This window comes from Nocardioides sp. Soil796, assembly GCF_001429525.1.
In the GTDB taxonomy this organism is placed as follows: Bacteria; Actinomycetota; Actinomycetes; order Propionibacteriales; family Nocardioidaceae; genus Nocardioides.
On the sequence record NZ_LMSQ01000012.1, the window covers coordinates 911 to 57,767 of the forward strand.

Consider the following 56,857-nt stretch of genomic DNA (forward strand, 5'->3'; position numbering starts at 1 on the left):
GGTGACGGCACTGATCCTGGTGACGGGACCGATCCTGGTGACGGCACTGACCCTGGTGACGGGACTGACCCTGGTGACGGGACCGATCCTGGTGATGGTTCGCCTCTGGGTGGTCTGCCGGATGGTTCGGTGACGCTGCCTGGTNCACCACCGACGGTGACGGCACTGACCCTGGTGACGGCACCGATCCTGGTGACGGGACCGATCCTGGTGACGGGACTGACCCTGGTGACGGGACTGACCCCGGTGACGGCACGGAGAGCCAGTCGGCGCCCGTTCTCGACTCGCAGGTGACCGTGCCCAAGGTCGTGACCGTCGTGGCGAGCTCCAAGGACGGTCTGCGAGTCGCGCCTGCGGACGGTGACGAGGCCCCCGGCGACGATTCAGATGGCACTGACGGTGGCAGCACCGGCGGTGGCACCGACGATGGCGATGGCACCGACGATGGCGATGGCACCGACGGCGCGGGGGATCAGCCGACAGGCCCCTCGTCCCAGGGGCTCGAGCTCCCGATCCCGGGACTCGGGGAAGTGGCCATCGAGACCGGGTCCGAAACCCTGGACAAGGTCCTGGGCGACGACTCCACGCAAGGTCAGGGCGACTCGGTCGTGCTCAGGGCAGACGTCGCTGGTACGACCGCCGACGTCAGCCTGACGACTGGTGCCGGAACTCCGCAGCCGGGAGACGGCACAGAGCCCGACGAGGGCGACGGCGATCAGACCGACGACCCGACGGACGACGGAAGTGGAGACAACCCCGGCGGTGGTGACACCACGGGTGGCGGTGACGCCACAAGTGGAGGCACGACGCCGGGCCAGGACTCGACCTCGACCGGGCCTGACACGACGTCATCCGACGTCAGTGCCCGGACGAACTCGGGGGACCAGGTGCTGCCGAACACGGGCGGCAGCTCGATCTGGCTCCCGATGCTCGGCCTGCTGATGCTGATGGGAGGTCTGATTCTGCTCCGACGCTCACGGCAGACGCGCTGAGCGAGGCGGTGGGAGTGGGGCCATCGGGGGCCCCACTCCTACCAGCCGCGTTCGCGCCACTCAGCGAGGTGCGGCCGCTCGTTGCCGAGCTGGCCGTCCTTGCCGTGTCCGGGGTAGAACCAGGTCTCGTCGGGCAACCGGTCGAACACCTTGGTCTCCACCTCCTCGATCAAGGTCGCGAATGCCTGCGCGTCACCGAACGTGGATCCGACACCTCCCGGGAACAGCGAGTCACCTGTGAACAGGTGCGGGTGGCCGTCGGGGTCGTCGTACAACAGGGCGACGGAGCCCGGCGTGTGACCGGCTAGCGCGATCACCTCGAGCGAGCAGCGACCGACGGGAATGACGTCCCCGTGCTGGAGCCGCGCCGTGATCGCGACACCGGTCTGCTCGGTGATCGCGTCGGCGTCAGGCGCACCTGCCGACACCGGGGCCCCGGTGGCCGCCACGACGTCGGCGAGGGCGCGGTGGTGGTCCCAGTGCTGGTGCGTGGTGAGTACGGCGTCGAGGCGCGACCCGCACAGCTCCAGCAGGGACGCACTGTCGTCAGCCGCGTCGATCAGCACCTGTACGTCGGTCTCCCGACAGGTGAGCAGGTAGCAGTTGTTGGCCATCTTCTCGTCGACGGCCAGCTTCGTGATCGTGAGATTGGGGAGCTCCCGGACATCGGCCGGGCCTCCCGGAGACACGTCTCCTGTGTAGGTCATCGCCATGGGCCCAGCGTAGGCAGGTCGCCTTCGAGTCCCTCACCGGACCCACGACCGAGCATCCACCAGGCCAGGTCGTGGCGGGTCCCGCGGATCGGCGTACCGCCGGCGCCGAGGAGGACGGTCCCCTCGGGCGTCTCGAGGGTCAGGTCGACCTGGTCGTCGCGGAAGCCGACGACGTTCTCGAAGACGAACGCCGCGAACGCCGGGGACCAGTCTGCGGGGCGGAATCCCGCATCGAGGTCGGCGTGGTGGATCTCCACCTCGCGCCAGCGGGCGCCGACCGCCTGCTCCACCGTGAGGGTCGGGCCGCCCGGCGTGCGCTCGAACGTGCCGTTCCAGTCGGTGATGTCCTCGGTGAGGTCGCGCCACCGACCGCACGCGTCGAACAGGAACTCACGCAGCGCGTCGACGCCGAGCCGCGCGCTCTCGTCGATGTCCGCGTCACGCTGCTCGGGCGACGCGTAGACCGCAACGGGTCTGCGGTGGCGGACCCCTTCGATTGCGCGCCCGAACCCCAATGCGTTCAGGGCCAGGTGGGCGACCACGTGCGCGCGGCTCCACCCCGGCAGCAGGCTGGGCGCGGCGAACTGCTCCGGGGTCAGCCCGTCGACGGTGCGCAGGAGCGCGTCCGTCGCGTCGTAGACGTGATGCAGGTTCTGGCGGCTCATCGGCGACCTCTGGCTCTCGTTGATCTGTTTGTCGAGCCTAGACCGGCCAGCCGAGGGAGCCGCCCGATCGCGGAGGCGCCCCGACGTACATCCGCGAACATCTCGATGACACGGCCGTGTGACCACGAACACTTGTTCGAACACCGGGTAGGGTGTTCGCGTGGCTGACCAACTCATCATTCGCGGTGCTCGAGAGCACAACCTCAAGGACGTCTCCCTCGACCTCCCGCGCGATGCCCTCATCGTCTTCACCGGACTCTCCGGGTCGGGCAAGTCGAGCCTGGCCTTCGACACGATCTTCGCCGAGGGCCAGCGCCGCTACGTCGAGTCGCTGTCGGCGTACGCCCGCCAGTTCCTGGGCCAGATGGACAAGCCCGACGTCGACTTCATCGAGGGCCTCTCGCCCGCGGTCTCGATCGACCAGAAGTCCACGTCGAAGAACCCGCGCTCCACGGTCGGCACGATCACCGAGGTCTACGACTACCTGCGCCTGCTCTATGCGCGCGCAGGTCGCCCGCACTGCCCCGTCTGCGGCTCGCCGATCGAACGCCAGACCCCGCAGCAGATCGTCGACCGCATCATGACGCTGGAGGAGGGCACCCGCTTCCAGGTGCTGGCCCCTGTGATCCGCGGCCGCAAGGGCGAGTACGTCGAACTCTTCCGCTCGTTGCAGGGACAGGGCTACAGCCGGGCCCGGGTCGACGGCGAGACCAGCACCCTCGACACCCTGCTCGAGGGCCCGACGCTGAGCAAGCAGAAGAAGCACACCATCGAGGTCGTCGTCGACCGACTCGCAGTGAAGGCCTCCGCCAAGCGCCGCCTGACCGACTCGGTGGAGACCGCGCTCGGCCTGGCCGGCGGGCTCGTGCTCATCGACCTCGTCGACCGCGAAGCCAAGGACCCGCAGCGCGAGCTCCGGTTCTCCGAGAAGATGGCCTGCCCCAACGAGCACCCGCTCGACACCGACGACCTCGAGCCGCGTTCGTTCTCGTTCAACTCGCCGTTCGGCGCCTGCCCGCAGTGTTCCGGCCTCGGCACCCGCATGGAGGTCGACCCCGAGCTGGTGATCAGCGACCCGGCGGCCACTCTCGGCGAAGGCGTCATCCAGCCGTGGAGCGGCGCACACGTCGCCGACTACTTCCTGCGCCTCCTCGGTGCCCTGGGCGACGAGCTCGGCTTCGATCTCAACACCCCGTGGGAGAAGCTCTCCCCGGAGCTCCAGACGATCATCCTGGACGGCCACCCCACCAAGGTGCACGTGCGGAGCAAGAACCGCTACGGCCGCGAGCGCTCCTACTACGCCGCCTACGAAGGCGTGCGTCCCTACATCGAACGACGTCACCGCGAGGCCGAGACCGACACGAGCCGCGACCGGTTCGAGGGCTTCATGCGCGAGGTGCCGTGCCCCTCGTGCCGGGGAAGCCGACTCAAGCCGGTGTCGATGGCGGTCACCCTCGGCCCGCGCGACGCCACCGGTTCGGGCAGGGGTGGCCTCAACATCGCTGAGGTCTGCGCCCTGCCGATCAACGAGGCTGCCGACCACCTGCGCAACCTCGACCTCTCGGCCCGCGAGCGCCAGATCGGTGAGCGGGTGCTCAAGGAGATCCAGGAGCGGCTCAACTTCCTGCTCGACGTCGGCCTCGACTACCTGACCCTCGACCGGCCCTCCGGGTCGCTGTCCGGCGGTGAGGCCCAGCGGATCCGACTGGCCACCCAGATCGGTGCGGGCCTCGTCGGGGTGCTCTACGTGCTCGACGAACCGTCGATCGGACTCCACCAGCGCGACAACAAGCGCCTCATCGAGACCCTCGTGCGGCTGCGCGACCTCGGCAACACCCTGATCGTCGTCGAGCACGACGAGGACACCATCCGGGCCGCCGACTGGGTGGTCGACATCGGCCCCGGCGCCGGTGAGCACGGGGGACAGGTGGTCGTCTCCGGCACGGTCGACGACCTGCTCAACCACCCCGACTCCTCTACCGGCGCCTACCTGGCCGGGCGCCGCGAGATCCCTGTTCCCCCTGTACGACGACCGCGCACGAAGGGCCGCGCGCTGACCGTCCACGGAGCCCACGAGCACAACCTCCAGGACGTCACCGTCGACTTCCCGCTCGGGGTCTTCTGTGCGGTGACCGGGGTCTCCGGGTCGGGCAAGTCGACGCTGGTCAACGACATCCTCTACACGTCGCTGGCCAAGCAGATCTACAACGCCCGCACGGTTCCGGGGCGGCACCGCAAGATCAGCGGCACCGAGAACGTCGACAAGGTCATCCACGTCGACCAGTCGCCGATCGGCCGCACGCCGCGGTCCAACCCGGCGACGTACACCGGCGTCTTCGACCACATCCGCAAGCTCTTCGCGAGCACGCCCGAGGCGAAGATGCGGGGCTACCTGCAGGGCCGGTTCTCGTTCAACGTCAAGGGCGGCCGCTGCGAGGCCTGCTCCGGTGACGGCACGATCAAGATCGAGATGAACTTCCTGCCCGACGTCTACGTGCCGTGCGAGGTCTGCCACGGTGCCCGCTACAACCGCGAGACGCTCGAGGTGCACTACAAGGGCAAGACGATCGCCGAAGTGCTCGACATGCCGATCGAGGAGGCGGCCGACTTCTTCGCCGCCGTACCCGCGATCTCGCGACACATGAAGACGCTGTGCGAGGTCGGCCTGGGCTACGTGCGACTCGGCCAGCCGGCGACCACGTTGTCGGGTGGTGAGGCACAACGCGTCAAGCTCTCCAGCGAGCTGCAGAAGCGGTCCACCGGCCGCACCGTCTACGTGCTCGACGAGCCGACCACCGGCCTGCACTTCGAAGACATCCGCAAGCTCCTGCTGGTGCTCGGCCGTCTCGTCGACCAGGGAAACACCGTGCTGGTGATCGAGCACAACCTCGACGTCATCAAGACCGCCGACTGGCTGGTCGACATGGGGCCCGAGGGCGGTTCGCGCGGAGGCATGGTGGTCGCGATCGGCACACCGGAAGACGTCGCGGCCAACCCGGCCAGCCACACGGGCTCGTTCCTCGCGCCACTGCTCGGGGTCACGCCCGGCGAGAAGCCGTCGCGCAAGGCACCGGCCCGCAAGGCGCCCGCGCGCAAGGCCGCGACGAACTCGACACCCCGCAAGGCGGCTGTGTCCAAGGCGACCGGGACAAAGGCAGCGCCTCGCAAGCGCGCCCCGAGGAAGGCCTGAACTCCGTAGGACCGAAGCGCACTCACAGCAGATCCTCAGCCAGATGCGGTTTGATTGTCCTCGACAACGTCGTCGCCTCGTCGAGGAGTGCTTGCCATGGATGCCGTACCCGGACTCAGCCGTCGTCACGCGTTGGGCGGCCTCGCCGCCGGACTCACCCTTCCGGTGCTCGCCGCGTGCAGCAGTGACGACGGTGGAGGCGACTCCGGAAGCAGCGCCGATTCGACTCCGACGCAGTCGTCCGATGCGGCGTCACCGGCAGAGTCCGGCAGCGCGAGCACGCCGGCCGAACCGGAGGGCCTCGTCGCAGCTGCCGACGTACCGGTGGGCAGCGGGGTGATCCTCGACAGCGTCGTGGTCACCCAGCCGACCAAGGGTGACTTCAAGGCGTTCTCCGCCACCTGCACCCACGAGGGCTGCAAGGTCTCCAGCATCGACACCGAGATCCACTGCCGCTGCCACGGCAGCAGCTACTCCATCACCGACGGGTCGGTGCAGGGCGGGCCGGCTCCGTCTCCACTGCCCGAAGAAGCGGTCGCCGTCTCCGGCGGCCAGATCACCCTCTCCTGAAGGACACCTCCTTGGACCACCAACCCTGTCTGAACCGACGCCACATGCTCGGCGGAGCTGCAGTCCTCGCCGTGTCGGCCCCGCTGCTGGCGGCCTGCGCCGGTGGTGACGACGACGTGAAGGCGCCCGATGCCGGCACCGAGCTCTCACCGTCGGCCGACGTGCCGGTCGGTGGAGGAGTGATCCTCGGCGACGACAACGTCGTGATCACCCAACCCACCGAAGGCGACTTCAAGGCGTTCTCCGCCACCTGCACGCACCAGTCGTGCCAGGTCGTGTCGGTCGACAAGACCATCAACTGTGACTGTCACGGCAGCAAGTTCTCGATCACCGACGGCTCCGTTGCCGACGGACCGGCGACGGAGAGCCTGCCCGAGGTCAAGATCACGGTGAAGGACGGCACGATCACCACGGTCTGACCGACTGCCCTGATCGCCCGCCCCTGATCGTCTGGTCTGTCGGTGGCTCCACGTAGGGTTGCCACGTGGCTGATCCGTCGTCGTACCGCCCTCGTCCCGGGTCGATCCCGACCCAGCCCGGGGTCTATCGGTTCCGCGATCCCAAGGGCCGCGTGATCTACGTCGGTAAGGCGAAGAACCTGCGTTCCCGCCTCTCGTCGTACTTCCAGCACATCGCGAACCTGCACCCGCGTACGGCGACCATGGTGACGACCGCGGCCAGTGTCGAGTGGACCGTGGTCAACACCGAGGTCGAGGCGCTCCAGCTGGAGTACTCCTGGATCAAGGAGTACGACCCCCGCTTCAACGTGAAGTACCGCGACGACAAGTCCTACCCGTGGCTCGCGGTCACCGTCGGCGAGGAGTTCCCCCGCGTCATGGTCGGCCGCGGCGCGAAGAAGAAGGGCACCCGCTACTTCGGTCCCTACGGCCACGCGTGGGCGATCCGCGAGACCGTCGACCTCCTGCTGCGGGTCTTCCCGATGCGGTCGTGCAGCAACGGGGTGTTCAAGCGCTCCGCGCAGATCGGGCGCCCGTGCCTGCTCGGCTACATCGACAAGTGCGCGGCCCCCTGCGTCGGCAACGTCAGTGCCGAGGAGCACCGTGCGATCGTCGAGGACTTCTGCGACTTCATGGGCGGCCAGACCAGCGCCTTCGTGAAGCGCATCGAGAAGGAGATGTACGCCGCCTCCGACGCGCTCGACTTCGAGAAGGCGGCCAGGTTGCGCGACGACCTCGGCGCGCTCAACAAGGCACTCGAGAAGCAGGCCGTGGTGCTCGGCGACGGCACCGACGCCGACGTGGTCGCGTTCGCCGAGGACCCTCTCGAGGTCGCAGTCCAGGTGTTCTACGTGCGCGGCGGCCGCATCCGCGGGCAGCGTGGCTGGGTGGCCGACCGCGTCGACGAGGGCGACACCGGCGACCTCGTCGAGCGCTTCCTCCTCCAGATGTACGCCGGGGAGTCCGGCGACTCGATCCCGCGCGAGGTGCTGGTGCCCGCGCTGCCTCCGGACCTCGACACCCTCGAGGTGCTGCTGGGCGAGCTGCGTGGCGGCAAGGTTGCGATCAAGGTGCCGCAACGCGGGGACAAGAAGACCCTCCAGGAGACCGTCGGGCGCAACGCGCTCCAGGCGCTCGGCCTGCACAAGACCAAGCGGGCCAGCGACCTGACCACCCGCAACCGGGCCCTCGAAGAGATCCAGCTCGCCCTCGAGCTCGACGAGGTGCCCCTGCGCATCGAGTGCTACGACATCTCCAACCTCCAGGGCACCGAGGTGGTGGCCAGCATGGTGGTCTTCGAGGACGGGCTGGCCCGCAAGAGCGAGTACCGCCGCTTCGTGATCCGCACGGTCGACGGGCAGAACGACGTCGCCTCCATGCACGAGGTGATCACCCGCCGGTTCCGGCGCCTCCTCGATGAGCAGGCCTCCTCCATCGAGAAGCAGGGCGAAGGCGGCGAGGGGCCGATGCTCGTCGATCCGGAGACCGGCCGACCGCGCAAGTTCGCCTATGCCCCCGGCCTTGTCGTGGTCGACGGCGGGCCGCCCCAGGTGGCGGCGGCCTCGGCTGCCCTCGCCGAGCTGGGCATCGACGACATCCCGGTGGTCGGCCTCGCCAAGCGTCTGGAAGAGGTCTGGGTTCCCCAGCAGGAGGACCCGGTGATCCTGCCACGCACGAGCGAGGGCCTCTACCTCCTCCAACGGTTGCGCGACGAGGCGCACCGGTTCGCGATCACCCACCACCGCGGTCGTCGTTCGAAGACGATGGTGGAGAGCGTGCTCGACGACGTGCCCGGTCTGGGCGAGGTGCGCCGCAAGACGCTGATCAAGCACTTCGGATCCCTGCGCAAGCTGCGCGCGGCTTCGATCGAGGAGCTCACCCAGGTGCCCGGCATCGGGCCAGGAACGGCTTCCGCCATCAAGGATGCAGTCGAGGCAGGCAGCGGCCAGACTGTCTCCGTGAACACCGCCACCGGCGAGATCGAGGAGAGCTGATGCCCGTGAACGAGCAGGAGCCGGAGGAGCCGACTGGCGAGCTCGTCGTCGTCACCGGCATGACCGGGGCCGGCCGCAGCACCGCGGCCAAGGAGCTCGAGGACCTCGGCTACTTCGTGGTCGACAACCTCCCGCCGTCGCTGCTGCCCGACATCGTCCACCTGGTCAACGAGAACGCCGGCCACAGCCAGCCGATCGCCGTCGTGGTCGACGTACGCTCCGGGTCGTTCTTCGAGTCCCTGCGTGCGAATCTCGCGCAGCGTGCCCTCGGTCGTCGTACGACGCTGCTCTACCTCGAGGCCGACGACAACGTCCTGGTCCGACGCCAGGAGGCGGCGCGTCGACCGCACCCGCTGCAGGCGGGTGGGCGGCTGCTCGACGGGCTCCAGCGAGAACGCGTCGTGCTCGCGGGTCTGCGCGGCAACGCCGATGTCCTCATCGACACGACCAACCTCAACGTGCACCAGCTGACCGACAAGGTCGCGGAGGCGTTCGGTGCGCCCCACGCGATGACGCTGAAGATCACCGTCGTCAGCTTCGGCTTCAAGTACGGCATCCCCGTCGACGCCGACTTCATGGCCGACATGCGGTTCCTCCCGAACCCCTACTGGGACCCCGAGCTGCGGCCGATGAACGGCAAGGACGCGCCCGTCGCCGACTTCGTGAAGTCGCGGCCGGACGCGCAGCAGTTCCTCGAGGCCTACGTGCCGGTGATCCAGACGGTGGCCGCGGGCTACCTGCGTGAGGGCAAGCGGTTCATGACCGTGGCCATCGGCTGCACGGGAGGAAAGCACCGCAGCGTGGCGATGACCGAGGAGATCGTGGCCCGGCTGCTCGAGCAGGGGTACGACGCCCGCGCGCAGCACCGCGATCTGGGCAACGAATGACGGGGTCGGCTCACCGTCGCGACCAGGTTCGGCTCGATGCCTCGGTCGTGGCGCTCGGTGGAGGCCACGGGCTGCACGCGTCACTCTCGGCGCTGCGTCGCGTCGTGGAGAGCCTCACGGCGGTGGTGACCGTCGCCGACAACGGTGGCTCGTCGGGTCGGTTGCGCAGTGAGTTCGGCGTCCTGCCTCCGGGCGACCTCCGCATGGCACTGGCCGCGCTCTGCGGTGACGACGAGTGGGGCCAGACCTGGGCCCGCGTGCTCCAGCACCGGTTCGACAGCGACGGCGAGATGAAGGGGCACGTGGTCGGCAACCTGCTGATCGTGGGCCTCTGGGAGCTCCTCGGCGGCCAGGTCGACGGCCTCGAGTGGGTCGCCCGACTGCTCGACGCGCGCGGACGCGTGCTGCCGATGTCGGTCACCCCGATGGACATCACCGCCGAGGTCCGCGGGCTCGACCACACCCGTCCCGACGCGACCCAGCTGGTCCGCGGCCAGGTCGAGGTGGCCACCACGGCCGGCACCCTCACCGGCATCCAGCTCGACCCGCCCGACCCGGAGGCCTGCCCCCAGGCGGTCGAGGCGGTCTACGACGCCGACTGGATCGTGCTGGGTCCGGGCAGCTGGTACACCTCCGTCATCCCGCACCTGATGGTCCCCGACCTCCGCAAGGCGATCATCGAGAGCGACAGTCGGGTGATCGTCGTACTCAACCTCGAGGAGCAGGCCGGGGAGACGGTCGGCTACACCCCGGAGGACCTCCTCGGGGCGCTCCTCGGCCACGCTCCCGACCTGGTGCTCCACACCGTCCTGGCCGACCCGGGAGCGGTGCCCGATCCCGAGCTCCTCGAGCAGGTGGTGGCCAGTGCCGGCGCCGAACTCGTGCTCGCCGACGTGGCGATGGGCGACGGATCGCCTCGTCACGACCCCGAGAAGCTGGCGGCCGCCTATTCGCGGATCATGGGAGGTGTGTAAGGATCGGCAACATGGCAATGACGGCACAGGTGAAGTCGGAGCTCGCAAGCACCCAGACCACCAAGACGTGTTGTCGCAAGGCCGAGGTGTCCACGACCCTGCGCTTCGCGGGCGGACTCCACATCGTGAGCGGCAAGATCGTGGTCGAGGCCGAGCTCGACACGGGTGCCGCCGCACGTCGGCTGCGCACCGACATCGCCGAGATCTACGGCCACACCGCCGAGGTCGCGATGGTGCAGGCCAACGGCATCCGCAAGGGCAGCCGCTACGTCCTCCGTGTCGTCAAGGACGGCGAGGCCCTGGCCCGCCAGACCGGACTGCTCGACCAGCGCGGCCGTCCCGTGCGCGGGCTCCCGCCGCAGGTGGTCAGTGGCGGTGGCTGCGACGCCGTCGCTGCCTGGCGCGGCGCCTTCCTGGCCCACGGCTCCCTGACCGAGCCCGGACGATCGTCCGCGCTCGAGGTGACCTGCCCCGGACCCGAGGCCGCGCTGGCCCTGGTCGGGGTCGCCCGTCGACTCGGCATCCAGGCCAAGGCCCGCGAGGTGCGTGGGGTCGACCGCGTGGTCATCCGTGACGGTGACGCGATCGGTGCCCTGCTCACCCGGCTCGGCGCCCACGAGACCCTGATGGCCTGGGAAGAACGCCGCATGCGCCGCGAGGTGCGGGCCACCGCCAACCGGCTCGCCAACTTCGACGACGCGAACTTGCGACGCTCGGCGCGCGCCGCAGTCGCTGCCGGCGCCCGCGTCGAACGTGCCCTCGAGATCCTCGGCGACGAGGTGCCCGACCACCTCCAGCTTGCCGGCCACCTCCGGCTCGAGCACAAGCAGGCCTCCCTCGAGGAGCTCGGTCAGCTGCACGACCCGGTGCTCACCAAGGACGCGATCGCCGGCCGGATCCGCCGACTGCTGGCGATGGCCGACAAGCGCGCCGAAGAGCTCGGCATCCCCGACACCGAGTCGTCGCTGACCCCGGACATGCTGGCCGAGGAGTCCTGAGCGTCCCGGTTCGCCAGGGGCATCGTGTGTCCTGCGTCACGTCTGACGCTAGGGTTCTGCAGACCAGACCATCGACGACATCTCCGCGAGAAGGTGGCACAGCATGACTGTTCGGGTAGGGATCAACGGCTTCGGCCGAATCGGGCGCAACTTCTACCGGGCGGTGCGCGCCTCGGGAGCAGACGTGGAGGTCGTTGCGGTCAACGACCTGACGGACAACGCCGTCCTCGCCCACCTGCTGAAGTACGACACCATCCTCGGCGTCCTCGACGCCGAGGTCTCCTCCACGGAAAAGTCGATCACGGTCGGCGACAGCAGCTTCGTCGCCTTCGCCGAGCGCGAACCGGCCAACCTCAAGTGGGGTGAGGCCGGGGTCGACGTCGTGGTCGAGTCCACCGGGTTCTTCACCGACGCCGAGCAGGCCCGCGCCCACGTCGACAGTGGCGGTGCGAAGAAGGTCATCATCTCGGCGCCGGCCAAGAACGAGGACGTCACCATCGTGATGGGCGTCAACCACGAGTCGTACGACGCCAGCGCGCACACCGTCATCTCCAACGCGTCGTGCACCACCAACTGCCTGGCCCCGATGGCGAAGATCCTCAACGACGGAATCGGCATCGAGCGCGGCCTGATGACGACGATCCACGCCTACACCGCCGACCAGAACCTTCAGGACAACATCCACAAGGACCTGCGACGTGCTCGTGCCGCCGCGCTCAACGTGGTTCCCACGTCCACGGGTGCGGCCAAGGCGCTCGGGTTGGTCCTCCCGGAGCTGAAGGGCAAGCTCGACGGCTACGCGCTGCGGGTCCCGGTGCCGACCGGCTCGGTCACCGACCTGACCTTCACGGCCTCCCGCGACACCACCGTCGAGGAGATCAACGCGCTGTTCAAGGCAGCCACCGAGGGCGACTTTGCCCGCTACGTGAAGTACTCCACCGACCCGATCGTGTCGTCCGATATCGTCACGGATCCGTCGTCGTGCATCTTCGACTCCCCGCTGACCAAGGTGATCGGAAACCAGGTCAAGGTGGTCGGCTGGTACGACAACGAATGGGGCTACTCCAACCGCCTCGTCGACCTGATCAGCTACATCGGCGAGACCCTCTGAGTCGTCCCGCCCACCAGCACACGGCAGAACAGCCAGCCCAGAACAGGAAGGCATGGCATGGCAGGCATCGACACGCTCGCGTCCGCACTCGGCGGGAGCCTCACCGGCAAGCGGATCCTGGTCCGCTCGGACCTGAACGTCCCGCTCGACGGCAACACCATCACCGACGACGGACGGATCAGGGCCAGCGTGCCGACGATCAAGGCCCTCGCCGACGCCGGTGCCCGCGTGGTCGTTGCCGCCCATCTCGGTCGACCTGAGGGCAAGCCCGACCCGGCGTACTCACTGGCGCCAGTCGCCGCGCGCCTCGGCGAGCTGCTGGGCGCCGACGTCGCCTTTGCCACCGACACGGTGGGGGAGTCGGCCCGTTCGACGGTCGAGGCCCTCGCCGACGGCCACGTCGCGGTGCTCGAGAACGTCCGCTTCAATCCGGGCGAGACCAGCAAGGACGACACGGAGCGTGGCGAGTTCGCCGACCAGCTGGCCGCCTTGGCCGACGGCTTCGTGAGTGACGGCTTCGGGGTCGTGCATCGCAAGCAGGCGTCCGTGTACGACGTGGCGAAGCGGTTGCCGCACGCGATGGGCAACCTGGTCGCGGCGGAGATCGACGTGCTCCGTCGGCTCACGGTCGACCCCGAGCGCCCCTACGTCGTGGTGCTCGGTGGATCGAAGGTCTCCGACAAGCTGGGCGTCATCGACAACCTGCTGGAGAAGGCCGACAAGCTCCTGATCGGCGGCGGCATGGTCTTCACCTTCCTCAAGGCCCAAGGCCACGAGGTGGGCAAGAGCCTGCTCGAGGAGGACCAGCTCGACGTCTGCCGCGAGTACGCCGAGCGCGCGAAGTCGAGCGGCGTGGAGATCGTGCTGCCGACCGACATCGTGGTCGACACCGCGTTCCCGAGCGACGACCGGGAGCCGCAGCCGCAGGTGGTCGCCGCCGACGCGATCCCGGCGGACTCCCTCGGTCTCGACATCGGCCCCGATTCCGGCGTCGCCTTCGCCGCCGAGCTCGCCGATGCCCGCACCGTCTTCTGGAACGGGCCGATGGGGGTCTTCGAGGTCGACGCGTTCGCCGCCGGCACCCGGGCCGTCGCCGAGGCGCTGACCAAGGTCGACGGCCTCTCGGTGGTGGGCGGTGGCGACTCCGCTGCCGCCGTACGCCAGCTGGGCTTCGAGGAGTCGGCCTTCGGTCACATCTCGACCGGCGGCGGCGCCAGCCTCGAATACCTCGAGGGCAAGGAACTGCCCGGCATCACCGTTCTCGACGACTGACAACTCCTCACGCAAGGACCCTCATGGCCAAGCGCAATCCGCTGATGGCGGGCAACTGGAAGATGAACCTGAACCACCAGGAAGCGGTGGTCCTGGTGCAGAAGCTCGCATGGACGCTCTCCGACAAGCGTCACGACTACGGCAAGGTCGAGGTGGTCGTCGTACCGCCGTTCACCGACCTTCGGTCGGTGCAGACCCTCGTCGACGGCGACCGGCTCTCGGTGAAGTACGGCGCCCAGGACGTCTCCATGCACGACAGTGGCGCCTACACGGGCGAGATCTCGGCGGGCATGCTGGCCAAGCTGGGGTGCTCCTACGTGGTCGTCGGCCACTCCGAGCGCCGCGAGTTCCACGCCGAGACCGACGAGGTGGTCAACGCCAAGGCGGTCAAGGCGATCGCTGCCGGCATGACGCCGATCGTCTGTGTGGGCGAGGGGCTGGAGGTTCGGCAGTCCGGTGAGCAGGTCGCGTACACGCTGGCCCAGGTCGACGGCTCGTTGGCCGGCCTGACTGCGGAGCAGGTCGCCGAGCTCGTCATCGCCTACGAGCCGGTCTGGGCGATCGGGACCGGCGAGGTGGCGACTCCCGACGACGCGCAGGAGGTGTGCGCGGCGATCCGTGCCCGCCTCACCGAGGTGCACGGGGAGGCCGCCGGAGCCGCGTGCCGCATCCTGTACGGCGGCTCGGTGAAGGCCGCGAACGTCGCCGGCATCATGACCCAGCCCGACGTCGACGGTGCCCTCGTCGGAGGGGCCAGCCTGCAGGCCGACGAGTTCGGCGGCATCTGCAGGTTCTACGACATGCCGGTGCTGTGATCCCTGAAATCGTGAGTTAGTGTTGCCGCTGTGACTTTGATCTTCACCATCCTCCTCGTGCTCACCAGCCTGCTGTTGATCGCCATGGTCCTGTTGCACAAGGGTCGTGGTGGTGGCCTCTCCGACATGTTCGGTGGCGGCGTCTCCAGCAGCCTCGGTGGCTCGTCGGTGGCCGAGCGCAACCTTGACCGTCTGACGGTCGGTCTCGGAGTTATCTGGGCGGCGTGCATCATCGCGCTCGCTCTCCTGATGGCCTACAGCGGCGTCTGATCGAGAGGACTGAAACGTGGCTGGTGGAGGAAACGCAATCCGGGGGAGCCGGGTCGGAGCCGGCCCCATGGGTGAGGCAGAGCGCGGTGAGGCAGCCCCGCGCCAGAGTGTCACCTACTACTGCTCGCACGACCACCGTTCGGTGGTGACCTTCGCAGTCGAGGCCGCGGCTCCTGAGTCGTGGGACTGCCCGCGGTGCGGACTCCCTGCCAGCCAGGACTCCGAGAACCCGCCGCCGGCCCCGAAGATCGAGCCCTACAAGACGCACCTCGCCTACGTGAAGGAGCGACGCTCCGACAAGGAGGCGGCCGACATCCTCGACGAGGCCGTCAAGCTCCTCCGCTCCCGCCGAAAGTCCGGCGACATAATTTTCTGAGCGCAGAGCGCTCCGAAAATTGTAGGAGCCGAACGGGCCATTGTTGCTGCGAGCGCCAGCGAGCGTCCAGCAAGAATTGCCGGTTCGGCGAGCGCCCGGCAACGCGTGAGGTGCCCGCAACGGTGGACACGGTCGCCGTACCCCGCTCGCACGTCAAGAACTGCAGGCCCGCGCGTCAAGAACTGCAGGCTCGCGCATCAAGAACTGCAGGCTCGCGCATCAAGAATCCACGGCTCGTGCGGCGGCTGCGTCGAGCCACCACACGATCTCACCGGTGCCCGTGACACCCGTGGCCGGAGCACCGTGCAGGTCCAGGTCTCCGCGGGAACGCGCCACGGCCTCGGCCTTGTCGACGCCGGAGACGATGAACCACACCGCTCGGGTGTGGTTGAGCGCACCGAAGGTCAGGCTGATCCGCTCGGGCGGCGGCTTGGGGGAGTCGGGGACGGCGACCGCGATCCGGTCGTCGACGTCGATCTGGTGGGACCCCGGGAAGAGCGAGGCGATGTGGCCGTCGGGGCCGAGACCGAGCATCACGACGTCGAACTGTCCGCCGCCCTGGGCGCGGATCTCGTCGGAGTAGGCCTGCGCCGCCTCGTCGAGGGTCAGCCCGGAGTCGTGGGACGGCATCTCGTGCACCCGCTCGGGGTCGACGTCCATGTGGTCGAGGAGGTCTCGACGGGCCTGGACGGCGTTGCGGTCGTCACTGGTGGCGTCGACGTACCGCTCGTCGCCCCACCAGAAGTCGACCTCGTCCCAGTCGACGTCGAAGCCGTTGAGCGACGAGGCCAGCTTGCGGTGCACCAGTCCGGCGATCGTGCCACCGGTCAGGCAGACCGAGGGCACCCGGCCCTCGGCCTGCACCTCGGCCAGGCGCTGGATCAGTGCTTCGGCGACGGCCTCGGCCAGGGCGTCGCCGTCGTCGTGGACCTTGGTCGCCGTCGTCATGACAGCAGCGCCCGCAACTGGGCGAGGCCGCTCTCGAGATCGGTGAGGTGGAGGCGGAGCAGGGGTCGTCCCTTGTCGGCCAGCACCTGGCCGTCGCCGATCGCCTGCGCGACGAGGAACTGCTGGTAGGTGAACTCGCGACCCGGCACCTCGAGGTCGGCGGCCGGCTCGGCGGTGACCTGGAGGTAGACGCCGGTGGCGGGTCCGCCCTTGTGGTACTGCCCGGTCGAGTGCAGGAACCGTGGTCCCCAGCCGAACGTGACGGGTCGTCCGGTGCGGGTGGCCAGCTCGGGACGGCAACCGGCCAGGTCGGCGTCGCGCTGTCGGTCGAGGTAGGCCTGCACGGCGAGGTAACCGTGCGCGGCGTCGAGGTTGCCGAGCAGTGCGTCCACGGCCGCGGCGGCAGTGGACGTGCCCTCGGGCAGCCAGTCGCCGGCGTACACGCTGATCGCCGCGTCGGTGAAGGAAGGATCCGGGGTGGACCCGGCGCCGTCGAGCATCTCGCGGGCGGCGGCCTTGGCGCTCTCGACGTCGGGCTGGTTGAACGGGTCGATGCCGATCACCCGGCCGGCGACGGCGGTGGCGTACTCCCAGATCAGCATCTGGGCGCCGAGGGCCGCATCGACCGAGGCCCCCGTGGCCGAGGCCGGGCGGACGGACGCGAACGGGAAGTCGGGACCGAACGTGGACAGCACCGAGTCGGGGGTGCTCGGCACGAAGTTCGGGGCCTCGAGCGACTCCACCACGACGGGCAGGATGCCCTTGCCGTCCTTGCCGGTCGATTCGGCGATCAGCTGCTCGGCCCAGTCACCGAAGCCGCTGAAGTCGGCCCCGGCGTTGGCCAGCACCAGCTTGTCGACGCCCTGGCTGGATGCCTGGCCCAGAAGGGCACCCAGGCGGAGTGCGGGGTTGTTGACGGAGTCTTCGGAGAGCGCGGACTGCACCTGGTGCGCCTCGTCGAGCAGGGCCCCGATGTCGGCCCCGGCCAGGCCCGAGGGCACCAGCCCGAAGGCAGTGAGCGCGGAGTAGCGCCCGCCCACCTTGTCGTCGGCACGGAACACTCGGTAGCCGTCGGCACTGGCGCTCTTGTCGAGCGGCGAGCCGGGGTCGGTGACGACCACGATGCGCGCGGTCGGGTCGATGCCCGCGTCTCGGAACGCGGCCTCGAACGAGCGCTTCTGGCTGTCGGTCTCGACGGTGCCGCCCGACTTGCTGGACACCACCACCGCAGTGGCCCGGAGGTCCTGGCCGAGGGCGGAGCGGACCACGTCGGGATTGGAGGAGTCGAGCACCTCGAGGGGCACGCCGGCTGCCTTGCAGATGACCTCGGGCGCCAGCGACGAGCCACCCATGCCGCACAGCACCACCCGTGAGACGCCCTGGGCGGCGAGCTCGTCGCGCAGTGCCTCGATCTCGGACACAAGTGGACGCGAGGCGGTCGGCAGGTCGACCCAGCTGAGCCGCTTGGCGGCCTCATCCTCGGCGGCGCGACCCCACAGCGTCGGGTCCTGGGCGGCGATCCGGGAGGCGACCTTGTCAGCCACGAGCTGGTGGACCGCAGCGGCGAAGGCTGCCCCGTCGGGGTAGCCGAAGTGCAGGCAGAAGCCGTCGCCCTCGGCGACGTTCCAGGCGGTCACGACCGGCTGCTCTCGAGCTGCCCCTTCACCGTCTCCACGAGCTCGGCCCAGGACTTGTCGAACTTGTCGACACCCTCGGTCTCGAGCACCACCAGTACGTCGTCGAAGTCGATGCCCACGCCCGCGAGTGCGGCGAACACCTCCTCGGCCTCAGCGGAGCGGCCGCTGACCGTGTCGCCCTTCAGCTCGCCGTGGTCAGCAAACGCATCCATGGTCTTCTCCGGCATGGTGTTCACGCAGCCGTCGACGACCAGCTCCGTCACGTAGAGCGTGTCGGGGTAGGCCGGGTCCTTGACGCCGGTCGAGGCCCACAGTGGGCGCTGCACGTTGGCTCCGCCGAGCTGGAGGAAGCGGTCGCCCCCGAAGACCTCCTGGTACGCGGCGTACGCACGCCGGGCATTGGCGATCGCGGCCTTGCCCTTGAGTGCCTTCGCCTCGTCAGTGCCGATCGCGGCGAGGCGCTTGTCGACCTCGGAGTCGACCCGGGACACGAAGAACGACGCCACCGAGTGGATGGTGGAGAGGTCGATGCCCTTGGCCTGGGCCTGCTCGAGACCGGTGAGGTAGGCGTCCATCACCGCGCGGTAGCGGTCGATGCCGAAGATCAGGGTCACGTTGACGCTGATCCCCTCGGCAGTCGCCGCCGTGATCGCCGGCAGGCCGGGCTCGGTGGCCGGGATCTTGATCAGCACGTTGGGCCGGTCGACGGTCTCCCAGAGCTCGCGGGCCTGGGCGATGGTCGCCTCGGTGTCCATGGCCAGGCCGGGCTCCACCTCGATGGAGACCCGCCCGTCGAAGTGGTCGCCGGCGTAGACGTCGGCGAGCACGTCACAGGCGTTGCGCACATCGTCGGTGGTCAGCGCGCGGATGACCGCGTCGACGTCCTGGCCCTCGGCCCCGAGCTTGGCCACCTGGTCGTTGTAGCGCTCGCCGTCACCGATCGCGCCGGCGAAGATCGTGGGGTTCGTGGTGACCCCCACGACCGACTTCTCCTTGACCAGGTCGGCCAGGTTGCCGGTCTCGATCCGCTCCCGGGAGAGGTCGTCGAGCCACACCGACACACCGGCGTCGGCAAGGGACTTGAGTCGTTCGGACATTGTGTTCCTCCTGAACTGCGGTCGGGATCTGCCTGCGCGGTGCGCGGTGGGGCGTCGGTCAGCCCTGCGCGGCCGTGATGCTGTCGCGCGCCGCCGAGGCCACGGCCCCGGCGGTCACGCCGTACTCCTCGAAGATGCGCTTGTAGTCGGCCGAGGCGCCGTACTGCTCGATCGAGATGATGCGTCCGGCGTCGCCGACGATCTCGCGCCAGCCCTGGGCGATGCCGGCCTCGACCGAGACCCGCGCCTTGACGGTGGGCGGGATGACCGAGTCGCGGTAGGACTGGTCCTGCTCGTTGAACCACTCCACGCACGGCATCGAGACGACTCGGGCCTTGATGCCCTCGGCAGCGAGCTCGTCACGGGCCGCGACGGCCAGCTGGACCTCGGAGCCGGTGCCGATCAGGACGACGTCGGGCGCCCCGCCGTCGGCGTCGACCAGGACGTAGCCGCCCTTGGCGACGCCGCTGGTGTCGGCCCAGTGCTGTCCGGTTTCGGCCTCCTCGCCGCGCGGGAACGTGGGCACGCCCTGACGGGTGAGGCACAGTCCGGCCGGACGGTCGGTGCGCTGGAGCACGGCCAGCCACGCGGCCGCCGTCTCGTTGGCATCGGCCGGGCGGACCACGTCGAGCCCGGGGATCGCGCGCAGGGCGGCGAGGTGCTCGATCGGCTGGTGGGTGGGGCCGTCCTCGCCGAGACCGATCGAGTCGTGGGTCCAGACGTAGGTCACGGGCGCACCCATCAGCGCGGCCAGGCGTACGGCGGGACGCATGTAGTCGGCGAACTGGAGGAACGTGCCGCCGAAGACGCGGGTCAGGCCGCCGAGGGTGATGCCGTTCATGATCGAGGCCATCGCGTGCTCGCGGATGCCGAAGTGCAGCACCCGGCCGCGCAGCGGGTCGCCCGACCACTCGTTGGACGAACGGTCGGCCGGGATGAACGACGGCACGCCCTCGATGGTGGTGTTGTTGGAGCCCGCCAGGTCGGCCGAGCCGCCCCACAGCTCGGGCATCAGGGGTGCGATCGCGTTGATGGTCTTGCCGCTCGCCGAGCGGGTCGCCACGCCCTTGGCGTCGGCGGGGAACACCGGCAGCGCCTCGGCCAGGCCGTCGGGCAGGGCACGGGTGCTGACCCGCTCGAGGAGCGTCTTCTGCTCGGGGTTGGCCGTCGCCCACGCGGCGAACTGCTCGTCCCACTCCTTGCGGGCGGCAGCGCCACGGTCGGAGAGCGCGCGGGTGTGCTTGAGCACGTCGTCAGGCACCTCGAAGGTCTGCTCGGGGTCCCAGCCGAGCACCTTCTTGGTGGCCGCCACCTCGTCGTCGCCGAGTGCGCTGCCGTGGGCGGCCTCGGTGCCCTGGGCGTTGGGCGCGGGCCAGGCGATGATCGTGTCGAGCACGATGAAGCTGGGCTTGTCGGTGACCTCGTTGGCCTTCTGGATGGCCGCGTGGAGCGCCGGGACGTCCTCGTCGTAGCCGGTGCCGCCGTTTGTCCAGTCGACGGTCTGCACGTGCCAGCCGTAGGCCTCGTAGCGCTTGCCGACGTCCTCGCCGAGCGCGATGTCGGTGTCGCCCTCGATCGAGATGCGGTTGCGGTCGTAGATCACGGTCAGGTTGCCGAGCTCCTGGACGCCGGCGATCGAGGACGCCTCGCCCGAGACGCCTTCCTCGATGTCGCCGTCGGAGCAGATCGCGTAGACGTGGCGGTCGAACGGTGACTCGCCAGCGGCGGTGTCGGGGTCGAGCATGCCGCGTTCGCGTCGCGCGGCCATCGCCATGCCGACCGCGTTGGCGACGCCCTGGCCCAGCGGGCCGGTGGTGGTCTCGACACCGACGGTGTGGTGGTACTCGGGGTGGCCCGGGGTCTTGGAGCCCCAGGTGCGCAGCGCCTCCAGGTCGGAGAGCTCGAGACCGAAGCCGCCCAGGAACAGCTGCGTGTAGAGCGTGATGCTCGAGTGGCCGCACGAGAGCACGAACCGGTCACGCCCCTGCCAGTAGGCGTCGGACGGATCGTGGCGCATGACCTTCTGGAAGAGCAGGTACGCCGCGGGCGCGAGGCTCATCGCGGTTCCGGGGTGTCCGTTGCCCACCTTCTGGACCGCATCCATGGCCAGCACGCGGGCCGTGTCGACGGCGCGGCGGTCGAGGTCGGTCCACTCAAGGGTGGGGGAATCGGTGGTCACGTGAGGATCCTCTCGTTGCAACTACGGCGGCAACGACGAGCCTACTCATCATGGGCTATAGACTCGACGTCGGCTCCACCGTTTTCCATCACCATGACGCAGTCTTTGCAACCCGAGGTTTTCGTGACGTACGTCGGCCAGTCGGCTTCCACCCCTGAGCGGGCGGCAGACCCGTCGGGCGACCCCGAACGCGCGTCGTTCAAGGACGTCGTCGCCGCCTACGTCGGTCTGACCAAGCCGCGGGTGATCGAGCTGCTGCTCCTCACCACCGTGCCGGTGATGTTCTTCGCCGACCGTGGCGTGCCCGACCTGTGGCTGGTCGTCGCGACCGTCATCGGCGGCACCCTGTCGGCGGGCTCCGCCTCGGCGTTCAACTGCGTCTACGACCGTGACATCGACGAGCAGATGCGACGCACCCGCCGCCGCGCCCTGCCACGCCACATCGTGTCGGCCGGCTCGGCCCTGCTGTTCGCCGTGGTGCTCGCGGTGGTCTCGACCTTGGTCCTCGCAGTGTGGGTCAACTGGCTCTCCGCGGCCCTGTCGCTGGGCGCCAACGCGTTCTACGTGCTGGTCTACACGATCCTGCTCAAGCGGCGTACGACCCAGAACATCGTCTGGGGCGGCCTCGCCGGGTGCTTCCCGGCCCTCATCGGCTGGACGGCGGTCACCAACGAGCTGGCCTGGACGCCGATCGTGCTGTTCATGGTGGTCTTCTTCTGGACGCCGCCGCACACCTGGGCCCTCGCGCTGCGCTACCGCGAGGACTACGCGAACGTCGACGTCCCGATGCTGCCCGTCGTGAAGCCCGCGGCTGAGGTCGGTCGACAGATCGTCCTCTACTCGTGGGTGATGGTCGCGACGTCGCTGGTGCTGTGGCCGGTGGCCGGCACCGGTTGGTTCTACCCGGCGTGTGCCGCCGTCCTCGGCGGGGTCTTCCTGGTCGAGGCGCACAGGATGTGGGGCCGCACGAAGGGCACCGAGACCCTGTCGCTGATCAAGCCGATGCGGCTCTTCCACACCTCCAACCTCTACCTCAGCCTCCTGTTCGTCGCGGTCGCGCTCGACCCGCTGCTGACCCGCTGAGACCCCCTTCGCGGGCTGTCGTCAGGACCGTCGCGGGAGCGGTGGTCTGGACCGGGAAAAATAGTTCGGGGTCCGAAGCAACCAAACCGGTGTCCGCCACGTCATACCTGTTGAACGGCGGCGTGCCCGGTCTCGGGGGTTCGGGCACCCCGCCGTCCCAGTTCTTCCCGGGTCTGCTCAGACCGTGCGCTGTGCGCGCACCACGACCCAGGCGAGGGTCGCTGCGGTCAACGAGGCGCCCAGCATGTGCACGGTGACCAGCGGCACCGGCAGGTCGTTGAAGTACTGCACGAAGCCGACCACGCCCTGCAGCAGCTCGACCAGGAGCAGGGCGCCGGCGGCCCGCCGTACGCCCTCCAGCCGCTGCCGGTGCGCGAGGGCGACGATGCCGACCGTCAGGGCGACCAGCACGTAGACCGCCGACGCGTGCACGTGCGACCAGACCTGGGGGTCCAGGCCCGTACGTCGTGCATCGAGGTCCCCCGCGTGGGGCCCGGAGCCCGTGACCACGGTGCCCAGCCAGAGCACGACCCAGCCGACGCCGAAGACCAGCCAGGCCAGCCTCCGGGTCTGCTCCGGCGCTCGGAGTGGGTCGTCGGCGGACCAGGTGTCCGGCTGCCGGGTGACCTCGACGAGCAGCACACAGAGCCCGATCAGGGCCATCGAGACCAGCAGGTGGAAGGCCACGACGTAGGGGTTGAGGTCGGTCAGCACCGTGACGCCGCCGATGATCGCCTGCGCAGGCACGTAGAGCGCGATCATGGTCGACAGGCGCACCGTGCGGGTTCCGTTGACGCCGCCCGAGGCCCGGTAGGCGAGCGCGGCCAGCCAGCAGGTGATGGCGACCGCAGCGAGCACCCAGGTGAGCATCCGGTTGCCGAACTCGATCGCGCCGTGGATGCCGAGGGCGCCGTGGGCGACGTACGACTCGTCCGTGCACCGCGGCCACGTCGGACAACCAAGACCCGATGCGGTCAGGCGGACCACGCCGCCGGTCACCACGATCATGATGTTCGCGACCAGGTTCGTCACCGCCAGGGGGCGGAGGTACCGGGCCGGAACGATGTTGCTCACTCCCACTTGAAGCTCCTGCTCGCCATCGCGCCCGCCGCGACGGCCCAGACGGCCAGCACGGCGAAGGCGACGAGATTGACGGATCCGTCGATGAACGCGTCCCGCATGGCGTCGCCCAGGGCTGCGGACGGGAGGAACTGGATCACCGCGCCCGCCGAGCCGTAGGTGTCACGGGGGAGCACGATGCCGCCGCCCATCATGAGCAGCAGGTAAACCAGGTTGGCCACGGCCAGCGTCGCCTCGGCGCGCAGGGTCCCGGCCACGAGCAGGCCCAGACCGGCGAATGCCGCCGTACCGAGCAATGCGGCCGCCACGGCCAGCAGGACGCCGGCAAACCCGCCGCCGGGACGCCAGCCGAACCCGAGGGCCACCGCACCGATGACGACCGCCTGCAGGACCTGTACGCCGAGCAGGGCGATCACCTTGCCGAGCAGCAGTCCGGAGCGTGGCAGCGGTGAGGCACCGAGGCGCTTGAGCAGCCCGTAGCGGCGCTCGAACCCGGTGGCGATGGCCAGCGACGTGAACGACGTGGACATCACCGCGAGGGCCAGGACCCCCGGGGTCAGCACGTCGACCGGGGTCTCGTCGAAGTCGAGTCCCAGACGGCGGGCCGCCAGGATGCCGCCGACCAGTGCCAGCACCGGGATGACCACGGCCAGCAGCAGCTGCTCGCCGTTGCGAAGCAGCAGGCGGGTCTCCATGGAGGCCTGGGCCACCACCTGGCGGGAGAGTGGAGCCGAGCCCGGGGCCGGGGTGAAGTCCTGGCGGGTGGTGCTCATGCCTCGAACTCCCGTCCGGTCAGCTGCAGGAAGACGTCCTCGAGCGTGCGCTGGCCGAGGACCAGGCTCTCGGGCAGCACGTCGTGCTCCTCGCACCACGCGGAGACCCGGGCGAGGGTCGACCCGTCGGCGGGACCCGTGATCAGCAGGCTCTGCTCGTTGATCTCCGTCACCTCGGTGTGGTCGCCGAGCGCGATGCGCAGCTTGTCGGGGGAGCCGGGCGGGAACGGTCGGGTCACGACCAGGCGGATCGTGGCCTGGTCGCGGGCCCGGGTCAGGTCGAAAGGGGTGCCGCTGGCGACCAGGCGCCCGTGGTCGATGACGTGGACCAGGTCGGAGAGCCGCTCGGCCTCGTCCATGTGGTGGGTGGTCAGCACGATCGTGACGCCGTCGGCCTTGAGCTCCTCGAGCAGCTCCCACGTCGTGCGTCGCACGGCGGGGTCCATGCCCGCCGTGGGCTCGTCCACGAAGACCAGCTCGGGGCGGCCGACGATCGCCATCGCGAGGCCGAGTCGCTGCTGCTGCCCGCCGGAGAGCCGGCGGTACGGCGTACGCCCGCACTCGTCGAGGCCGAGTCGCTCGACCAGCATCTCGACGGGCAGCGGGTGGGCGTGCAGGCGTGCGATGTGGCGGAGCATCTCCTCGGCCCGCACCCCCGACCAGGCGCCACCGGACTGCAGCATCACGCCGATGCGGGGGAGCAGCGCACGGCGTTCGCGGGTCGGGTCGAGCCCGAGCACCCGGACCGTGCCGGCCTGTGGTCTACGGAACCCCTCGCACACCTCGAGCGTGGTGGTCTTGCCGGCGCCGTTCGGCCCGAGCACGGAGGTGATGGTGCCCCGCTCGACGCGGAGCGACAGCTCGTCGACGGCGGTCTTCTCGCCGTAGCGCATGACGAGGCCGTCGATCTCGACGGCCGCCGCGTCGGATCCTGGGCTGCCGGGAGCGACGTCGGGGGAGGGGGGCACCGGGACAGTCTAGGAACGCCGCCCCGGACGCCGAAAAACAGGTGACCCATCAGGGACACCTCCCTAGGGTGGAGGACCGATGAGTTTCGTGACCGGCGCGGGTCGAAGTGTCAGGAACCGGACACACCGTCCAATGCGAGAGGGAGCAGCATGACGTCACCCCCGGCCATCGAGGCCGACAACCTGGTCAAGCACTTCGGAGAGACCGTCGCCGTCGACGGCGTGAGCTTCTCGGTCCCCGAGGGAACCGTGCTCGGCATGCTCGGCCCCAACGGTGCCGGCAAGACGACGACGGTGCGCATGATGACCACTTTGACCACGCCCACCAGCGGCACGGCCCGGGTCGCCGGGCACGACGTGATCCGCGAGCCCGGCGCCGTACGCCGCAGCATGGGGCTCACCGGCCAGGCCGCGACGGTCGACGAGCTGCTGACCGGTCGCGAGAACCTCCGGCTCATCGGCGGGCTCTACGGTCTGTCGTCGAAGTACATCGCCCGGGCCAGCGACGACCTGCTCGAGCGGTTCTCCCTGACCGAGGCCGGCAACCGGATCGTGAAGACCTACTCCGGGGGCATGCGGCGCCGGCTCGACCTCGCGGTGAGCCTGATCGCGACTCCTCCGGTGCTGTTCCTCGACGAGCCCACCACCGGGCTCGACCCGCGCAGCCGGGTCGAGCTGTGGGACGTGCTCCGTGAGCTGGTCCGCGACGGCACCACGCTGCTGCTCACGACCCAGTACCTCGAGGAGGCCGACCAGCTCGCCGACCGCATCGTGGTGATCGACAAGGGCTCGGTGATCGCCGAGGGCACACCGCTGCAGCTCAAGGACCAGTCCGGCAAGGCAGCGGTGGTCGTGACCGTCTCCAACGTGGCAGACCTCCCCGCCGCCGAGAAGCTGCTGCGCAGCCAGGTCGCCGAGGTCCACATCGACGAGGCGTCCCGCCAGCTGACCGCCGCGGCGAACGGCCTGGCCGACATGACCCGCATCGCGTCGGTCTTCGCCGACAGCGCCATCGAGCTCGACGACCTCGGCCTCAAGCGCCCGAGCCTCGACGACGTGTTCCTGCACCTGACCGGCCACCGTGCCGAGGACGCCGAAGAAACGCCCGACGAGGAGCTGGTCCCGTGACTGCTGTCATCGAACGCCCCGAGATCCGCGACACCGGCCTGCTGCGGCAGTCGATGGTGATCGTGCGCCGCAACCTGATCCACATCAAGCGGATGCCCGAGATGCTGATGGACGTCACCATCCAGCCGGTGATGTTCGTGATGCTGTTCGCCTTCGTCTTCGGAGGGTCCATCCAGACAGGGTCCCCGGCCGGGTACCGCGAGTGGCTGCTCGGCGGCATCATGGGGCAGACCATCGCGTTCGCCTCGTTCGTCGTGGCGGTCGGCCTGACCGCCGACATCGAGAAGGGCATCGTCGACCGCATGCGGTCGCTGCCGATCAACCCGGCGGCCGTTCTCGTGGGCCGCAGCATCTCCAGCCTGTTGCACTCCAGCATCGGCATCATCGTCATGTCGCTGACCGGGCTGGTCATCGGCTGGCGCATCCGCGGCAGCGTGTTCGATGCGGTGCTGGCCTACGTGCTGCTGCTGATGTGGGGCTTCGCGATGATCTGGGTCGGCATCCTGGTCGGCTCCAAGATGCGCTCGGTCGAGGCGGTCAACGGCGTGATGTTCACGACGATGTTCCCGATCACCTTCCTGGCCAACACCTTCGCCCCCACCGAGAACATGCCGAAGGCGCTGCGCTGGCTGGCCGAGTGGAACCCGATCTCCGCCCTGGTGCAGGCGGTCCGCGAGCTGTGGGGGAACACTCCACCGGTGGCGTCCGATGCTGCGCTTCCGCTGCAGCACCCGGTGTTGACCACGTTCATCTGGACGATCGGCATCACGCTCGTCATCGCTCCCCTGGCGATCCGCACGTTCCGCAGGCGCACGCAGGACTGACCGCAGTCAGCGGGTACTGTGCCGCGCATGTCGTCACGACCCGCGCGCAAACGGGCCCGCCAGTCCGATCGCGACGCCGTCGTCGACGCGTTGTCGGGAGCCTTCGCCGACGGCCAGATCGATGCGGCCGACCACGACCGGCTGGTCAGTTCCGCCCTGCGGGCCGACCGGCTGGACTCCCTGGTCGCGGTGCTCGACGAGGTCCAGGTGCCCGAGCGCCACCCGGCCAACGCCCTGCTCACAAAGGTGCAGGCTCCCGCGGTGCGCCGTACGCCCGGGCACTCGCGGGCCGCGACGGTGGGAGCCACGGTCGCGGTGCTGGTGGGCGGGTTCGTGGCGTTGCTGGTGGTGGTGGGCCTGATGGACCGCGACGACGAGCCGGGCGACGAACCCGTGCTGACCGCCACCGCCCTGGAGGCGCTGGTCGCCGACGTCGAGGACGACCTCGGCACCACCGAGGTGCTCGCCGTCGAGACCCACGGCACGTACGCCGACGTGCTGGTGCCCACCGACGAGGGACGCGGCCGCTTCGACCGGTACTCCTACGACCCGGGCGCCGACGACACGCTGACAGAGTCGACCGGTGGCCGGGTCGGCACGGCGGACCCGGAGCTGGTCGACCTGGCCGATGTCGACCTGGACCGCCTCCTGGAGAACGTCGAGGAGGCCGGCTCGGACCTCGGCGTCGACGGTGCGCAGCAGTTCACGGTCACCATCGCCAGCGGCGACTGGGGGAGCAGCCTGACCTACGCTCCCGAGTTCGAGGGCAAGGAGCTGCCGCCCCACGTGGAGATCAGCGTCAGCAACGACTACATGGAGTCCGGTCGCCTGGTCACCGACCTGAGCGGCGCGACGGTCCTGCTGCGCGCCCCGTTCACCGCGCCCTCGTCCCAGTGAATGGTGAGTTAGGTGACCCTTGCTTGATCCGGCCCCCGCATTAACGTCACACTTGTGTTGTGGAATTCACCCGCACACCCGTCGCCGTCCCTGAAGGGGACGCTCCGACCCGTGCCCGCGTGCTGCGTTCCATCCTCGAGCAGGGCCCTTCCACGGCCGCCGACCTGGCCCACCTGCTCGACCTCACCCCGGCCGCCGTACGCCGTCACCTCGACCACCTGGTCGAGCTCGGCACCGTCGAGGCACGCGAGCAGCGGGTCTACGGCTCGCGCGGTCGCGGGCGACCGGCCAAGGTGTTCGCGCTCACCGAGAGCGGGCGCGACGGGCTCGGTCACCAGTACGACGACCTCGCGGTCCATGCCCTGCGTTATCTCGCCGACACTGCCGGCGACGACGCGGTCATGGAATTCGCGAGGCAGCGGGTGGCGTTCATAGAACGTGACTATGCAGACCTGGTGCGCGACGAGCCCGAGCTCACCCCGGCCCAGGCACTGGCCAGGGTGCTGACCCAGGGCGGGTACGCCGCCGGCGTCCGCACCCTGCCGATGGCCGACCAGCTGTGCCAGCAGCACTGCCCGGTCTCCCACGTCGCCGCGGAGTTCCCGCAGCTGTGCGAGGCCGAGACCGAGGCGATCGGGCGGGTCCTTGGCCGACACGTCCAGCGTCTGGCCACCATCGCGCACGGCGACGGCGTGTGCACCACGAGCATTCCGAACCTCGACCTCGACAAGTTCGAGGCCTCCACGATTCACGACAAGAAGGACGGAGCGTCTTCATGACGACCATTGACGAAAGAAACCCGGAGCTCGAGGGCATCGGTCGTTACGAGTTCGGCTGGTCCGACAAGAACGAGGTCAGTGACAACGCCCGCCGTGGCCTCAACGAGGAGGTCGTCGCCGACATCTCCTCGAAGAAGAGCGAGCCGCAGTGGATGCTCGACCTGCGCATGAAGGGCCTCAAGCTCTTCCACCGCAAGCCCATGCCCAACTGGGGTTCGGACCTGTCGACGATCGACTTCGACAACATCAAGTACTTCGTGCGCTCCACCGAGAAGCAGGCCACCTCGTGGGAGGAGCTCCCCGAGGACATCAAGAACACCTACGACAAGCTCGGCATCCCCGAGGCGGAGAAGCAGCGCCTCGTCTCCGGTGTCGCCGCCCAGTACGAGTCCGAGGTCGTCTACCACGCGATCCGCGAGGACCTCGAGGAGCAGGGCGTCATCTTCGTCGACACCGACACCGCGCTGCGCGAGCACGAAGAGATCTTCAAGGAGTACTTCGGCACCGTCATCCCCGTCGGTGACAACAAGTTCGCCGCGCTCAACACCTCGGTGTGGTCCGGTGGCTCGTTCATCTACGTGCCCAAGGGCGTCCACGTCGACATCCCGCTGCAGGCCTACTTCCGGATCAACACCGAGAACATGGGCCAGTTCGAGCGCACCCTGATCATCGTCGACGAAGACGCCTACGTGCACTACGTCGAGGGCTGCACCGCGCCGATCTACTCCTCCGACTCGCTGCACTCGGCGGTCGTCGAGATCATCGTGAAGAAGGGCGGCCGTTGTCGTTACACGACCATCCAGAACTGGTCGAACAACGTCTACAACCTCGTCACCAAGCGCGCCACCTGCGAGGCCGGCGCGACCATGGAGTGGGTCGACGGCAACATCGGCTCCAAGGTGACCATGAAGTACCCCGCGGTCTACCTCATGGGTGAGCACGCCAAGGGCGAGACGCTCTCGATCGCGTTCGCCGGCGAGGGCCAGCACCAGGACGCGGGCGCCAAGATGGTGCACGCCGCGCCCAACACGTCGTCCTCGATCCTGTCGAAGTCGGTGGCCCGTGGTGGTGGCCGTACGTCCTACCGCGGCCTGATCCAGATCAACGAGGGTGCGCACGGCTCGAAGTCCAACGTGCTCTGTGACGCGCTGCTGGTCGACCAGATCAGCCGCTCCGACACCTACCCGTACGTCGACATCCGCGAGGACGACGTGTCGATGGGCCATGAGGCCTCGGTCTCGAAGGTCTCCGACGACCAGCTGTTCTACCTGATGTCGCGCGGCATGGCCGAGGACGAGGCGATGGCGATGATCGTGCGCGGCTTCGTCGAGCCGATCGCCAAGGAGCTGCCGATGGAGTACGCCCTCGAGCTGAACCGGCTGATCGAGCTGCAGATGGAAGGTGCGGTGGGCTGATCCTCGCCCTCCGCGCACTGCCCTCCCGACCGTCGTACAAGAAAGCCAAGAAGTGACTGCAACTGTTGAGAACGTGAGTTCGGCCCTCGAGGTCGACAAGGTGATCTCCCACCTGCACCCCGAGGGGTCCTTCGACCTCGCGGACCACCCCGTGCCCACCGGCCGTGAAGAGGTGTGGCGGTTCACCCCGCTCAAGCGCCTCAGGGGCCTGCACGACGAGGCCCCCTTCGGCGCCGGCGCGTGCGCGGTCGAGGTGAGTGCCGCGCAGGACGTGGTCGTCGAGCAGGTCGGCGCCGACGCCGTCGAGCGCGGCCTGTCCGGCCTGGTGCCCACGGACCGGGTCTCGGCCCGCGCCTGGGCCGCGGCCGACGGTGCCACCGTCGTCCGCATCCCGCAGGACACCGTGGTCGACGGAGCGACGATCCTGGCCCACACCGGCACCGGCGCCGAGCTTGCCGGCGCCTCGCACACCGTCATCGTGGCCGAGAAGTTCTCGAAGTCGACCGTCGTGCTGACCTTCGCCGGCACCGCCGTACTCGCCGACAACATCGAGATCGTCCTCGAGGACGGCGCCGAGCTGACTGTCGTGTCCCTGCAGGACTGGGCCGACGACGCCGTGCACCACTCCACCCAGCACGCCCGGGTGGGCCGCGACGCCTCGCTCAAGCACGTGGCCGTCTCGTTCGGTGGTGACCTCGTGCGCCACGACGCGACGGCCGACTATGCCGGTCCCGGCGGCTCGGTCGAGATGCTCGGCATGTACTTCGCCGACGAGGGCCAGCACATCGAGCACCGCCTCTTCGTCGACCACACCGCTCCGCACACCAAGAGCAACGTGGTCTACAAGGGTGCGCTGCAGGGCCAGGGCGCCCACGCGGTCTGGATCGGCAACGTGCTGATCCGCAAGGTCGCCGAGGGCATCGAGACCTACGAGGAGAACCGCAACCTGGTCCTGACCGACGGGTGCCAGGCCGACTCCGTGCCGAACCTCGAGATCGAGACCGGCGAGATCGAGGGTGCCGGCCACGCGTCGGCCATCGGTCGCTTCGACGACAACCAGCTGTTCTACCTCCGCTCTCGCGGCATCGCGGAGGACGAGGCGCGCCGGCTGGTCGTGCACGGCTTCTTCAACGACCTGATCCGCAGGATCGATGTGCCGGAGCTGGAGGAGAAGCTCGCCGCCACCGTCGAGTCCGAGCTCGAGAAGAACGTCCTGAAGGCGTTCAAATGAGCTTCGTCCGCGCCTGCGCCGTCTCCGAGGTCCCCGCTGACGAGGCCCTCGGGGTGACGATCGACGACCTCGACGTGGCCGTGGCCCGCGACGGCGACGAGTTCTTCGCCGTCCAGGACCTCTGCTCGCACGCGGCGGTCGCCCTCTCCGAGGGTGAGGTCGCGGACTGCACCATCGAGTGCTGGCTGCACGGGTCGACGTTCGACCTGCGCACGGGCAAGCCGACCGTCCTGCCCGCCACCGAGCCGATCACGACGTTCCCGGTCGAGCTCCGCGGCGACGACGTGTACGTCGACATCAGCACCACCCTCAACGGCGTCGTGCCGTCCTGAACCACAGACTTTCGTACAGAGAAGAGAGAGCACACATGAGCACCCTGGAGATCAACGACCTGCATGTCTCGGTCGAGACCGAAGACGGCCCCAAGGAGATCCTCAAGGGCGTCACGCTGACCATCAAGGACGGCGAGACCCACGCGATCATGGGCCCGAACGGCTCCGGCAAGAGCACCCTGGCCTACTCCATCGCAGGCCACCCCAAGTACACCGTCACCGGCGGCACCGTCACCCTCGACGGCGACGACGTGCTGGCGATGAGCGTCGACGAGCGGGCCCGCGCCGGCCTCTTCCTCGCCATGCAGTACCCCGTCGAGGTGCCCGGCGTCTCGGTGTCCAACTTCCTGCGCACGGCCAAGACCGCCATCGACGGCGAGGCGCCCAAGCTGCGCACCTGGGTCAAGGACGTCAACGCCACCCTGGAGAAGCTCGACCTCGACTCCTCCTTCGGCACCCGCTCGGTCAACGAAGGCTTCTCCGGTGGTGAGAAGAAGCGCCACGAGATCGCCCAGCTCGAGCTGCTCGACCCCAAGGTCGCCATCCTCGACGAGACCGACTCGGGCCTCGACATCGACGCCCTCAAGGTCGTTTCGGACGGCGTCAACCGTTTCATCGAGGACAAGAACAAGGGCGTCCTGCTGATCACGCACTACACGCGCATCCTGCGCTACATCACGCCCGACTTCGTGCACGTCTTCGTCAACGGCAAGGTCGCCGAGTCCGGCGGTCCTGACCTCGCCGATGAGCTCGAGGCCAACGGCTACGACAAGTACGTCTCCGCGGCGGTCTGATCCCCATGGACGGGTTGCTCCCCGAGCTGGAAGTCATCCGCAAGGACTTCCCGATCCTCGAACGCCAGCTGGCGGGCGGGATGCCGCTGGTCTACCTCGACAGCGCCAACACCTCGCAGAAGCCGCAGGTGGTCATAGACACGATGGTCGACCACCTCGAGCACCACAACGCGAACGTGGCACGCGCCATGCACCAGCTCGGAGCAGAGTCGTCCGAGGCGTTCGAGAACGCGCGCGACAAGGTCGCCGCGTTCATCAACGCCCCCTCGCGCGACGAGGTGATCTTCACCAAGAACGCCTCTGAGGCGCTCAACCTGGTGGCGAACACGCTGGCCTGGGCCCGTGGCCCGCTCGAGATCGGGGAGGGCGACGAGGTCGTCATCACCGAGATGGAGCACCACTCCAACATCGTGCCGTGGCAGCTGCTCACCGAGCGCAAGGGCGCCACGCTGCGCTGGTTCGGGCTCACCGACGACGGACAGCTCGACCTGTCGAACATCGACTCCCTGATCACCGAGAAGACCAAGGTCGTCTCGCTGACGTGGGTCTCCAACATGCTCGGCACGATCAACCCGATCGAAAAGATCGCCCGCCGTGCCCACGAGGTCGGCGCGATCGTGGTCGTCGACGCGTCGCAGGCGGTGCCGCAGATGGCCGTCGACGTCGTGGAGTCCGGTGCGGACCTGCTGGCCTTCACCGGCCACAAGGTGGTCGGCCCGACCGGCATCGGCGTGCTCTGGGGCAAGCGTGAGGTCCTCGACCAGCTGCCGCCGTTCCTCGGTGGTGGCGAGATGATCGAGACCGTGGCGATGGAGCGGTCGACGTACGCCGGCATCCCGCACAAGTTCGAGGCCGGCACCCCGCCGATTGTCGAGGCCGTGGGTCTCGGCGCGGCCGTGGACTACCTCGGCCACGTCGGCATGGACGCCATCCGCGCCCACGAGCACGCGATCACCGCCTACGCCCTCGACGGCCTGGCCACCGTGCCCGGCCTGACCGTGCTCGGCCCGCTCGACGCCGCACTGCGCGGCGGAGCGATCTCCTTCGAGATCGACGGCGTGCACCCCCACGACGTGGCCCAGGTGCTCGACTCGCGTGGTGTCGCGGTCCGCGCCGGTCACCACTGCGCGAAGCCGGCCCACAAGCGCTTCGGCGTGCAGGCCTCGACGCGCGCCTCGTCGTACCTCTACACGACGCCGGCCGAGATCGACGCCCTCGTCGAGGGGCTGGAATACACCCGCTCCTACTTCAAGTTGGGTTGATCATCATGAGCCAGGAACTCGACACCCTCTATCAAGAGATCATTCTCGACCACTACAAGAACCCCTTGAACAAGGGTCTCCGTGACCCGTTCGAGGCCGAGGTGCACCACGTCAACCCCACGTGCGGTGACGAGGTGACCCTCCGGGTGCACATTGCCGGAGGCGTCGTCGAGGACGTCTCCTACGACTCGGTCGGCTGCTCCATCTCGCAGGCGTCGGCCTCGGTGATGACCGACCTCGTGATCGGCAAGCCGGTCGACGAGGCAATGCAGATCCACGCGACCTTCCAGGAGCTCATGCAGGGCCGCGGCAACGTGGAGCCCGATGAGGACGTCCTCGAGGACGGTATCGCCTTCGCCGGTGTCGCGAAGTTCCCGGCCCGGGTCAAGTGCGCCCTGCTGTCGTGGATGGCATGGAAGGACGCGACGGCCCAGATCGTTGCCAGCTCAGCGGACAACAAGGAGACCACCAATGGCTGACCACTCTGACATTCCCGAGGCGCCCGTGGGTACCACCACGACCGTCTCCAAGGACGACGTCGTCGAGGCGATGAAGGACGTCGTCGACCCCGAGCTCGGCATCAACGTCGTCGACCTCGGCCTGGTCTACGACGTGCACCTCGACGAGGGCTCCAACGTCGTGCTCGACATGACGCTGACGTCGGCGGCCTGCCCGCTGACCGACGTGATCCAGGACCAGACGAACTCCGCGCTCGAGGGGATCGTCAACGACGTGGCGATCAACTGGGTCTGGATGCCGCCGTGGGGCCCGGACAAGATCACCGACGACGGTCGCGAGCAGCTGCGCGCCCTCGGCTTCAACGTCTGACCGACCTTGTCGGAACCCGAGCCGGATCGTGCCTGTGCATGATCCGGGTCGGGTTCTCGCGATTTGCTGTGTCACGACGGCGCACCTGCACGATCGTGGTCGCCGAGGACGGGCGACCGGGCACTGACTCCCGGGTCACTCGTAGGCCGGCAGTGGAGGATCGAAGGTGAGGTCGACGTACGGCGCCTCGTCCTTGCGCTGGTCGGTCGGCCACGTCCCGGTGCCGGCGTACGTCGTGCCGTCGAGGGTCAGGTCGACGTCGTAGGTGAAAGGCGCCGGGCCGAGCCTGGCGGCCTGTCGCGCCTGGGCGCGGGTCCCCGAGAACGAGAGCGTGCCCTCGGCGATGCACTCGTGGCCGATCACTCGCTCGGTGTCCAACTGCATGGAGTTGCCGTTGGCAGCGGTCACCGTGACGGCGACGCTCGCCTTCCCCGGTGATCGGTCCAGCCCGGAGAAGAGCAGTTCGAGACTACTCGGTGCCTGAACCTCTCCGCCGTCGCCAGCCTCGATGAGGCTCATGAAGGAGCGGGGCGGCGGCACGGTGCCGGCGGTGGGCGTCTCCCAGGCGAAGGTGGCCACTGCATCTCCCTGTGGGCCGCGGCCGAAGACGTCGACCTCCCACGCCCCGGCAGGCCCCACGGGATCGATCCGGAAGGTCTGCGCTCCCGTCTTCTCCACCGGCACCGTGAAGCTCTGTGCACAGGGCGCGGCGTCCGACGGACGGAAGGTCGCCTCGAACGTCCATCCGTCGGCGGGGAAGGTGAACTCGACGTCATCCGGGCTGCCCGCCGCAACAGGGTTCTTCGGGGGCATGCCGTCGGAGCACGTCTGCGTGACCACCCCTTCGCCGTCGGGCGGTCCGCTCCAGCACGACGTCCACGGGTTGAGGTCTCGATCGCCGGCGGCGAGGTTCAGGATGATGGGCAGTGGCAGCGCTGGGTCGAACGTGCGACCCGAGCCCTTGGTGGCGCTTGCCGACGGCGACTCGCTCGAGGCGACGTCCGTGCGTCCCTTGCCCACGGGATCCTCCTGCAGCACTCCGGTGGCCACGAAGACGCCGCCGATGACGGCGACGACGGCGATGGCCGCGACTGCACCACGACGCCGGTTGCGTCGGCGATCACGGACCGCGACGACCTCATCGAAGGGTGGGGTCGTGGATGGGATCGCTGCGGACACCTCGTCCGACAGGCGCCTCTCAAAGTCACTCATGTCGTGCTCCGTTCCTCATCGGCCAGCAGCGGGGCGAGCGCCGTACGCGCCCGTGACAGCCGCGACTTGACCGTGCCAACAGGGACGTGGAGCCGGTCCGCGACCTCCTGCACCGGGAGGTCACACACGTGATGCAGCACCAGGACCGCGCGCTGCTCGACCGGCAGACCGGCAAGCGCAGCGGACAGCTCGACACCGGCAGCGGGGTCCGTCGGTGCGGCCATCGAGGCACGGCGCCCCAGCCGCTGCAGCCCGAGCCGGGCCACCTTGAGCCGCCGCTTCCTTGAGATGAGCAGGCGCACCGCAACGGAGCGCACCCATGCCTCGGGGTCGTCGTACGTGCGCACCTTCGGCCAGTGCTGCAGGAGCCTGACGAAGCTCTCCTGGGCGACTTCCTCCGCGTCGGCGCGATCACCACCGACGACCGTGAGCAGGCCGATCAGGGGTGCGCACGCGTGTGCGTACAGCTCGGCAAGCTCCTCGGTCTCCACACGGACAACACGCGCCGACGCGGCCCCGGGTTCCCGGACCAGCTCATTTTCCTGGGGAACGTCTTCGGTGGGTGGTTGCGGCATGGTGGTGAGACGGTACGGCGCACCCGACCGTTCCGCTAGCCTCGCCGGGTGACAACTCTCCTGGTGCCGGCGATGCGGATCGCGCGCTGGGTGGAGAACTTCGAGGCTCGCCACGACGGCTGCGACCTGGCGGTGTCCGGGGGAGCGCTGACCGGGCTCGGTGGTGACGGGTCGACGTTCGAGGCGCTCCCACCGTTCGGCAGGGCGTACGACGACCGCGCCGACCCGTCCGACTTCCTCGATGCCTGCAGCCCACCGGCCCAGTGGGGCGTGCTCCTGGTGCGCAAGGGCGGGTTCGCGATCGCCAGACTGGAGGGCGACGCGGTCGTCGAGTCCAAGGTCGGGCAGCGCCACGTGCAGGGACGCACCAAGGCCGGCGGCCAGAGCCAGCAACGCTTCGCCCGACGCCGCGACAACCAGGCCAGGCAGGCCTACGAGGCCGCGGCCGGCCACGCCGTACGCATCCTGGGTCCGTTCGAGGAGAGACTCCGCTCGGCCGCCGGTGACCCCGACGTGGTGCTGGTGACCGGGGGAGACCACGAAGCCGTCGAGGCCGTGCTCGTCGACCAGCGGCTCCGGATGCTCGCGACCAGGGTGGTCGAGCCCTTCCTGGCCGTGCCCGACCCGCGCCGTTCGGTGCTCGAAGCCGCCATCGCGGACGCGGGTTCTGTCAGGATGACGGTCGTCAACACCTGACGAGACCGCAGGAGTCAGCATGTGGCAGCCCGAACCAGGCTGGCAACCCGTGCCCGGAGGCATGGGGACCTCGACCGTGGGTGTGTGGCGTTGCGGCGACCAAGTGGTCAAGCGGCTCCAGGCGCCCCTGCCGGGTGACCCGGGAGAGCTCTCGGACCGGTCGCACTTCGCGTGGTGGCGGCGCCCGGCCGAGGTCGCGACGTCCGGTGTGGTCGACGAGACGCCCGGCCTGCGCAGCGTCCGCGCAGCCAAGGTCGAGGAGGACGACGAGGGCATCACGCTGTGGCACGCGTACGTCGAGAGCGAGACGCTGCCCGGTCCGTTCGTGGCGCGGGCGCTCGGCCGGTTCGCCGGCGCCGACCTGCCGGCGTACCCCTGGCTGGCGAGGCGTCAGCTGGCCACGCGGCTGGCCAGGGTGGAGCACAACGGCGGCTGGCGCACCCTGGAACGTACGACGGTCGCGGATGTCGCCGACCGGTTGTGGCAGCTGCGCGGCCAGCACCTCGACGTACTCGACGGGCTGCCGGAGGTGGCGCAGCACGGCGACCCCGCCGCGGCCAACCTGATCGCCCGCGACGGTGACGACGTCGTGGCCATCGACTGGTCGATGTTGGGGATCGGGCCGGTCGGCGCTGACCTGGGCTACCTCGCCCTGACCGCGCGCGAGGACTTCGACGTGCTGGTCGACGCCTACGCCGACGGTCTTCCGGCGGGCATTGCCACGCGGGCGCAGGTGCTGCTCGGCGCCAGGATCAACGCCGTCCACACCGCGATGTCGCGTGCCGAATGGGCGCTGGCACGGGTGGCCGACGGACCCGGCGCGCTGGCCGGGAAGTACCGCCACCCGAGCGTGGCGCCCTACCTGCGCTCGTTGCAGCGCCTCTTCCCGCAGATCGAGGCGCTGCTCTGACGGGCTAGTTCCAGATGTCGCAGGCCTCGTAGTCGCCGGAGTCGTAGCCGGTCTTGAACCACTTCATCCGCTCCTCCGAGGAACCGTGGGTCCACTGGTTCGCATCGACCCGGCCGCCGGTGACCTCCTGGATGTGGTCGTCGCCGACCGTGTAGGCGGCGCCGACGGCCTCCTCGATGTCGGCGTCGTCGATGGTGAGGATCTGCTCGCCGTTGTCGTCCTTGAGCGACTCGATGTGGTGGGTCCACAGGCCGGCGTAGCAGTCGGCCTGGAGCTCGAGCTTGACCGCGTCGCTGTCGGCACCCTGCTGGGTCTTCACGTTCTTCATCTGTCCGGTGATGTTCTGGATGTGGTGGCCGTACTCGTGGCCGAGTACGTAGGGCTCCACGAAGTCGCCGCCCTTGCCACCCAGCTGGCCTTCGAGCACGTCGTCGAAGAACGTCGGGTCGAGGTAGATGGTCTGGTCGGAGGGGCAGTAGAACGGTCCGACCGCGGACGTGGCGCCACCGCAGCCGGTGTTGGTCGAGCCGGAGAACGTCACAGCCGGGGCCGCGACGAAGTCGCCGCTCTTGAACTGTGAGGACCAGTAGGTCTCCAGCAGCTGGAGGATCGCCTTGCGCGAGCACGCCTCCGAGTTGTTGGCGTCCTCGCCGGTCTTGCACTCGTCGTAGGCATCAGCCTCCTGCTGTTGGGCAGGGTCGCTGCCGGCCGCGTTGTTCTGCGAGCTCCCGTCGCCCTGGTTGATGCCGGGGATGCTGCCGTTGTTGCACATGGTGACCAGGAAGGCGATCACCAGGATCAGCAGGCCGATCTTGCCGCCGCCGGCACCGGTCGGGATCGGCAACTTCATGCCGCCGCCACGTCCGCCGAGCCCGCCACCGCCGCCACCGGCATCGGAGACCTTTCCCGAATCGATCCGTGCCTTGGGATTGAAGCGCATGCTGCGTCCTTCCTGATGCCCGTGCGGATGCCGGGGGAGACCCTTCTCCCACGTACACTAACGATCCTGATGATCACCGCACAGCAACTAGAGGTCCGTGCCGGTGCGCGTCTCCTCATGGAGAACGTAAGTTTCCGCGTGGCAGCAGGCGACAAGGTCGGCCTGGTCGGTCGCAACGGTGCCGGCAAGACGACCCTCACGAAGATTCTCGCCGGCGAAGCACTGCCCGCCTCCGGCAAGGTCCTGTCGACCGGTGAGGTCGGCTACCTGCCCCAGGATCCCCGCACGGGCGACCCCGAGGTGATGGCCCGCGACCGGATCCTGTCCGCGCGTGGCCTCGACGACGTCGTACGTCGACTGCGACAGGCCGAGGCCGACATGGGGTCGGAGGACGCCGCCATCTCCGAGCGCGCGATGAAGCAGTACGCCCGCGCCGACAACGAGCTGCACGCCGGCGGAGGGTACGCCGCCGAGTCCGAGGCGGCCACGATCGCGGCGAGTCTCGGCATCGAGGAGCGCATCCTCACCCAACCGCTCAGGACGCTCTCCGGTGGCCAGCGCCGCCGGGTCGAGCTGGCCCGCATCCTCTTCTCCGACGCCGAGGTGATGCTCCTCGACGAGCCCACCAACCACCTCGACGTCGACTCGATCGTGTGGCTGCGCGACTTCCTGAAGAGCTACAAGGGCGGGCTGATCGTGATCAGCCACGACAACGACCTCCTCGAGGCGACGGTCAACAAGGTCATGCACCTTGACGCCAACCGGGCCGAGATCGACGTCTACAACATGGGCTGGAAGAACTACCTGACCCAGCGCGAGACCGACGAGCGGCGCCGCAAGCGCGAGCGGGCCAACGCAGAGACCAAGGCCAAGACGCTCACCGACCAGGCCAACCGCATGCGGGCCAAGGCCAGCAAGGCGACCGCCGCCCAGTCGATGCTCAAGCGCGCCGAGAAGATGATGGCCGGCCTCGAGGGCGAGCGCCAGGCCGACAAGGTCGCGAAGATCAAGTTCCCGGCTCCTGCCGCGTGTGGCAAGACCCCGTTGACCGCCAAGGAGCTCTCGAAGTCCTACGGCTCGCTCGAGGTCTTCATGGACGTCGACCTGGCCATCGACAAGGGCAGCCGCGTCGTCATCCTCGGGTTCAACGGCGCCGGCAAGACCACGATGCTGCGCATCCTGGCCGGCGTCGACCGCCCCGACACCGGCGAGGTCATCCCGGGCCACGGGCTCAAGGTCGGCTACTACGCCCAGGAGCACGAGACCCTCGACACCAGCCGCACCGTCCTGGAGAACATGCAGTCCGCGGCGCCGCAGCTGACCGACACCGAGGCCCGCAGCGTCCTCGGCTCGTTCCTCTTCTCCGGTGACGACGCGCACAAGTCGGCCGCCGTACTCTCGGGTGGTGAGAAGACGCGCCTGGCCCTGGCCAGCCTGGTCGTCTCCAGCGCCAACGTGCTGCTGCTCGACGAGCCCACCAACAACCTCGACCCCGCCTCCCGCGAGGAGGTGCTGGCCGCGATCCGCACCTACGAGGGCGCGATCATCCTTGTCACCCACGACGAAGGTGCCGTGCGCGCCCTCGAGCCCGACCGCGTGCTGCTGCTGCCCGACGGCGACGAGGACCTGTGGAACGAGGGGTACGCCGACCTGGTCTCGCTGGCCTGACATGGGCGGTTCTGATCTGAGGGGCCAGCCATGTCCGGCATGAGCGGGATGGGCGCCACCTGGCGCAACCTGCGCACCGACCGCAGCGTCGCCGACAGCAAGCTCGACCGGGGCACCGTGCGTCGGGTCCTGTCGTTCGCGCGTCCGCACCGACGCCTGATCGCCGGGTTCCTGGCGTTGACGGTCGTCGACGCCTGCCTCGTGGTGGTGACGCCGCTGCTGGTGCAGCGGATCGTGGACGACGGCGTGCTGAAGTCCGACATGGGCCTGGTGGCCTGGCTGGCCTCGGCGATGGCCGGAGTGGCGATCTTCAGCGGCCTGCTCGCCATCGCGTCGGGCTACCTCTCCTCACGCATCGGCGAGGGCCTGATCTTCGACCTGCGCACCCGGGTCTTCGGGCACGTGCAGCGCCAGTCACTGGCGTTCTTCACCCGCACCCAGACCGGTGCGCTGGTCTCGCGGCTCAACAACGACGTGATCGGCGCCCAGCGCGCGTTCACCTCCACCTTGTCGAGCACGGTCTCCAACGGCATCTCGGTGGTCGTGGTCGGCATCGCCATGCTGGCGCTGAGCTGGCAGGTGACGCTGCTGTGCCTGATGCTCTTCCCGATCCTGCTGCTGGCCTCCCGCTGGGTCAGTCAGCGCCTGGCCGGGCTGACCCGCGACCAGATGGACGGCAACGCCGACATGGGCAACGCCATGACCGAGCGGTTCAACGTGGGTGGCGCGATGCTGCTCAAGCTCTTCGGCCGCCGTGACGAGGAAGACGCGCTCTTCGCCGAGAAGGCCGGCAAGGTGCGTGACCTCGGCGTCCGCATCTCGCTGATCACCCGCATCTTCGCGGCCGTGATGATGACCGTGCCCGCGCTGGCCACCGCGCTGGTCTACGGCGTGGGCGGCTACCTGGCCATCCACGAGAAGCTGACCGTCGGCACCATGCTGGCGCTGGCCACCCTGCTGCTCCGGCTGCTCGGTCCGATGCAGGGTCTCTCCAACGTGCGCATCGACGTGATGACCGCGCTGGTCAGCTTCGAGCGGGTCTTCGAGGTGCTCGACCTACCGTCCCTGGTGCAGGAGAAGCCGGACGCCGTCGTGCTTCCGCGCAGTGCGTCACGGGTCGAGTTCCGCGACGTCGCCTTCGCCTACCCACGCGCCGACGAGGTGTCCCTGGCCTCGCTCGAGGTGGTGGCCCGCAAGGAGAGCCGCGACTCCGGCGAGGTGCTGCACGACATCGGGTTCGTCGCCGAGCCCGGCCAGATGGTGGCCCTGGTCGGGCCCTCCGGGGCCGGCAAGAGCACGATCACCCACCTCGTCGCCAGGTTGTACGACGTCCGCGGTGGCTCGGTGCACGTGGGGGACCACGACGTGCGCGACGTGACCCTGGAGTCGCTGGAGAACGTGGTCGGCTACGTCACCCAGGACTCGCACATGTTCCACGACACGATCCGGGCGAACCTGCTCTACGCCCGACGCGAGGCCGACGACCGCGCCATCTGGAACGCCCTCCACGCGGCCCAGATCGGGCGGCTCGTGGAGAACCTGCCCGACGGGCTCGACACCGTCGTCGGCGACCGCGGCTACCGGCTCTCCGGCGGTGAGCGCCAGCGCCTCGCCATCGCGCGACTGCTGCTCAAGGCGCCCGCGATCGTCGTACTCGACGAGGCCACGGCGCACCTCGACTCCGAGTCCGAGGCGGCGGTGCAGCGGGCCCTCGACGCCGCTCTCGTCGGCCGCACGTCGCTGGTGATCGCGCACCGCCTCTCGACCGTGCGCGGTGCCGACCTGATCCTGGTGGTCGACGACGGCCGCGTGGTCCAGCGCGGCACCCACGCCGAGCTCCTGGCGCAGGGTGGCCTCTACGGGCTGCTCCACCGCACCCAGTTCATCGACGACACCGCCGGAGGACGACCGTGACCCTCAGGTGTGCGGTGCTCGACGACTACCAGGCCGTGGCCGAGGGGCTGGCCGACTGGGCCACCCTCGACGACGTGCAGGTGCGGTTCCTGCACGACCACCTGCCCGACGAGGACGCCTGCGCCGAGACACTGGCCGATGCCGACATCCTCGTGGTGATGCGCGAACGCACGCCGATCACCGCGACCCTGCTGGCCCGGCTGCCCCGGCTGAAGCTGGTCGTGACCAGCGGTCTGCGCAACGCCTCCATCGACCTCGACGCGGCCCGCGCACGCGGCGTGGTGGTCTGCGGAACACCGAGCGCGTCCGAGCCGCCCACCGAGCTGACCTGGGCCCTGGTCCTCGGTCTCGCCCGCGGGCTCCACGTCGAGGTCCCGTCCTTCGCGTCGGGCGGCCCGTGGCAGAGCACCCTCGGCGCCGACCTGCACGGAGCCGTGCTCGGTGTCGTCGGCCTCGGCAAGATCGGCTCCCGCGTGGCACGGATCGGGCAGGCGTTCGGAATGGATGTCGTGGCCTGGAGCCCGCACCTGACCGACGAACGCTGCGCCGAGGTCGGCGTACGCCGGGCAGCGGACCTGCCCACGCTGCTCGCGGAGAGCGACTTCACGACCCTCCACCTGGTGCTGGCCGAGGCCACCCGCGGCATCATCGGCCGCGCCGAGCTGGCCGCCATGAAGCCGTCGGCGTTTCTCGTCAACACCTCCCGCGCCGGCCTGGTCGACACCCCGGCGCTCGTCGAGGCGCTGCAGGACGGTCGCCTCGCCGGGGCCGGTCTCGACGTGTTCGACACCGAGCCGCTGCCGTTCGACGACGCGCTGCGTGGCCTGCCGAACGTCCTGGCCACGCCGCACCTCGGCTACGTGACGCGGCGCAACTATGCGGGCTACTTCACCGGCGCCGTCGAGGACATCGCCGCCTGGCAGGCCGGCTCCCCGGTGCGCCTGCTGACCTGAGCGCCCACCCCGGGTGGCAGGATTCGCGGTATGGACCTCAACGTTCGTGACCGCGTCTACGTCATCACCGGGGGAGCCCGCGGCCTGGGCCGCGCCACCGCCGACCAGCTTGTCGCCGACGGTGCACGGGTGGTGCTGTCGGGGCGCAGCCGTGACTCCCTCGACGCCGCCGTGGCCGAGCTCGGCGAGGGGGCGGTCGCGGTCGAGGCCGACAACTCGGACCCCGCCGCACCGGGTCGTCTGGTCGCCGCGGCACAGGACACCTGGGGCCGGCTCGACGGAGTGCTGATCTCCGTCGGCGGACCGCCCAAGGGCAGCGTGACCGGCACCAGCGACGCAGACTGGACCACGTCCTTCGAGTCCGTCTTCCTGGGCGCCGTGCGCGTGGCCCGCGAGGTTGCCGCGGTGCTGGAGGAGGGCGGATCCATCACGTTCGTGCTCTCGATCTCCGCGAAGGCGCCGCTGGCCGACATGGCGATCTCCAACGGGCTGCGCCCCGGCCTGGCGATGGTGGCCAAGCAGCTCGCCGACGAGCTGGGCCCCCGGGGCATCCGGGTGAACGGGCTGATGCCCGGGCGCATCGACACCGAGCGGGTGCGCGAGCTCGACGCGGCCGGTGGCGACGCCGAGGCCTCCAAGGCACAGCAGCTCAGCTCGATCCCGCTGCGGCGCTACGGCACCCCGGACGAGTTCGGCAGGACGGCGGCGTTCCTGATGTCGCCGGCGTCAGGCTTTGTCAGCGGGGTGCTGCTTGCGGTTGACGGTGGGCTTTCGCGCCCCCTGTGACCGCCCCCGCGGCTCCTGTTCTTGTTTCGAGCGCCGTGGGCGGCGCGTCCGCTGGGAGCTCTTGCCGCTCCACTCGTCGTACGCCATCCAGAAGAAGCCGATGATCGCGAGCAGCCCGAAGAACCACCACTGCAGGCCGTAGAAGAAGTGCGGTCCGTTGTTCCTCTCGGGTGTCTCGGCCCCGGCCAGGGGTTGTTCCGGCTCGGGGTCCTCCGAGACGAGGTCGACGAAGCCGCCGTACGTCGTGAGGTCGAGCGCCTCGGCGATGTGCTTGCTGGAGATCGAGCGCGTGGAGTGGTCGGAGACCTTGGTGGAGTCCCCGGACGCGTCCTTGCGGACCCACCCGGTCACGGTCACCTGGCCCTCCGGGGGCGCGGGGACGTCGTCGGGCCGGGCGCCGCTGTTCTGCGTGGCCAGCCAGCCGCGGTCGACCAGCAGCGCCGTCCCCGACGAGGTGACCAGTGGGACGACCACGTCGACACCGGACTGGCCGTCGCGCGTGCGGTAGCGCACGATCACGGTGTCGTCGACGTCGTACTCGCCGGTGGCCGTGACCCGCAGCCACTCGTGCTCGGTGTCGACCGTGCCGCCGGGGGAGAGGACCTCGTCCACCGGCACCGGATCAGCGCTCGTGTTGCGCTCCACGATCGCGTTGGAGGCCTTGCGGTCCTCCAACCGGTGGAACTGCCACTCACCCAGTCGCCAGGCCACCCAGGCGAGGGCGATGACGACCAGGAAGAAGACGATCCACCGCCGGGTGAAGAGGAACGACAGGGATCTCACGCGGTCGAGGTTATCCCGACACGGCACCGCGAATCGGAGCGGGTAGGACCGGCCAACTAGGATGGGGTGATGCAGACCCTGAGTGACGCCTTCGGCCGTACGGCGACGGATCTGCGCGTCTCGCTGACGGACCGGTGCAACCTGCGGTGTTCCTACTGCATGCCGGCCGAAGGCCTCGACTGGCTGCCCGACGACTCCGTCCTCACCGACGACGAGCTGGTCCGGCTGGTCGGCGTCGCCACGAACCTGCTCGGCGTGCGCGAGGTGCGGTTCACCGGCGGCGAACCGCTGGTGCGACGGGGACTGGTCGACATCGTCCGGCGTACCGCCGCGCTGGAGCCGCGCCCCGAGATCTCGTTGACCACCAACGCCCTCGGGCTGGCTCGCAACGCCCAGGCGCTGGCCGAGGCGGGGCTCGACCGGGTCAACGTCAGCCTCGACACGATCCGCCCGGAGACGTTCGCCGAGATCACGCGTCGCGACCGGTTGCACGATGTGGTGGCCGGCCTCGAGGCCGCCCATGCCGCCGGCCTCGGACCCGTGAAGATCAACGCCGTGCTGCTGCGTGGCGTCAACGACGACCAGGCCCCCGAGCTGTTGCAGTGGTCGCTCGACCGCGGCTACGAGCTGCGGTTCATCGAGCAGATGCCGCTCGACGCCCAGCACGGCTGGCGACGCGACACGATGATCACCGCCGACGAGATCCTCGCCGCGCTCGAGGCCGAGTTCGACCTGTCTCCTGCCGAGGAGCCGCGGGGCAGCGCGCCGGCCGAGCTGTTCAGCGTCAACGGAGGTCCGGCCACGGTCGGCGTCATCGCCTCGGTGACCCGCCCGTTCTGCGGCGACTGCGACCGGGTCCGGCTGACCGCCGACGGCCAGGTGCGCAACTGCCTGTTCGCCCGCGAGGAGTCCGACCTGCGAACGGCGCTGCGCGCCGGTGCCACCGACGCCGAGCTGGCCGAACGCTGGATCGCCGCCGTGGTCGGCAAGCTGCCCGGGCACGGCATCAACGACCCGTCGTTCCTCCAGCCGACCCGGCCGATGTCCGCGATCGGCGGCTGACCCGCTTCGACGCGGCGCGCCCCAACCGGGCTCAGGACGTGAGTGGCTCGACGTCCTTGAGGAAGTTGCGCGCGGCGAGGAACTCGCTGAGTGACTCCTTGTGCTCGTCACAGGCCAGCCACGTCTTGCGACGCTCGGGCGTGTGCAGCTTCGGGTTGTTCCACAGCAGGGACCACCGAGCGGCTTCCTGGCAGCCCTTGGCAGAGCACCGCAACTCGTCATCCACGTGGTGGCTCCCTTCGTGAAGAGGCTCGGGAAAAGGCGAATGCCGGACGGCCACGGGGGAGGTCGTCCGGCATTCGCTGGTTGATGATTGCACGACCGAGCGCCGAATCCAATCCGGGACTCACGTGTCGCGCTTCGTGCTCGGAGTCGGGCTCGGCTCCTTGCCGGGCAGCTCGCGACCGAACCAGTCGGTGGGGCGCAGCTCGACCTCGCGACGTTGCGGTGTGCCGTTCGCGAACACCACCGCGAGGTAGGGCAGGAACACGGCGCCCACCACCAGCACCCAGCGCAGCCAGCCGTCTCCGACGACCACGGCCCCGACGAAACAGACCGTGCGGATGCCCATCGAGATCAAGTAGCGCCGTTGCCGGCCCGCGATCTCGACGGCCGGCGAGGGCGCGGCGGTGGTGATCCGCACTGCTTCCGGGTCCTCGCGTGGCATGCCCCCATCGTACGTCGCTAGGCTGGTGGGGTTGTCCGCCGTACACCCCACTGGAGGTCCCCCGATGTCGAACCGCACCTACCGCGTCACCGAGATCGTCGGCACGTCGCCCGACGGCATCGACCAGGCCATCCGCAACGCCGTGGACCGCGCCGCCAGCACCCTGCGCCACATCGACTGGTTCGAGATGACCCAGGTCCGCGGGCAGGTCAAGGACGGACAGGTCGAGCACTTCCAGGTCGGCCTCAAGGTCGGCTTCCGCCTCGAGGACGACTGAGTTCCGAGCGGTCCGTCGAGACTGAGGTCACAGCCGTGGCTTTAGGCATACCCCTCGGTAATCTCTAGCGTCGGTGACCGTGAGCAGATCAGTTCTCGTCACCGGCGGCAACCGCGGGATCGGCCGCGCCATCGCCCAGGCGTTCCTCGACCAGGGCGACCAGGTCGCCGTCACGACGCGCAACGGCGGAGCACCAGAAGGGGCTCTCGACGTCCGCTGCGACATCACGGACCCGGCCGCGGTCGATGCCGCGTTCAAGCAGATCGAGGAGGCCCACGGGCCCGTCGAGGTGCTGGTCGCCAACGCCGGAATCACCAAGGACACCCTCGTCCTGCGGATGACCGACGACGACTGGGACTCGGTCATCGCCACCAACCTCACCGGCTCGTTCCGGGTGGCCAAGCGCGCCGCGAAGGGCATGCTCCGACTGCGTCGCGGTCGCATCATCTTCATCTCGTCGGTGGTCGGCCTGCTCGGCTCGCCGGGCCAGGTCAACTACGCCGCGTCGAAGTCCGGCCTCGTCGGCATGGCGCGATCGTTGGCCCGTGAGCTCGGCTCCCGCTCCATCACCGCGAACGTCGTGGCCCCCGGCTTCGTGTCCACCGACATGACCGACGTGCTCCCCGAGGAGCAGAAGGCCGCCTACCAGTCCCAGATCCCGTTGGGTCGCTTCGCCAGCGTCGAGGACGTCGCCGGTGCGGTCACCTGGTTGGCCGGCGACGGCGGCGCCTACGTCACCGGCGCGGTCATCCCGGTCGACGGCGGCCTCGGCATGGGCCACTGACCTCCTCCCACCCCTCCCTGACACAAGGAGCAAGACGCATGGGCATTCTCGACGGCAAGCGGATCCTCGTCGCCGGTGTGACGATGGACAGCTCGATCGGCTTCGCGGTGGCCAAGGTCGCCCAGGAGCAGGGCGCCACCGTCCTGATCTCCAACTTCGGTCGCGCACTCGGCATCACCAAGCGCATCGCCAAGCGCCTCCCCGTCGAGCCGCCCGTGCTCGAGCTCGACGTCACCGACGAGGACCACCTCGCCCGGCTGCCCGAGCTCGTGCGCGAGCACGTCGACGGTCTCGACGGTGTCGTGCACTCGATCGCCTACGGCAACCCCGAGACCCTGCTCGGCGGCAAGTTCCTCGACGGGCCGTGGGGTGACGTCGCCCAGGCGGTCCAGGTCTCGGCGTACTCCCTCAAGTCGCTGGCCGTGGCCAGCAAGCCGCTGATGAGCGAGGGCGGGTCCGTCGTCGGCCTCACCTTCGACGCGACGGTCGCCTGGCCGGCGTACGACTGGATGGGCGTGGCCAAGGCTGGCCTCGAGTCCACCTCGCGCTACCTGGCCCGCGACCTCGGCGCCGACGGCATCCGCTGCAACCTGGTCTCCGCCGGGCCGCTGCGCACGCTGGCTGCCAAGGCCATTCCCGGCTTCTCCGACCTCGAGGACATGTGGGGCACGCGTGCCCCGCTGGGCTGGGACAACACCGACCAGGAGCCCACCGCGCGTGCGGTCTGTGCCTTGCTGTCCGACTTCTTCCCGGCGACCACCGGCGAGATCGTGCACGTCGACGGTGGCTTCCACGCGATGGGTGCCTGACCCGATCCAGCCTGCGCGTGCCGGAGATCGGCGATGCCGGGATGAGTCTGTACCGTTCCGTGGGTGACTTCACTCATCGAGCTGCGCATCCTCGAAGGCCCCAATCTCTACTTCCCGCGGGCCGCGGTGAAACTGACCCTCGACATCACGCCGCTGGCCGAGGCGCCGGATGAGACGGTGCAACGGTTCGCGCGTCGGATCGGACTGAAGAACGTCCGCCAGGGTGCCGCCGGCTCCGGCTTCCGGCAGCGCTTCGCCACCCGGGCCGTGGCCCGGCTGGTCCGGTCGATCGCGGGGGAGTCGGGCACCGCGCGCCTCGCCGTACGCGTCCGCCCCACCAACGACCCGCACCAGATCGTGGTCGCCTTCCCGTGGCGGCACCGCAACAAGGGCGAGGCCCTGGGCCGCGCGGTGGCCGAGGTGCTCGACGCGCTGCCGGGCGCCGACATCGATGTCCTCGTCAGCGAGGTGGCGCAACGGTTGGCGACCGTCGAGGCGGGGGCGGCTCCGACCACGATCAAGCCGCGCATCCCGGTCGTCGCGGTCACCGGCACCAACGGCAAGACCACGACCTCGCGGATGATCGCGCACATCGCCCGCACCAACGGACTGCTGGTCGGCTGGTCGAACACTGACGGCATCTACATCGACGGTGAGCTGGTCGAGCCGGGTGACTACTCGGGCCCGTCGGGTGCCGGCCGGGTGCTGGCCCACAAGCAGGTGCAGCTGGCGGTCACCGAGACCGCGCGCGGCGGCATCCTGCTCAAGGGCATCGGCCTGACCCGCAACGACGTCTCGGTGGTCACCAACGTCACCGCCGACCACCTCGGGCTGCAGGGCATCGACACCGTCGACCAGCTCGCCGAGGTGAAGGCGGTGGTCCCGCGCATCACCCGACCCGACGGCTGGGCGGTGCTCAACGGGGACGACCCACGGGTCCTGGCGATGCGTCAGGTGATCAAGGCCCAGCCCTGGGTGTTCTCCCGCGACCCCGACTCGCCGGCCGTCCGCGAGGTGCTCAACAGCGGCGGTCGGGCGACCACCGTGATCGACGGCTGGGTCGCCGTGCTGACACCGGGCCGCGACGCCGACCCGTTGATCGAGCTGGTCGACGTGCCGATGACGCTGGCCGGACTGTCCCGCTTCAACGTCGAGAACACGCTGGCCGCTGCCTCCGCCGCCCTGGCCATCGGGATGCCCCGCGACGTCGTCGTGGAGGGCCTGCGCACGTTCCGACCCGACGCCGAGCACAACCCCGGCCGGATGAACTTCTTCTCCATCGGCGAGGTCTCGGTGGTGATGGACCTGGCCCACAACGAGGCCGGCCTCGAGGCGCTGATCGAGATCATGAACGGCGTACGCCGTCCCGGTGCGCGGATCCTCCTCGGGCTGGGCGTGGTCGGCGACCGGCAGGACGAGCTGATCGAGCAGCTCGGCGAGATCGCTGGCCGCGACGCCGACGTGCTGGCGATCTGCCACAAGGAGCGCTACCTGCGCGGGCGTACGACGGACGAGCTCGACGTGCTGATGCGCGCCGGGGCGGAACGCGTGGGCGCCACGCACATCGTGTCGTGGCCGACCGAGGTGTCCGGACTCGAAGCACTGGTGGCCCAGGCGCAGCCCGGCGACGTCGTGGGCATCATGTGCCACGCCGAGCGCCAGGAGTGCTACGACTGGATCGCCGGCAAGGGCGGCACGCCCGACAGCCCCGAACACCTGGCCGAGAAGGTCCGCGCGGCCCGAGACTGACGGATCAGGGGGCGTCGACTGCCCCGACGTGGTTGTCGAGGTCGACGTCGCCCTCGACGACGAAGCCGAGGAGGCCCGCGGTGGTGCGGGTCTCGTGCTGCTCGCCGGCCTCCCAGACCGCGGCCTGGCCCGGACCGAGATGCTGCACCACGCCGTCGTAGCCGCTGACCGTCGCGTTGCCCTCCATGACCACCAGGAGCTGGCGGCCCAGGGCAGGGTGACGTCCGATCACCCCGCCCGGGGCCAGTTGGACCACGACGAGGTGGGCGTCGGCGGTCAGGCCGAGCGCCCCCACCGTGAAGCCGGTGCTGTCGTTGGCCTCGATCCTGCGCCTGGGGACCTGGTCGAGCCTGAGGATCCGCACCCGGGTCAGACGCGGTCGCTCGACACCGAGGTGATGTCGGGGTCGGCGGCGGGGGAGTCGTCGGTGGCGCCGGAGCCGGCCTGGGCCTGGTTGGACCAGTTCTCCAGCTCGGCCATCACCTGCGGGTGCTTGTCGACGCACAGGATGACCAGGTCGCCGCGGTTGGCGCGACTCATCGCGTGACGGATGGCGTCGGTCTCGTCGGTGATCACCTCGACCTGCTTGCAGCGGGTGCCGGCCTCCATGGCCCGGCGTACGCCCTCGGCCACGAACCCGGCCACCTCGCCGCGTTCGCGCCCGCGCAGGGCGACGTCCTCGCGGACCACGACCACGTCGAAGTGCTGGGCCGCGATCTCACCGAGCTCGCGCATGTCCTCGTCGCGGCGGTCGCCGGCGGTGGCGATGACGCCGATCCGGGAAGGACGGGCCAGCTCGTGTGCCGACTCCAGCGACTCGCCGACCCGGTCGACGAAGTCGCCGAGCATGCGCATGCCGGGCGCGTTGTGGCAGTAGTCGACGATGACGTTGACGCCGTTGACCTCGACCTCGTTGAGCCGACCGGGGGACTGGTAGTAGTTCGTCGAGAACGTGCGCATGCCCTGGCGGATGTCGTGCAGGGGAGCACCGGCGGCGAAGGCCGCGGCGGCCGCGGCCATCGCGTTCTGCACGTTCATCCGGGCCCGGCCGCCGAAGGTCGACGGCAGCAGGTGGGTCCACGCCAGCTGCATCTCACGGCGCCCGTGCTTGACCACGATCATCTCGCCGCGGTCGGACGGCGCCAGGATCAGTGCCTTGCCCCCGCGCCGGCAGTGCGCGTCGATCATCTCGCGGGCCTCGGTGCCCGGCTCCTCCATGGAGAACCAGACGATCTGGCCCGAGCAGCGCCGGCGCATGTTGCGCACCAGCGGGTCGTCGGCGTTCAGCACGGCGTGCCCGTCGCGGGGCACCGCCTCCACCACGACGGCCTTCACGTCGGCGAGCTGCTCGACCGTGTCGATGCCGCGCAGTCCCAGGTGGTCGGGCTGCACGTTGAGCACCACGGCGACGTCGTTGCGCTCGTAGCCGAGCCCCTCGCGCAGGATGCCGCCGCGGGCCACCTCGAAGACCGCGAAGTCGACGCGCGGGTTCTGCAGCACCATGCGGGCAGACCGGGGCCCGGACGCGTCGGCCCGGATCAGCAGCCGCTCGTCGATCACGACACCGTCGGTCGAGGTCATGCCGACCTTGCGGCCCATGCCCTTGAAGATGTGGGAGATCATCCGCGACGTCGTGGTCTTGCCGTTGGTGCCGGTCACCGCGACGATCGGGATGCGCGACGGTGCGCCGGGCGGGAACAGCATGTCGACCACGGGCTTGGCGATGAACTGCGGCTCGCCGATGGTCGGGTGGGTGTGCATGCGGAACCCGGGGGCGGCGTTGACCTCACAGATCGCGCCGCCGGTCTCACGGACCGGCTCGGTGATGTCGGGGCAGATGAAGTCGATGCCGGCGATGTCGAGCCCGATCATGCGAGCCGCCTCCTCGGCGATCTCGACGTTCTCGGGGTGCGCCTCGAAGGTGCGGTCGATCGAGATGCCGCCGGTCGACATGTTCCCGGTCAGCGCCAGCTTCACCTGGACGCCGGCGTCGGGCACGTCGGTGAGCTCGAAGCCCTGGTCGCGGACCCTCTCGATGGCGGCGTCGTCGACCTTGATGCGGGTCAGCACCTTCTCGTGCCCGACTCCGCGCCGCGGGTCGGCGTTGGCCATCTCGACGAGGTGCTCGATGGTGCTCGTGCCGTCACCGGTGACCCCGGCAGGCACTCGCTCGGCGACGGCGGCGAGCTTGCCGTCGATGATCAGGCACCGGTAGTCCTTGCCGGTGACCATCGACTCGACGATCACCCAGCCGCGGCGGGACTGGTCCTTGGCGACCGGGAACGCCTCGCGGACGTCGTCCTCGTTCTCCAGGTCGAGGCAGACGCCTCGGCCGTGGTTGCCGTCGAGCGGCTTCACCACCACGGGGTAGCCGATCCGGTTGGCGACGGTGACCGCCTGGTCGGCGGTCCGCACCGACTCCTGCTTGGGCACCGGCAGCCCGGCGGCACCGAGCAGCCGCGTGGTGAGGTCCTTGTCGCTGGCGATGTCGACCGCGATGGAGCTGGTCTCCGAGGTCATCGTGGCCCGGATGCGCTTGGCGTGGACGCCCTGGCCGAGCTGCACGAGCGAGTGCTGGTTCAGGCGCAGCCACGGGATGTCGCGAGACACCGCCTCGTCCACGATGGCCTGGGTGGACGGCCCGAACGCGGTGCGCTCGGCGCGCTTGATGAACGCCTCGAGCTCGTTGTCCCAGTCGAACTCCGGGTCGGCCTCGACCAGGTGGTTGACCAGGCGTACGGCGAGACGCGCGGCGGCCAGGCCGACCTGTTCGTCGACGTAGCCGAAGATCACGTTGTAGTGCCCGGGCTTGCCCTTGACCTGTCGGGTCTTGCCGCGACGGATGTCGTGGCCGACCACCTGCTGCAGGGCGAGCGCCGTGTGTTCGGCGACGTGGCCGAGCCAGGTGCCCTCGTTGAGGCGCTCGACGAAGCCGCCGCGACGGCCACGGGAGCAGGAGTGCTCACGCAGGCCGGGCAGCATCTGGAGGATGTTGTCGGTGAAGGCGGGGATGGTGTTCGTCGGGTACTGCTCGAGTGAGCCGAGATCCACGACCAGGTGGATCGAGCGGTCGTAGGACCAGATGTTGGCTCCGCGGTAGACCCGCGTCTCGACGATGGCCAGGTCAGCGGTCGGGCGTCCACCCGCCAGGGGAGTGTCGGTCATGAGCTCGCTTCCGTCTCGTCGGCTTCGATGGTCTGGTCGGCTTCCTTGCGACGCCTGCTCTTGCGTCTCCGGAGCACCGAGGGTGACACGTCACCCGCCGCGATGTCGCGGGCCAGCTTGCGCAGGTCGCGACCGGCCTCGGCGATCTCGGCCGCCTCGGCGTCATCGGCGACTGCCGGGGCAGGCACGAGTGTGCGTGTCGTCAGGTCGAAGGTCGCACCTTGCGGCAGCACGTGCAAGACGACGCCTGAGGTCAGCAGGGGTGACGAGCGCGACGCCTCGTGCGCGTTGCTCACGATGCGGGCCGGGTCGAAGATCGTCACGGCCCCGCGGCCGATGACGCGCAGGATCTCGTGGTCGCCCTCGACCGTCACGACGGCGGCGGTGTCCTCGTCGACACCCATGCCGAGCAGTTGCGGCGACTGGGCGACGATCATCAGCAGCCGGCCGTAGCGGTTGCGCTGCTCGAAGTGCTGGTCGATCACGCAGTTCTCGACCAGTCCCAGTCCGGCCGCGACCTGGGTCATCCGCTGCTTGGCGGTGGCGCCGCCGGTGCCGAAGGCCACCATGTGCGAAGACTGGATGCTGGCGCCCGCGGACGTGCCGGCGATCACCGCGCCACGTCGTCGGGCGGCGTGGATCGCCTCGCCGAACGGTGTGCCGCAGATCGCGCCGGAGAGCTTGAGCTGGTTGCCGCCGGTCATGAAGATGCCGGTCACGTCGGACAGTGCCTCGACGAACGCCGCGTCATGCGACTGCTCACGGGTCACCGGTCGAACGGAGACGACGTCGGCCGCCCCCAGCTTGCGGAACAGGGCGTCGTACACCTCGACGATCTCGGGGCCCAGGGAGGACGCCGTGGCGATCACGGCGATCTTCGCGTGCGGGCCTCCCGAGGCCCGGACGAACTCGGTGAGCACCGAACGCCTGCGCAACTTGTCTTCGGCGCCGCCCACGATCATCAGGGGGCCGGGCGTGGGGGAATCGATGGGGGACTCACTCTCGCTGGGCATGACAGGCAGGCTAGCCGGTGCCAACATGGTCGCGTGCACAAGTCTTCCCGGATCCTCGTCCTCATGCGGCATGCCAAGGCAGAGACGCCTTCGGCACTCGATCACGAGCGGGAGCTGGCTCCTCGTGGACGACGCGAGGCGGCGTTGGCAGGCGAGTGGTTGCGACAGGTCGAGGTGGTGCCCGCCGCCGCCCTCGTGTCCTCCGCAGCGCGCACGCAGGCCACCTGGTGGGAGGTCTCGACGGCGGGAGGGTTCGACTGCCCGGTCGAGACGAGCGACGCGTTGTACGCCGCCGAACCGGACTCGGCGCTCGACCTGATCCGTCTCACGTCGGACGACGTACGCAGCCTGGTCGTCATCGGGCACAACCCGACCATGGCGTTCCTGGCGCAGACGCTGGACGACGGCGAGGGGGACACAGACGCCTCCAACGGCATGATCGCCGGGTTCCCCACGGGCGCGATGGCGGTCTTCGAGGTCAGCGGCGCCTGGACCGATCTCGACATGGGCGGCGCCCGCCTGGCCCGCTTCCACGTGCCGCGTGAGGACGACTGACTCCCGACGGGGCGAGCCAGCCCCTCGCTCAGACCGGAGGTGCCGGCGTGACGATGCCGACGGCGGCGTCAGCGGCCTCGATCTCCTCGCGGGAGATGCCGAGGAGGTACATGATCGCGTCGAGGTAGGGCACGTTCACCGCGGTGTCGGCCGCCTGCTGGACGACCGGCTTCGCGTTGTAGGCGATGCCGAGCCCGGCCGCGTTGAGCATGTCGAGGTCGTTCGCCCCGTCGCCGATCGCGATCACCTGCTCCTCGGTGACCCCCACGTCGTGGGCGAAGCGGCGCAGGGCGGCGGCCTTGCCGGCCCGGTCGACGACGTCGCCGACGATGCGCCCGGTGAGCCGGCCGTCGACGATCTCGAGCTCGTTGGCGTGGGCGAAGTCGAAGCCGAGGTCGGCCGCGATGCGGTCGGTGATCTGGCTGAAGCCGCCGGAGACCATCGCGAACCGGTAGCCGAGTCGCTTCAGGGTGCGGATCATGGTGCGGGCACCCGGGGCGAAGACGATGCCCTCGTAGACCCGCTCGAGGGCACGGGCGTCGACCCCTTCGAGCAGGGCGACCCGTTCGCGCAGTGAGTCGGCGAAGTCGAGCTCGCCGCGCATCGCCTGCTCGGTGACCCGGGCGACCTCCGGCTCGCAGCCCGCGTGGGCGGCCAGCATCTCGATGACCTCGCCCTGGACCAGCGTGGAGTCGACGTCCATCACGATCAACCGCATGCCGCGTCGCAGCAGGTTGGCCGGCTGGACCGCGACGTCGACCCCCTGGAGGGTGGCCTCCTTCACGAGGCCCTCACGCAGGGTGTCGGTCGAGACCCCCGAGACGTGGAGCTCGATGGCAGTGACCGGGTAGCGGGCCATGCGCTCGATGCGGTCGATGTTGCCGCCGGAGTCCGCGATGCGTCCCGTCATCGCGGCCATGGCGGCCGCGCGCAGGGGCGCCCCGATGATCGTGACGTGGCTGCGCCCGTCACGACGGGACTTGTTGTCACCGACTCCGCGGTCGACCTCGACCTGCATGCCGAGTGCCGAGCCGACCTCGACGACCGCGTCACGGAGCTTCTTCCACTCCCGGGGCGCACTGACCAGCACGCCGAGCACGAGGCGTCGGCGAAGCACGATCTGCTCGATGTCGATCACCTCGACACCCGCAGCGGCCAGCCTGGAGAAGACCGCCGAGGTCACGCCGGGACGGTCCTTGCCGGTGAGGGTGATGAGCAGGGTCTTCGGCGGGGCTTCTTCGAAGTCAGTCATGACGGGTAGAGGCTACTGCGGTCCTGGCCGGTTGTCGGTGCCGACTCGTAGTGTGGGCCGCATGTCCGACACACACCACACCGTCAACTACATCGAGCTCGGTGCCACGGACCTCGCGGCGGCGAAGGCGTTCTACACCTCCGCCTTCGGCTGGGAGTTCAACGACTACGGCCCCGACTACGCCGGCATCAAGCTGCCCGGGCGCGACGACGAGATCGGCGGGCTCAACCCGGCCACGACTCCGCAGCCCGGCGGCCCGCTGGTCCTGATCTCCTCCGACGACCTCGACGCTACGCATGCCGCGGTGCTGGCGGCCGGGGGCACGGTCACCGAGGGTCCCTACGCGTACCCGGGCGGCCGTCGGTTCCACTTCACCGATCCGTCCGGCAACGCCCTCGGGGTCTACTCCCACCAGTGACACGACACAGGTGAGGGCCTAGTCAGGGGGCCAGACCTCGGGGGAGCAGGCTGCGACCAGGGCCCGGCGGGCGGCGTGTTCCAGCGGGAGGAGCGCGTCGGCACGCTGCGCCATCTCGTGCGCCGTCAC

General features: G+C 69.5%; 58 protein-coding genes (1 of these 58 only partly in view). 38 read left to right on the plus strand and 20 right to left on the minus strand.

Annotated elements, in window-relative coordinates:
* The first annotated feature begins 608 nt into the window (after positions 1–608).
* Complete coding sequence (locus tag ASH02_RS27470) at positions 609–992, plus strand: LPXTG cell wall anchor domain-containing protein (protein WP_442938368.1); 384 nt, start codon at positions 609–611, stop codon at positions 990–992.
* 38 nt (positions 993–1,030) lie between these two features.
* Here the strand turns inward: ASH02_RS27470 and ASH02_RS03950 are convergent, their stop codons facing one another.
* A complete protein-coding gene (locus tag ASH02_RS03950; RefSeq protein ID WP_442938362.1) occupies positions 1,031–1,705 on the minus strand; it encodes an MBL fold metallo-hydrolase in 675 nt (224 codons plus the stop codon).
* Positions 1,696–2,370, minus strand: a complete 675-nt coding sequence (locus ASH02_RS03955) for a maleylpyruvate isomerase family mycothiol-dependent enzyme (protein ID WP_057294334.1) — start codon at positions 2,368–2,370, stop codon at positions 1,696–1,698. The genes ASH02_RS03950 and ASH02_RS03955 overlap by 10 nt, the downstream gene beginning before the upstream one ends.
* A gap of 160 nt (positions 2,371–2,530) precedes the next feature.
* Here ASH02_RS03955 and uvrA point away from each other — a divergent pair, with 160 nt between their 5' ends.
* From uvrA to ASH02_RS04015, 12 genes are all read left to right on the plus strand, one after another.
* Entirely contained in the window at positions 2,531–5,560 is a 3,030-nt protein-coding gene (uvrA, locus tag ASH02_RS03960; protein ID WP_057294335.1) for an excinuclease ABC subunit UvrA, read from the plus strand.
* Positions 5,561–5,656: 96 nt separating this feature from the next.
* Positions 5,657–6,130 carry a Rieske (2Fe-2S) protein gene (locus tag ASH02_RS03965; protein ID WP_056677812.1) on the plus strand — a complete coding sequence of 158 codons (474 nt, stop codon included), beginning with the start codon at positions 5,657–5,659 and terminating at the stop codon, positions 6,128–6,130.
* An 11-nt stretch (positions 6,131–6,141) separates the two neighbouring features.
* The gene (locus tag ASH02_RS03970) at positions 6,142–6,549 is read left to right on the plus strand and encodes a Rieske (2Fe-2S) protein (protein ID WP_235532501.1); all 408 of its coding nucleotides are present in this window, start codon (positions 6,142–6,144) and stop codon (positions 6,547–6,549) included.
* A 65-nt stretch (positions 6,550–6,614) separates the two neighbouring features.
* Positions 6,615–8,582: an excinuclease ABC subunit UvrC gene (gene uvrC / locus ASH02_RS03975; RefSeq protein ID WP_056677816.1), complete on the plus strand. Its 1,968-nt coding sequence runs from the start codon at positions 6,615–6,617 to the stop codon at positions 8,580–8,582.
* A complete protein-coding gene (gene rapZ / locus ASH02_RS03980) occupies positions 8,582–9,469 on the plus strand; it encodes an RNase adapter RapZ (RefSeq protein ID WP_056677819.1) in 888 nt (295 codons plus the stop codon). Before uvrC ends, rapZ begins: the two co-directional genes overlap by 1 nt.
* Positions 9,466–10,443, plus strand: coding sequence for a gluconeogenesis factor YvcK family protein (locus tag ASH02_RS03985; protein ID WP_056677822.1), 978 nt, complete (start codon positions 9,466–9,468; stop codon positions 10,441–10,443). The genes rapZ and ASH02_RS03985 overlap by 4 nt, the downstream gene beginning before the upstream one ends.
* 11 nt (positions 10,444–10,454) lie before the next feature.
* On the plus strand, positions 10,455–11,441 hold the full coding sequence (gene whiA, locus ASH02_RS03990; protein WP_056677824.1) for a DNA-binding protein WhiA: 987 nt from the start codon (positions 10,455–10,457) through the stop codon (positions 11,439–11,441).
* Positions 11,442–11,544: 103 nt separating this feature from the next.
* A complete protein-coding gene (gene gap / locus ASH02_RS03995; RefSeq protein ID WP_056677827.1) occupies positions 11,545–12,552 on the plus strand; it encodes a type I glyceraldehyde-3-phosphate dehydrogenase in 1,008 nt (335 codons plus the stop codon).
* 57 nt (positions 12,553–12,609) lie between these two features.
* Entirely contained in the window at positions 12,610–13,824 is a 1,215-nt protein-coding gene (locus ASH02_RS04000; protein WP_056677830.1) for a phosphoglycerate kinase, read from the plus strand.
* A gap of 23 nt (positions 13,825–13,847) precedes the next feature.
* On the plus strand, positions 13,848–14,639 hold the full coding sequence (gene tpiA / locus ASH02_RS04005) for a triose-phosphate isomerase (RefSeq protein ID WP_056677833.1): 792 nt from the start codon (positions 13,848–13,850) through the stop codon (positions 14,637–14,639).
* Between the two features lie 30 nt (positions 14,640–14,669).
* Positions 14,670–14,909, plus strand: a complete 240-nt coding sequence (gene secG, locus ASH02_RS04010) for a preprotein translocase subunit SecG (RefSeq protein ID WP_056677836.1) — start codon at positions 14,670–14,672, stop codon at positions 14,907–14,909.
* A 16-nt stretch (positions 14,910–14,925) separates the two neighbouring features.
* Complete coding sequence (locus ASH02_RS04015) at positions 14,926–15,285, plus strand: RNA polymerase-binding protein RbpA (protein ID WP_082563555.1); 360 nt, start codon at positions 14,926–14,928, stop codon at positions 15,283–15,285.
* A gap of 219 nt (positions 15,286–15,504) precedes the next feature.
* Here ASH02_RS04015 and pgl read toward each other — a convergent pair whose 3' ends face one another.
* The 4 genes from pgl to tkt are packed head-to-tail and all read right to left on the minus strand — an operon-like array spanning position 15,505 to position 21,146.
* The gene (pgl, locus tag ASH02_RS04020; RefSeq protein WP_056677841.1) at positions 15,505–16,233 is read right to left on the minus strand and encodes a 6-phosphogluconolactonase; all 729 of its coding nucleotides are present in this window, start codon (positions 16,231–16,233) and stop codon (positions 15,505–15,507) included.
* Positions 16,230–17,870 (minus strand): glucose-6-phosphate isomerase, encoded by a 1,641-nt coding sequence (locus ASH02_RS04025; RefSeq protein WP_235538979.1) that lies wholly within the window; start codon positions 17,868–17,870, stop codon positions 16,230–16,232. The genes pgl and ASH02_RS04025 overlap by 4 nt, the downstream gene beginning before the upstream one ends.
* Positions 17,867–18,967: a transaldolase gene (tal, locus tag ASH02_RS04030; RefSeq protein WP_056677844.1), complete on the minus strand. Its 1,101-nt coding sequence runs from the start codon at positions 18,965–18,967 to the stop codon at positions 17,867–17,869. The genes ASH02_RS04025 and tal overlap by 4 nt, the downstream gene beginning before the upstream one ends.
* Positions 18,968–19,025: 58 nt before the next feature.
* Positions 19,026–21,146 (minus strand): transketolase, encoded by a 2,121-nt coding sequence (gene tkt, locus ASH02_RS04035; RefSeq protein ID WP_082563556.1) that lies wholly within the window; start codon positions 21,144–21,146, stop codon positions 19,026–19,028.
* 93 nt (positions 21,147–21,239) lie between these two features.
* Here tkt and ASH02_RS04040 point away from each other — a divergent pair, with 93 nt between their 5' ends.
* Positions 21,240–22,229 (plus strand): heme o synthase, encoded by a 990-nt coding sequence (locus ASH02_RS04040; protein ID WP_082563557.1) that lies wholly within the window; start codon positions 21,240–21,242, stop codon positions 22,227–22,229.
* 177 nt (positions 22,230–22,406) lie between these two features.
* Here the strand turns inward: ASH02_RS04040 and ASH02_RS04045 are convergent, their stop codons facing one another.
* From ASH02_RS04045 to ASH02_RS04055, 3 genes are read right to left on the minus strand one after another with little or no spacing between them, the layout of a single operon-like run.
* A complete protein-coding gene (locus ASH02_RS04045) occupies positions 22,407–23,303 on the minus strand; it encodes a COX15/CtaA family protein (RefSeq protein WP_235532503.1) in 897 nt (298 codons plus the stop codon).
* The gene (locus ASH02_RS04050; RefSeq protein ID WP_056677851.1) at positions 23,300–24,082 is read right to left on the minus strand and encodes an ABC transporter permease; all 783 of its coding nucleotides are present in this window, start codon (positions 24,080–24,082) and stop codon (positions 23,300–23,302) included. Before ASH02_RS04050 ends, ASH02_RS04045 begins: the two co-directional genes overlap by 4 nt.
* A complete protein-coding gene (locus ASH02_RS04055) occupies positions 24,079–25,050 on the minus strand; it encodes an ABC transporter ATP-binding protein (RefSeq protein ID WP_235532504.1) in 972 nt (323 codons plus the stop codon). Before ASH02_RS04055 ends, ASH02_RS04050 begins: the two co-directional genes overlap by 4 nt.
* Before the next feature lie 150 nt (positions 25,051–25,200).
* Here ASH02_RS04055 and ASH02_RS04060 point away from each other — a divergent pair, with 150 nt between their 5' ends.
* The 11 genes from ASH02_RS04060 (at position 25,201) to ASH02_RS04110 (ending at position 34,540) form a co-directional block, all read left to right on the plus strand.
* A complete protein-coding gene (locus tag ASH02_RS04060; protein WP_056677855.1) occupies positions 25,201–26,178 on the plus strand; it encodes an ATP-binding cassette domain-containing protein in 978 nt (325 codons plus the stop codon).
* A complete protein-coding gene (locus tag ASH02_RS04065; protein WP_056677857.1) occupies positions 26,175–27,002 on the plus strand; it encodes an ABC transporter permease in 828 nt (275 codons plus the stop codon). Before ASH02_RS04060 ends, ASH02_RS04065 begins: the two co-directional genes overlap by 4 nt.
* Before the next feature lie 27 nt (positions 27,003–27,029).
* Entirely contained in the window at positions 27,030–27,899 is an 870-nt protein-coding gene (locus ASH02_RS04070) for a DUF1707 SHOCT-like domain-containing protein (RefSeq protein WP_056677860.1), read from the plus strand.
* A 59-nt stretch (positions 27,900–27,958) separates the two neighbouring features.
* Positions 27,959–28,678 (plus strand): helix-turn-helix transcriptional regulator, encoded by a 720-nt coding sequence (locus tag ASH02_RS04075; RefSeq protein WP_056677863.1) that lies wholly within the window; start codon positions 27,959–27,961, stop codon positions 28,676–28,678.
* On the plus strand, positions 28,675–30,093 hold the full coding sequence (gene sufB / locus ASH02_RS04080) for a Fe-S cluster assembly protein SufB (RefSeq protein WP_056677866.1): 1,419 nt from the start codon (positions 28,675–28,677) through the stop codon (positions 30,091–30,093). The genes ASH02_RS04075 and sufB overlap by 4 nt, the downstream gene beginning before the upstream one ends.
* Before the next feature lie 73 nt (positions 30,094–30,166).
* On the plus strand, positions 30,167–31,324 hold the full coding sequence (sufD, locus tag ASH02_RS04085; protein ID WP_235532505.1) for a Fe-S cluster assembly protein SufD: 1,158 nt from the start codon (positions 30,167–30,169) through the stop codon (positions 31,322–31,324).
* Entirely contained in the window at positions 31,321–31,656 is a 336-nt protein-coding gene (locus ASH02_RS04090) for a non-heme iron oxygenase ferredoxin subunit (RefSeq protein WP_056677874.1), read from the plus strand. Before sufD ends, ASH02_RS04090 begins: the two co-directional genes overlap by 4 nt.
* A 35-nt stretch (positions 31,657–31,691) precedes the next feature.
* Positions 31,692–32,450: a Fe-S cluster assembly ATPase SufC gene (sufC, locus tag ASH02_RS04095; RefSeq protein WP_056677877.1), complete on the plus strand. Its 759-nt coding sequence runs from the start codon at positions 31,692–31,694 to the stop codon at positions 32,448–32,450.
* A 5-nt stretch (positions 32,451–32,455) separates the two neighbouring features.
* Complete coding sequence (locus tag ASH02_RS04100) at positions 32,456–33,712, plus strand: cysteine desulfurase (RefSeq protein WP_056677880.1); 1,257 nt, start codon at positions 32,456–32,458, stop codon at positions 33,710–33,712.
* A gap of 5 nt (positions 33,713–33,717) precedes the next feature.
* Positions 33,718–34,191 carry a Fe-S cluster assembly sulfur transfer protein SufU gene (gene sufU / locus ASH02_RS04105; protein WP_056679338.1) on the plus strand — a complete coding sequence of 158 codons (474 nt, stop codon included), beginning with the start codon at positions 33,718–33,720 and terminating at the stop codon, positions 34,189–34,191.
* Positions 34,184–34,540: a metal-sulfur cluster assembly factor gene (locus ASH02_RS04110; protein ID WP_056677883.1), complete on the plus strand. Its 357-nt coding sequence runs from the start codon at positions 34,184–34,186 to the stop codon at positions 34,538–34,540. Before sufU ends, ASH02_RS04110 begins: the two co-directional genes overlap by 8 nt.
* A gap of 135 nt (positions 34,541–34,675) precedes the next feature.
* Here ASH02_RS04110 and ASH02_RS04115 read toward each other — a convergent pair whose 3' ends face one another.
* Positions 34,676–35,752 (minus strand): hypothetical protein, encoded by a 1,077-nt coding sequence (locus ASH02_RS04115; protein ID WP_056677887.1) that lies wholly within the window; start codon positions 35,750–35,752, stop codon positions 34,676–34,678.
* The gene (locus ASH02_RS04120) at positions 35,749–36,327 is read right to left on the minus strand and encodes an RNA polymerase sigma factor (RefSeq protein ID WP_082563558.1); all 579 of its coding nucleotides are present in this window, start codon (positions 36,325–36,327) and stop codon (positions 35,749–35,751) included. Before ASH02_RS04120 ends, ASH02_RS04115 begins: the two co-directional genes overlap by 4 nt.
* 48 nt (positions 36,328–36,375) lie before the next feature.
* Here ASH02_RS04120 and ASH02_RS04125 point away from each other — a divergent pair, with 48 nt between their 5' ends.
* On the plus strand, positions 36,376–37,023 hold the full coding sequence (locus ASH02_RS04125; protein ID WP_082563559.1) for an acVLRF1 family peptidyl-tRNA hydrolase: 648 nt from the start codon (positions 36,376–36,378) through the stop codon (positions 37,021–37,023).
* 19 nt (positions 37,024–37,042) lie between these two features.
* Positions 37,043–37,933, plus strand: a complete 891-nt coding sequence (locus ASH02_RS04130; protein WP_056677896.1) for a phosphotransferase — start codon at positions 37,043–37,045, stop codon at positions 37,931–37,933.
* Between the two features lie 4 nt (positions 37,934–37,937).
* Here ASH02_RS04130 and ypfJ read toward each other — a convergent pair whose 3' ends face one another.
* Positions 37,938–38,873: a KPN_02809 family neutral zinc metallopeptidase gene (gene ypfJ, locus ASH02_RS04135; RefSeq protein ID WP_056677899.1), complete on the minus strand. Its 936-nt coding sequence runs from the start codon at positions 38,871–38,873 to the stop codon at positions 37,938–37,940.
* 69 nt (positions 38,874–38,942) lie between these two features.
* Here ypfJ and ASH02_RS04140 point away from each other — a divergent pair, with 69 nt between their 5' ends.
* Genes ASH02_RS04140 through ASH02_RS04155 form a run of 4 tightly spaced genes read left to right on the plus strand, consistent with a single transcriptional unit; the run spans position 38,943 to position 44,194 of the window.
* Positions 38,943–40,541: an ABC-F family ATP-binding cassette domain-containing protein gene (locus ASH02_RS04140; RefSeq protein WP_056677902.1), complete on the plus strand. Its 1,599-nt coding sequence runs from the start codon at positions 38,943–38,945 to the stop codon at positions 40,539–40,541.
* Positions 40,542–40,571: 30 nt separating this feature from the next.
* On the plus strand, positions 40,572–42,455 hold the full coding sequence (locus ASH02_RS04145; RefSeq protein ID WP_056677906.1) for an ABC transporter ATP-binding protein: 1,884 nt from the start codon (positions 40,572–40,574) through the stop codon (positions 42,453–42,455).
* A complete protein-coding gene (locus ASH02_RS04150) occupies positions 42,452–43,408 on the plus strand; it encodes a D-2-hydroxyacid dehydrogenase family protein (protein WP_056677909.1) in 957 nt (318 codons plus the stop codon). Before ASH02_RS04145 ends, ASH02_RS04150 begins: the two co-directional genes overlap by 4 nt.
* Positions 43,409–43,438: 30 nt before the next feature.
* A complete protein-coding gene (locus ASH02_RS04155; protein ID WP_056677914.1) occupies positions 43,439–44,194 on the plus strand; it encodes an SDR family oxidoreductase in 756 nt (251 codons plus the stop codon).
* Here ASH02_RS04155 and ASH02_RS04160 read toward each other — a convergent pair.
* Positions 44,135–44,977, minus strand: a complete 843-nt coding sequence (locus ASH02_RS04160; RefSeq protein WP_056677916.1) for an SURF1 family cytochrome oxidase biogenesis protein — start codon at positions 44,975–44,977, stop codon at positions 44,135–44,137. The genes ASH02_RS04155 and ASH02_RS04160 overlap by 60 nt on opposite strands.
* 69 nt (positions 44,978–45,046) lie before the next feature.
* Between ASH02_RS04160 and moaA the strand changes: the two genes are divergently transcribed.
* Positions 45,047–46,039, plus strand: a complete 993-nt coding sequence (gene moaA, locus ASH02_RS04165; RefSeq protein ID WP_056677920.1) for a GTP 3',8-cyclase MoaA — start codon at positions 45,047–45,049, stop codon at positions 46,037–46,039.
* A gap of 31 nt (positions 46,040–46,070) precedes the next feature.
* Here the strand turns inward: moaA and ASH02_RS04170 are convergent, their stop codons facing one another.
* Together ASH02_RS04170 and ASH02_RS04175 are read right to left on the minus strand one after the other, a co-directional pair.
* Positions 46,071–46,265, minus strand: a complete 195-nt coding sequence (locus ASH02_RS04170) for a hypothetical protein (protein WP_056677922.1) — start codon at positions 46,263–46,265, stop codon at positions 46,071–46,073.
* Positions 46,266–46,385: 120 nt separating this feature from the next.
* A complete protein-coding gene (locus ASH02_RS04175) occupies positions 46,386–46,706 on the minus strand; it encodes a DUF3099 domain-containing protein (RefSeq protein ID WP_056677925.1) in 321 nt (106 codons plus the stop codon).
* A 64-nt stretch (positions 46,707–46,770) separates the two neighbouring features.
* Here ASH02_RS04175 and ASH02_RS04180 point away from each other — a divergent pair, with 64 nt between their 5' ends.
* From ASH02_RS04180 to ASH02_RS04195, 4 genes are all read left to right on the plus strand, one after another.
* Positions 46,771–46,983, plus strand: coding sequence for a dodecin (locus tag ASH02_RS04180; protein WP_056677927.1), 213 nt, complete (start codon positions 46,771–46,773; stop codon positions 46,981–46,983).
* A 79-nt stretch (positions 46,984–47,062) separates the two neighbouring features.
* Positions 47,063–47,767 carry a beta-ketoacyl-ACP reductase gene (locus ASH02_RS04185; protein ID WP_056679341.1) on the plus strand — a complete coding sequence of 235 codons (705 nt, stop codon included), beginning with the start codon at positions 47,063–47,065 and terminating at the stop codon, positions 47,765–47,767.
* A gap of 38 nt (positions 47,768–47,805) precedes the next feature.
* Positions 47,806–48,576: an enoyl-ACP reductase FabI gene (gene fabI, locus ASH02_RS04190; RefSeq protein ID WP_056677930.1), complete on the plus strand. Its 771-nt coding sequence runs from the start codon at positions 47,806–47,808 to the stop codon at positions 48,574–48,576.
* Positions 48,577–48,639: 63 nt separating this feature from the next.
* The gene (locus ASH02_RS04195) at positions 48,640–50,325 is read left to right on the plus strand and encodes a Mur ligase family protein (protein ID WP_235530066.1); all 1,686 of its coding nucleotides are present in this window, start codon (positions 48,640–48,642) and stop codon (positions 50,323–50,325) included.
* A gap of 4 nt (positions 50,326–50,329) precedes the next feature.
* Here the strand turns inward: ASH02_RS04195 and ASH02_RS04200 are convergent, their stop codons facing one another.
* From ASH02_RS04200 to ASH02_RS04210, 3 genes are read right to left on the minus strand one after another with little or no spacing between them, the layout of a single operon-like run.
* Positions 50,330–50,689, minus strand: a complete 360-nt coding sequence (locus ASH02_RS04200; protein WP_056677933.1) for a cupin domain-containing protein — start codon at positions 50,687–50,689, stop codon at positions 50,330–50,332.
* 5 nt (positions 50,690–50,694) lie between these two features.
* Entirely contained in the window at positions 50,695–53,490 is a 2,796-nt protein-coding gene (gene cphA, locus ASH02_RS04205) for a cyanophycin synthetase (RefSeq protein ID WP_056677937.1), read from the minus strand.
* Positions 53,487–54,503 carry a cyanophycinase gene (locus ASH02_RS04210; protein ID WP_082563561.1) on the minus strand — a complete coding sequence of 339 codons (1,017 nt, stop codon included), beginning with the start codon at positions 54,501–54,503 and terminating at the stop codon, positions 53,487–53,489. Before ASH02_RS04210 ends, cphA begins: the two co-directional genes overlap by 4 nt.
* Positions 54,504–54,536: 33 nt before the next feature.
* Between ASH02_RS04210 and ASH02_RS04215 the strand changes: the two genes are divergently transcribed.
* Positions 54,537–55,058, plus strand: a complete 522-nt coding sequence (locus ASH02_RS04215) for a SixA phosphatase family protein (RefSeq protein WP_235532506.1) — start codon at positions 54,537–54,539, stop codon at positions 55,056–55,058.
* Between the two features lie 28 nt (positions 55,059–55,086).
* On the opposite strand, the gene serB is transcribed toward ASH02_RS04215, so the two are convergent.
* Complete coding sequence (gene serB / locus ASH02_RS04220; RefSeq protein WP_056677940.1) at positions 55,087–56,310, minus strand: phosphoserine phosphatase SerB; 1,224 nt, start codon at positions 56,308–56,310, stop codon at positions 55,087–55,089.
* 61 nt (positions 56,311–56,371) lie between these two features.
* Between serB and ASH02_RS04225 the strand changes: the two genes are divergently transcribed.
* Positions 56,372–56,728, plus strand: a complete 357-nt coding sequence (locus ASH02_RS04225; RefSeq protein WP_056677943.1) for a VOC family protein — start codon at positions 56,372–56,374, stop codon at positions 56,726–56,728.
* An 18-nt stretch (positions 56,729–56,746) separates the two neighbouring features.
* On the opposite strand, the gene ASH02_RS04230 is transcribed toward ASH02_RS04225, so the two are convergent.
* Positions 56,747–56,857, minus strand: partial view of a hypothetical protein gene (locus tag ASH02_RS04230; protein ID WP_056677946.1) — the 3' end only. 627 nt of this gene lie beyond the right edge of the window; only the last 111 of its 738 coding nucleotides appear in the window; its start codon lies off the right edge, out of view; its stop codon occupies positions 56,747–56,749.

Coding starts and splice junctions, on each gene's coding strand:
- ASH02_RS03950 (WP_442938362.1), bottom strand. CDS start 1,705: ATGGCGATGACCTACACAGGAGACGTGTCTCCGGGAGGCCCGGCCGAT.
- ASH02_RS03955 (WP_057294334.1), bottom strand. CDS start 2,370: ATGAGCCGCCAGAACCTGCATCACGTCTACGACGCGACGGACGCGCTC.
- ASH02_RS03965 (WP_056677812.1), top strand. CDS start 5,657: ATGGATGCCGTACCCGGACTCAGCCGTCGTCACGCGTTGGGCGGCCTC.
- rapZ (WP_056677819.1), top strand. CDS start 8,582: ATGCCCGTGAACGAGCAGGAGCCGGAGGAGCCGACTGGCGAGCTCGTC.
- ASH02_RS03985 (WP_056677822.1), top strand. CDS start 9,466: ATGACGGGGTCGGCTCACCGTCGCGACCAGGTTCGGCTCGATGCCTCG.
- whiA (WP_056677824.1), top strand. CDS start 10,455: ATGGCAATGACGGCACAGGTGAAGTCGGAGCTCGCAAGCACCCAGACC.
- gap (WP_056677827.1), top strand. CDS start 11,545: ATGACTGTTCGGGTAGGGATCAACGGCTTCGGCCGAATCGGGCGCAAC.
- ASH02_RS04000 (WP_056677830.1), top strand. CDS start 12,610: ATGGCAGGCATCGACACGCTCGCGTCCGCACTCGGCGGGAGCCTCACC.
- tpiA (WP_056677833.1), top strand. CDS start 13,848: ATGGCCAAGCGCAATCCGCTGATGGCGGGCAACTGGAAGATGAACCTG.
- pgl (WP_056677841.1), bottom strand. CDS start 16,233: ATGACGACGGCGACCAAGGTCCACGACGACGGCGACGCCCTGGCCGAG.
- tal (WP_056677844.1), bottom strand. CDS start 18,967: ATGTCCGAACGACTCAAGTCCCTTGCCGACGCCGGTGTGTCGGTGTGG.
- ASH02_RS04040 (WP_082563557.1), top strand. CDS start 21,240: ATGACGCAGTCTTTGCAACCCGAGGTTTTCGTGACGTACGTCGGCCAG.
- ASH02_RS04050 (WP_056677851.1), bottom strand. CDS start 24,082: ATGAGCACCACCCGCCAGGACTTCACCCCGGCCCCGGGCTCGGCTCCA.
- ASH02_RS04060 (WP_056677855.1), top strand. CDS start 25,201: ATGACGTCACCCCCGGCCATCGAGGCCGACAACCTGGTCAAGCACTTC.
- ASH02_RS04070 (WP_056677860.1), top strand. CDS start 27,030: ATGTCGTCACGACCCGCGCGCAAACGGGCCCGCCAGTCCGATCGCGAC.
- sufB (WP_056677866.1), top strand. CDS start 28,675: ATGACGACCATTGACGAAAGAAACCCGGAGCTCGAGGGCATCGGTCGT.
- ASH02_RS04090 (WP_056677874.1), top strand. CDS start 31,321: ATGAGCTTCGTCCGCGCCTGCGCCGTCTCCGAGGTCCCCGCTGACGAG.
- sufC (WP_056677877.1), top strand. CDS start 31,692: ATGAGCACCCTGGAGATCAACGACCTGCATGTCTCGGTCGAGACCGAA.
- ASH02_RS04100 (WP_056677880.1), top strand. CDS start 32,456: ATGGACGGGTTGCTCCCCGAGCTGGAAGTCATCCGCAAGGACTTCCCG.
- sufU (WP_056679338.1), top strand. CDS start 33,718: ATGAGCCAGGAACTCGACACCCTCTATCAAGAGATCATTCTCGACCAC.
- ASH02_RS04110 (WP_056677883.1), top strand. CDS start 34,184: ATGGCTGACCACTCTGACATTCCCGAGGCGCCCGTGGGTACCACCACG.
- ASH02_RS04115 (WP_056677887.1), bottom strand. CDS start 35,752: ATGAGTGACTTTGAGAGGCGCCTGTCGGACGAGGTGTCCGCAGCGATC.
- ASH02_RS04120 (WP_082563558.1), bottom strand. CDS start 36,327: ATGCCGCAACCACCCACCGAAGACGTTCCCCAGGAAAATGAGCTGGTC.
- ASH02_RS04130 (WP_056677896.1), top strand. CDS start 37,043: ATGTGGCAGCCCGAACCAGGCTGGCAACCCGTGCCCGGAGGCATGGGG.
- ypfJ (WP_056677899.1), bottom strand. CDS start 38,873: ATGCGCTTCAATCCCAAGGCACGGATCGATTCGGGAAAGGTCTCCGAT.
- ASH02_RS04140 (WP_056677902.1), top strand. CDS start 38,943: ATGATCACCGCACAGCAACTAGAGGTCCGTGCCGGTGCGCGTCTCCTC.
- ASH02_RS04145 (WP_056677906.1), top strand. CDS start 40,572: ATGTCCGGCATGAGCGGGATGGGCGCCACCTGGCGCAACCTGCGCACC.
- ASH02_RS04155 (WP_056677914.1), top strand. CDS start 43,439: ATGGACCTCAACGTTCGTGACCGCGTCTACGTCATCACCGGGGGAGCC.
- moaA (WP_056677920.1), top strand. CDS start 45,047: ATGCAGACCCTGAGTGACGCCTTCGGCCGTACGGCGACGGATCTGCGC.
- ASH02_RS04175 (WP_056677925.1), bottom strand. CDS start 46,706: ATGCCACGCGAGGACCCGGAAGCAGTGCGGATCACCACCGCCGCGCCC.
- ASH02_RS04180 (WP_056677927.1), top strand. CDS start 46,771: ATGTCGAACCGCACCTACCGCGTCACCGAGATCGTCGGCACGTCGCCC.
- fabI (WP_056677930.1), top strand. CDS start 47,806: ATGGGCATTCTCGACGGCAAGCGGATCCTCGTCGCCGGTGTGACGATG.
- cphA (WP_056677937.1), bottom strand. CDS start 53,490: ATGACCGACACTCCCCTGGCGGGTGGACGCCCGACCGCTGACCTGGCC.
- ASH02_RS04210 (WP_082563561.1), bottom strand. CDS start 54,503: ATGCCCAGCGAGAGTGAGTCCCCCATCGATTCCCCCACGCCCGGCCCC.
- serB (WP_056677940.1), bottom strand. CDS start 56,310: ATGACTGACTTCGAAGAAGCCCCGCCGAAGACCCTGCTCATCACCCTC.
- ASH02_RS04225 (WP_056677943.1), top strand. CDS start 56,372: ATGTCCGACACACACCACACCGTCAACTACATCGAGCTCGGTGCCACG.